Here is a 55114-nt window from a genome sequence, read left to right as displayed (position 1 = left end):
CGCCCTCCGCCTGGCTGCCGACCTCGGGGAAAGTGGTAAAGAGAATCGCCTCCGACAGGGTCTGCGTCCCGCCGGTTTTCAACGGCCAGCTGCCCTGCGGGCCGGTGGCGCGGGCCAGGCCGAAGCCCCCCTCGAACCGTTCACCGATATAGGGCTGGTCGACGATCCCGTAGACCGGCCCGGACGCATCCGACACCGCGATCAGCACGCCCCATGTCGGGGTGCCGGCGATGAAGGCGCGGGTGCCGTCAATCGGGTCCAGCACCCAGGTCAGGCCGCTCGTGCCGTCCTGCGCGCCGAACTCCTCGCCCAGGATCGCGTCGGCGGGGCGGCGGCGGGCCAGCACGGCGCGCATCGCCTCTTCGGCGGCGCGGTCGGCCACGGTGACCGGGTCGAACCCCTCGGCCAGCTTGTTGTCCGCGCTCAGATCCCGCGCCCGGAAATAGGGAAGAATGGCCGCGCGCGCCGCATCGGCCATCTCGTGCGCCGTGTCGATGATATCCTGCTGATCCATGGGGCCTCCTGTTTCCTCCCAGCTATCCGCGTGGGCGGGGCCGGGCAAACAAAAAGGGCGCCACTGGCGCCCCCCTTCACAGCTGACCTGTCGGTCTGTCCGGCTTTCAGGCCACGTCGCTCAACACGCGGGCAAGTTCGAACAGACGGCGGCGCTGCGCCTCGGGGATCGCGTAATAGGATCGGACCAGGTCCAGCGCTTCCTTGTCGCCAAGGATATCGGCCGGGACCTTGCTGCTGGTCTTGGCTTCCTCTTCCTCGTTCAGTCCCTCGAAGAAGAAACTGACCGGGACTTCCAGTGCATCAGCGATGTCCCACAGCCGCGATGCACTCACCCGGTTCGCACCGGTTTCGTACTTCTGGATCTGCTGGAACTTGATGCCCACACGTTCTGCCAGTTGTTGCTGCGTCATGCCAACAAGCCATCGCCGATGGCGAATGCGTTTTCCAACATGAACGTCGACAGGGTGCGTCATCACTCTGCTCCTCAATATAGCTTACAGGGAAATTTTACCCAACTTGCCCCAATTGACACTTTTCCACCGATGGTTGTGCCTACCATCAACTTACCCCAAAAGGGTTACCGAAGGTTATCATCTTCGGACCATTCCGCAAGAGAATTGGCTTCCGTCGCCAAAGAGTGACGTTAGGGTAAACACTGCAAAAGATGACTATGGGTCAACAATCATGGTGTTTGTGTACGAATTGACCCCACGGCAGAGACTTGCCTGTTTTTTCCTCCAAACGATAACTGATTGGCGAATCAGTCGAATCGAGGTCTAAATGAGAGCCTTTCAAGTCACCGCGATTAATAATGCGCCGTCTCTGGCCAGTATACAGGAATGCAGCCCTGGGCCTGGTGAGGTGCGCCTGCGCAATCAGGCCTGCGGATTGAACTTCGCCGACCTTCTCATGATCAAGGGACGCTATCAGGACAATCCGGAACCGCCCTTCACCCTGGGAATGGAAGCGGCGGGAATCGTCGATGCGCTCGGCCCCGATGTCGACGGCCCGGCACCCGGTACGCGTGTGGCGGTCTTCGGCGGCTCCGGCGGGCTGGCCGATTACGGGGTCTACCCGGCCGACCGTATCGTCCCCCTGCCCGACGAAGTGGACATGGATACTGCGGCCGCGCTTCAGATCGCCTACGGCACCAGCCACGTGGCGCTCGATCACAAGGCAAGGTTGCAGCCGGGTGAGACGTTGGTCGTGCTCGGCGCGGCCGGTGGCGTCGGTCTGACGGCGGTGGAACTGGGCAAGCTGATGGGCGCGCGGGTGATCGCCGTGGCCCGTGGCGCAGACAAGCTCGCCATCGCGAAACAGGCCGGAGCCGATCACGTGATCGACGCCGAAACCCCCGACCTGCGCGCCAAGCTGATCGAACTGGGCCGCGCCGACGTGGTCTATGATGCCGTGGGCGGCGATCTTTTCCGCGCCGCATTCCGCGCGATGAACCCCGAAGGACGCCTATTGGCAATCGGCCATGCCTCGGGCGACGTGCCGCAAATCCCGGCCAATCACCTGCTGGTCAAGAATATCGACGTCCTGGGATTCTACTGGGGCGGCTACATGACCTTCCGACCCAAGGTGGTCACCGACAGTCTCGCCACGCTGTTCCAATGGGCGGCCGAGGGGCGGATCAAGCCCCATATCAGCCACGTCCTGCCGCTGGAACAGGCCGCCGAGGGGCTGGAGCTGCTGCGCTCCCGCGCCTCGACCGGCAAGGTCGTCATCCGGCTTTAGCCATCGGCTCGGAATAGGCGGGGCGCAGTGCCTCGCCGGTAAAGCCCGCCCGCAGCATCGCCGCCAGCCGCTCAAGCACCTGGCCGGCGCCGCGATCCTGCACGTACATCGAGATCTTCTGCATCCCCAGCGCGGGCAATTCGCCGTTATGGTCGATCCGCGCCAGATGCGGCGGCTCCGTCCCCTCGATCATCGCGCAGACGGCCAGATCGGCCGAGATCGTCGCCTCCACGGTGCGGTCCTGCTCTGTCTCCACCGCGCTTTCCCAGTCGATGCCGGCCTTCTCGAGCGCCCGGATCGCGTCGCCGCGGAAGATGCAGTTGCGCGCCGAGGCATAACGAAGCGGCCGTTGCCGCCAGGCCGATCCGCCCGGCGCGCCGATCCAGCACATGGGCCGTTCGTCCAGAACCTCGGCCTCCGCGCCGGGAGTGGTTTCGGTGGTCAGGATCACGTCGGCCTGGCCGCGTTCGAAATCCGCCTTCAGCTTTGATGTGTAGGCCGACACCAGGTGCACCCGCATCCGCGGGAATTCCGCGTTGAAGCGGTGCAGCACCCGGGGAATCACCGGGTAGACGATGTCATGCGGCACGCCGATCGTGATCTCGCCCTCGAAAACATCGCTGGTCAGTCGCGACATCGCCTCGTCATTCATGTCGATGATGCGCCGCGCATAGCCCAGAAGCTGTTCGCCGGTCGGGGTCAGGGCGATCTTGCGGTTGGACCGGTCCAGCAGGGTGACGTCCAGCATTTCTTCCAGCCGTTTCAACTGCATGGATACCGCGGATTGGGTGAAATTCAGCACGCCTGCCGCCCGGGTGACGCCGCCATGGTCGGCCACGGCCACGAAACTGCGCAGGGCGGTCATGTCCAGATTCCTCATCCATCAACTCCCGTGATGAAAAGCCTAAGTAACATTCATTTACAATATTGATCATAATCGACCATATACATCAACATAAATCATCAAGACGGAAAATTGCATCACCGAATCGAAAGGCTAAAACGATGTCGTCCCTGTCCCACACCACGTCCCTCCGCACGCCCCGCGCCGTGTCCTTCATCGCGGCCACCTTCTCCATGCTGGCGCTTGGCCGCTCGCGCACCGCGCTGTCGCAGCTCGATGACCGCGCGCTCGCCGATATCGGCCTGACCCAGGCGCAGGCGCGCCGCGAGGCATCGCGCCCGATCTGGGACGTGCCGGCAAACTGGCTGAAGTGATCCCGACCGGTCGGAATTTTCCCGACCGGCCCTTGCCGACGCCCCTCACGAACCGCCCACTCACACCCCTTTCAACATTATTGTCCCCCAGACTCGCCTGGCAGACGCGATTGCACCTTCATCGGGTAACGTGTTTGTCAGGCAAATCTTTTGCGCAGCCTCCTGTTCATCTTGAAAACGGACCCTGCCTCACCGATATTAGGTCCAATCCCCTACATCCGGGGGGCTGAGTTCAACCTTTCGGAGGCTTCAATGGCTGAATACAACACGATGCGCGCTGCGGCCGGCTCCCGCTCCGCCGCCATCGATGAGGGACTTCGCGCCCACATGAACAAGGTGTACGGCACCATGTCGGTCGGCATGCTGCTGACCTTCCTGGTGGCCTGGGCCGTGGGCACCAGCCCCGCCCTGCTGAGCGTGTTCCGCGATCCCGCGACGCTGCAGCCGAACATCCTTGGCTGGATCGTCATGTTCGCCCCGCTGATCATGGTCTTCGCCTTCGGCGCGGCCATCAACAAACTGTCCGCCGCCGGCGCGCAGGTCTTCTTCTATGGCTTCGCGGCCGTGATGGGCCTGTCCATGGCCTGGATCTTCGTGGCCTTCACCGGCTTCTCCATCGCGCAGGTCTTCCTGGTGACGGCGATCGCCTTTGCCGGCCTGTCGCTCTATGGCTACGTGACCAAGCGTGACCTGTCGGGCATGGGCACCTTCCTGATGATGGGCGTGATCGGCCTGATCGTGGCCTCGATCATCAACCTCTTCATCGCCTCCTCGGCGCTGCATTTCGCGATCACCATCATCGGCGTGCTGATCTTTGCCGGTCTGACCGCCTATGACACGCAGTCGATCAAGAACGAATACGTGCAGCATGCCGGCCACGGCGACAGCGAATGGCTGGGCAAGGCCGCGATCATGGGCGCTCTGCGTCTGTATCTCGACTTCATCAACATGTTCATGTTCCTGCTGCAGCTGCTGGGCAATCGCGAATAAGCCTGCGCTGAACATCGACAGAATGCCTGGGGGCCGGTCCATTGGACCGGCCCTTTTGCTTTGGCACGTCCCGGTCGGCGTTGCGCGGGCGGAGAGTGCGGAAAGGGGCGCTGCCCCTTGCCCCCAAAGCTGCGCTTTGGGCGCTACCCCGGAGTATTTCTGGCAAGATGAAGCAGGGGGGCGGCGTGGGTCCGGCGGCGTGGCACCTGGATGCCGGGGGGCGTTGCGCGGCGGGGCCGCGCGCGGCGCGTTAACCATGGGGTCGGAGGGCACGGCACCGACGCAATGCCGACGTGATACCGACGCGATGCCGATACCGGTTTCGGCCTTCCTGGCCTTGTTAACCCGGGCTTTCGGGGCGATTCGCGGGACGGACGGGGCACCGCCCCCGCCCGCCCTGCGAATGGTTCGTTAACCGCTGACCCGGCGCATCTGGATCGCGGGGAAGAGCGCGCCGGTCGGGAACCGCACGTCGATCCGGCCCAGCGAGGTGAAGCCCAGGCTTTCGTAGAAGGGCGCGGCGGTCAGGGTGCTCTGGCAGCGCAGGTCGTCCATGCCGGCCGCCGCGGCCGAGCGCAGGACCCGTGCCATCAGCCGCGCCCCGATGCCCCGGCGGGCGATGTCGGGATCGGTGGCGACGTGACGGATGTGACCGACGCCGGGCTGGCCCGGGCGTCCATGCGGGGTCACATCGGTCCAGCCGCCTGCCGCCAGGATGCGCTCCCCCTGCTCCGCGACGAAATAGGTGCCGCAATTCAAGAGCCTGGGGTTCGCCTGCCCGATCAGGGGCAGCACGTCGCGCAGCAGGGCCGGGTCATAATCCGGAGCCAGAAGCGCCCGGTAGGACCGTGCCAGAAGGCGGCTGACGCCCTCGGTATCGGCGGGCATGGCGGGCCGGATTTCGATATCGGCCAGATCGGCGCCGGGTGGCGCAAGCGGGGCGTGGGAAGGGTTGAGATGGGGCATCGGGGGCTCCTGTCCGTGTCGGTGAGGGAGACAGGGCGCGGCCCGAAAAAGAAAAAGCCGCGCTCTGCGGCGCGGCTTCGTCTTTCTTCGTATTTCGAAGGGCTTACTTGATTTTGCCTTCTTTATACTCGACGTGTTTGCGCGCCACCGGATCGTACTTACGTACGGTCATCTTTTCGGTCATGGTTCGCGCGTTCTTCTTGGTCACGTAGAAATGGCCCGTGCCCGCGGTCGAGTTCAGACGGATCTTGATGGTCGTCGGCTTCGCCATTTTCTTGTCTCCTGCACCGGGACGCGCTCCGCGCCCCGCGAAATCTCATGAAGCTCGCCTTTTACTCATGCCACGGCCTGAGTCAACACCCGGGCGCAAGGAAATATGACGTTTCAGAGAAATTGATGTTTCGCGGGCCGATCCCATGCCGGCCCGCGCCCTTGGCCCTTACCCGGCCTTGCGCAGTTCAGGGGCAACCTTGGTGCCCAGGACCTCGATCGCCTTGAGCATTTCCTTGTGCTCGATCACGCCGATCGCCATCTGGATCGTCACCCGGTCGAAGCCCAGATCCTCGCGCAATCCCAGTATCTTGTCGACGATCTGGGCGGGGCTGCCGACGAACATCGCGCCCTCGGGCCCCATGCCGGCGTCGAATTGCGCGCGGCTTTGCGGGGGCCAGCCGCGCTCGCGCCCGATCTGGTCCATCACGGCCTTCTGCGCCGGGAAGAACAGGTCCGCCGCCGCCTTGCCGTCCTCGCCGACGAATCCGTGCACGTTAAGCGAAACCCGCGCCTTGTCGCCATGGCCCGATTGCTCGGCCGCGCTGCGGTAGAGGTCGGTCAGGCCGCTGAATTGCCGCGGCCGTCCCCCGATCACCGCAAGCGCCAGGGGCAGGCCAAGCGCACCGGCCCGCACCGCGCTTTGCGGGGTGCCGCCTACGGCGATCCACATCGGCAGGTTGCCAGACACGGGGCGGGGATAGACGCCCAACCCGCCGACGCGCGGCGTGTGGGTGGTGCCCGGCCAGTTCAGCCGCTCGGCCTCGTCTATGGCCAGAAGCATGCCGAGCTTTTCCTCGAAGAGCTCGTTGTAATCGTCCAGCTCATAGCCAAAGAGCGGAAAACTCTCGATAAAACTGCCGCGGCCCACCATCAGCTCGGCCCGGCCGCCCGACAGGTTGTCGAGGGTCGAGAACTGCTGGTAGACGCGGATCGGGTCGTCCGAGCTCAGCACTGTCACGGCCGAGCTGAGCTTGATGTTCTTCGTGGTCCGCGCGGCCCCGGCCAGGGTCGTGGCGGGCGACGATATCGCGTAATTGGGCCGGTGATGTTCGCCCAGCCCGAAGACATCCAGCCCGACCTGATCGGCCAGCTCGATCTCTTCCATGAGGTTGTTGAGCCTTTGCTGCCAGCCGACATGCTGGCCCGTCACCGGGTCCTTGCCGACATCGCCAAAGGTGTAGAGTCCGACTTCCATTGGATATCTCCTTACTTGGCCCGTATCTAGTCACGCCCACCCGCGCGAACCAGTGCCGGGACCGCACAGGCGCCCTACGCAAACGCACAGAGGCCCCTGCGAAAACCGGTCGGATTTCAGGACAATAACGCACGGAGGGCCTGTAAGCCGGATTCTGTTCCCCGGGGTTGCCCCCGGTTCGATGACCATTCCTCTGGACGCACGGTTGCCCGGCGCCTCAAGCTGCCAACCCGAACCTCCGGGCCAAGGCGGCCTGCGGCGGTATCGCTTGCGCGACCGGCCCCGCGTGAGGTTCCTATTCGGCATTGCTCCCGGTGGGGCTTGCCATGCCGGTCCGGTTGCCCGTCCCGCGGTGCGCTCTTACCGCACCGTTTCACCCTTGCCGCGGCATCCCGCGGCGGTCTGTTCTCTGTGGCGCTGTCCCTGGGGTTGCCCCCGCCGGGCGTTACCCGGCACCGTTGCCTTGTGGAGTCCGGACTTTCCTCGGACCTTGCGGCCCGCGGCCATCCGGCCCTCCGTGCGAGGAAGCGGTTAGCCCGCGCCGCCCCGCCCCGTCAAGACCAGGTCAGGATCACGCCAAGCAGATGCAATCACGGCTCTGCGGCGCGCCCTATTGACCGCGCGGTCAGTTGGCGGGACAAAGCGCTGGACGGATCGGTCCAATTCGCGACCGGGCAGAGGCGCAAATGACCCAGACAGATGACATGACCAGCCGCACGGAGCGGCGCGACGCGATGTGGATCGTGATCGGGGCGGCGGTGCTGATCAGCATGGCCATGCGGCTGCGGCAGAGCCTGGGGCTTTTCATGCAGCCGCTGACACAGGAGCTGAACCTGCCGGTCGCGCAATTCACCCTGGCCATCGCGATCCAGAACCTGGCCTGGGGCGTGTTCCAACCGGTGGCGGGCGCCCTGGTGCCGCGGATCGGGTTCCGCGCGATCATGCTGCTGGGTGCGGTGATGTACCTGATCGGGCTGATCGGGCTTTCGGTGACCACGACGGGCCTTGGCGTGCTGATCTTCGCGGGGTTCTGCATCGGGCCGGCCATGGGCTGTGCCGGGACGGCGATCACGATGTCCGTGGCCTCGCGCGCCGTGTCGGCTGCGCGCCGAAGCCTGATCCTGGGCATCATCTCGGCCGCCGGATCGGCCGGCACGCTCTATTCCGCGCCGCTCGGGCAATGGCTATCGACCAGCATCGACTGGCGCGCGGGCATCACCGCCTTCGCCATCCTCGCCTGCCTGATGATCCCGGCGGCCTGGATCGCGGGCCGGATCGACCGCCGGCCCATCCCCGCACCGCCGCAGGGCGTGACCGAGGCGCTGTCGGCCCGCCTGGCCGCCATACAGGCCCTGTCCAACCCGTCCTTCGTGGTGATGGCGCTGGCCTATTTCGTCTGCGGGATGCAGCTGATTTTCCTGACCACGCACCTGCCCGCCTATATCGAGATCTGCGGGCTGGACCCGATGCTGTCGGCCACTGCGCTGGCACTGATCGGCGGGTTCAACATCCTGGGCTCGCTCTTCTTCGGCTGGGCCGGCGGACGCTGGAACAAGCAGGCGCTGCTGGGGATGATCTACATCTCGCGCTCACTGGTGCTGGCATGGTATTTCATCACCCCGCCGACGCCCGGATCGACCATGCTGTTCGCGTCGATCATGGGGTTCCTGTGGCTGGGCGTGGGACCGCTGGTCGCCGGGTCGGTGGCCGAAATGTTCGGCCTGCGCTGGCAGGCGATGATCCAGGGCATCGCCTTCATGAGCCACCAGTTCGGCAGCTTTACCGGGGCGTTCGGCGGCGGCTACCTGTTTGATCTGCTGGGCAATTACACGCTGGCCTGGCAGTTGGGCGTCGGCCTGGGCCTGATCGCGGGCGCGATGCAGCTGACCTTTGCATTGACCCGGCCACCGGCACCGCGTCCGGCCTGACCCGCTACGGCGACGGCGCAAATCGCCGATAGACGTGCCCCGCCCCTTCCGCCATTATCCCGGCGAAGGAGAACCCGTCCGATGCGTAAATTCCTCGTCATCCTGGATGACAGTCGCGAATGCCTGAACGCCATGCGGTTCGCTGCCATGCGTGCCGCCAAGTCAGGCGGCGGCGTCACCATCCTCTCGGTCATCCCACCCGAAGAATTCCAGCACTGGATCGGCGTGGCCGACATCATGCGCGAAGAGGCGCGGGAACGGATCGTCGTGCATTACGAGGTCTTCGCCAAGTGGATGCGCGACCGCCAGGGGATCGACCCCGAACTGGTCATCCGCGAGGGCGAGGCCGTGCCGGAGATCCTCGCCCAGATCAAGGAAGACGAAGACATCGGCGTGCTGGTTCTGGGCGCGGGTAACGACAAGTCCGGCCCCGGCCCTCTGGTCAGCCAGATGACCCGCAGCGCGGGGTCCCTGCCGGTGCCGGTGACCATCGTGCCGGGCGACCTGTCCAAGGAAAAGCTCGAGTCGATCACGTGAGCGCCACGCTGCACGCGGTGGCCATCGTCGTGCCGGATTACGAGGCGGGGCTTGAGTTTTACGTGGGCCGGCTGGGCTTTGACCTGGTCGAGGATACGGATATGGGCGGCGGCAAACGCTGGGTACTGATCCAACCCAGCGGCGGTGGCACGCAATTGTTGCTGGCCCGTGCGGTCAATGACGAACAGCGCGCGGCGATCGGTCGTCAGACGGGCGGGCGCGTCGGATTCTTCCTGAACACCGGGGATTTCGACGCCGATCACGCCCGTATGCTGGCGGCCGGCGTGGAGTTCGAGGAAACCCCACGCGACGAACCCTATGGCCGCGTCGCCGTCTTCCGCGACCCGTTCGGCAACCGGTGGGACCTGCTGCAACTGGTGGCGCGGCCGTGATCCCGGTGCTGTATGCCCATGGAGCGGGCGCGGGACCGGAGGATGCGCCGCTCCCCGCTTTGCGCCGCCTGCTGGGGCCGGGCTATGCGATCACCGCGCCCGACCTTGGCCCGCCCGATCCCGCCGAATGGACCGCCCGCCTGCACAAGGCCCTGCGCGCCCTGCCCGACCGGGCGGTGCTGATCGGGCATTCCCTGGGTGGGTCGCACCTGTTGCGCTGTGCCGCCGAACTGAGCCTGGAGCTGCAATTGCGCGGCATCGTCACCCTCGCCGCGCCGTTCTGGGGGGCGGAGGATTGGCAGAATGACGGCTTCGCCCTGCCCGTCTACGCCGAACAGGCGCTGGCAACATTCCCCGTCCGGCTGTTTCACGGGTCCGAGGATACCGACGTCCCCCCCGCGCACATGCAGGAGCTGTCCCATGCCCTGCCGCGTGCGCGACATTACCTGCTGCCCGGGCAGGACCATGGCTTTGCCGGCGACCTGTCGCCCGTGACGATGGCCATTGCAGAGCTGTGATCCAGCGATTAGAACTGTTCTAAATCTTGACTTCTCTCCCCCCGAGGCACATATCGGGGGCCTGAGCGAAAAGGGGACCCAGAGATGTTCATTCAAACCGAATCGACTCCGAACCCGGCGACGTTGAAATTCCTGCCCGGGCAATCCGTGCTGGAAGCCGGCACTGCCGATTTCCCCACTGCCGACACGGCCGAGAAATCTCCGCTGGCGTCGCGGCTGTTTGCCGTGGATGGCGTGACCGGCGTGTTCTTCGGCACCGATTTCGTCACCGTGACCAAGGCCGATGCCGTGGAATGGGACCATATCAAACCCGCCCTGCTGGGTGCGATCATGGAACATTTCCAGTCCGGCCAGCCTGTCATGGCCGTCGGCGACCAGCCGCAATCGGGCCATGCCGAACATACCGGCGAAGACGGTGAGATCGTCGGCCAGATCAAGGAATTGCTGGACACCCGCGTGCGTCCGGCCGTGGCCCAGGACGGTGGCGACATCACCTTCCACGGCTTCGAGCGCGGTGTCGTCTACCTGCACATGCAGGGCGCCTGCGCAGGCTGCCCGTCCTCGACCCTGACGCTGAAGATGGGGATCGAGAATCTGCTGCGCCACTACATCCCCGAAGTGACCGAGGTCCGCCCCGTCGCGGTCTGACCGTTCCTTCGAACGCGTGCATCAACGGCCCTGCGGGGCCGTTTTTGTGTCCGACACCGTGTATTGACGGGGCTTTGATCCTGGCAGGTCCCGGCCCCTCGTCAAAGCGCGCGACATGGGCTAATCCCCGGCCATGGCCAACGATCCGATCATCCTCGCCTTCGACACCTCCGCCGCGCATGTGGCGGTGGCCGTGCTGCGGGGCGACGCGGTTCTGGCCAGCCATGCCGAACCGATGGCGCGAGGCCAGGCGGAACACCTGTTTCCGATGATCGAACAGGTCCTCGACGCCGCAGGAACTCCGCTGAACGCCGTCGACCGGATCGGCGTGGGGATCGGACCGGGGAATTTCACCGGCATCCGTATCTCTGTCGCCGCGGCCCGGGGGCTGGCCCTGTCGCTGGACCGGCCCGCCATCGGCGTGTCGACCTTCGACGCGATCCGGCTGGAGGCGCCGGACGTGCTCGCCGCCGTTCCCGCACCGCGCGACATGGCCCATATCCTACGCCCCGGCACCGATCAGGCCGAGATGGTGCCCGCCGACACCGTGCCCGACGCTGTGTTGCCGCCCGAGGCCGCGCAACTGGCCATCGCCATAGCCCGTTGCGCCGCGCAGGCCGACCCTGCGAGCGCCCCTGCCCCGGCCCCGATGTATCTTCGCCCCGCCGATGCGGCGCCGCCGCGCGATGCCCCGCCCGAGATCATCCCATGACGCCCGCCGCGCTGGCCGCGGTTCACCGCGCGGCCTTCACCACGCCAAGACCCTGGTCGGAAAAGGAATTCGCGGCTTTCCTCGACGACCGCCTGTGTTTCCTGACAGTCGAAGGCCCGGCCTTTGCCCTGGGTCGCGTGATCGCCGGAGAGGTCGAATTGCTGACCCTGGCCACCGATCCCGCGCAACAGGGGCGGGGACATGGGCGGCGCTGCCTGGCCGCCTTCGAAGCCGAGGCACGGCAGCGCGGCGCCGAAACCGCCTTTCTTGAGGTCGCGGCGGATAACGACGCGGCCCGCGCGCTCTATGCCTCTGCCGGGTGGCGGGAAACCGGGGTCCGGCCCCGATATTACCACGCGCCCGACGGCACCCGGATCGACGCCCAAATCATGAGCAAGACGCTCACATGACGTGACGCAAAATTCAGCTAACGCCACGGGTTGAAGCCGGATTCACTATTGACCCTCGAAACCACGGGGGCCTTAATCCGGGGTGATCAACCCGATCTACTTTCGCGGGACGGGCGAAACCGTCCCCGCCAACTGGGAGACTATTATGACCCTGATGACCAAATTCCTCGGCGCTGCCGCCGGTATCGCGCTGACCGCAGGTGCCGCGGCCGCCGAACCCGCCATGATCTACGACCTCGGCGGCAAGTTCGACAAATCCTTCAACGAAGCCGCCTTTGCCGGCCTGACCCGTTTCTCGGAAGAGACCGGCACCGAGGTCCGCGAGATCGAGCTTCAGTCCGAAGCCCAGCGTGAGCAGGCGCTGCGCCGCTTTGCCGATGCCGGCGCCAACCCGATCGTCATGACCGGCTTCGCCTTCGGCAACGTCCTGGCCGAGGTCGCACCGGATTACCCCGACACCAAGTTCGCCATCATCGACATGGTCGTGGACGAGCCCAATGTGCGCTCCGTCGTGTTCAACGAACATGAAGGTTCCTACCTGGTCGGCATGATGGCCGCGATGGCGTCGGAAACCGGCACGGTCGGCTTCATCGGCGGCATGGACATCCCGCTGATCCGCAAGTTCGCCTGCGGCTATGCCCAGGGCGTGAAGGCCGTGAACGGTGACGCATCCGTCGTCGCCAACATGACCGGCACCACCCCGGCGGCCTGGAACGACCCGGTGAAGGGGTCCGAGCTGACGAAAGCCCAGATTTCCCAGGGCGCGGACGTGATCTATGCGGCTGCCGGCGGCACCGGTGTGGGCGTTCTGCAGACCGCCGCGGACGAGGACATCCTGTCCATCGGCGTCGACAGCAACCAGAACTACATGCACCCGGGCGAGGTCCTGACCTCCATGCTCAAGCGGGTCGACAACGCCGTCTATGACGCGATGATCGCGGGCGCCGACATGGAAACCGGCTTCAACGTGATGGGCGTCGCCAATGGCGGCATCGACTACGCCATGGACGAATACAACGCCGAGCTCGTCTCCGAAGAGATGCAGACCGCCGTGGACGAAGCCAAGGCCGCCATCGCCAGCGGTGAGCTGTCGGTGCACGACTACACCTCGGACAGCACCTGCCCGGCCCTGGAATTCTGAGCCGGACAAACGTTACGTCAGGCCGCGCCCCCGTCGGCGCGGCCTGTTTCAATTGAATTGAGGCCAATGATGAGCGGCACCGCACCAGCGATTGAACTGAAGGGCATTTCCAAGGCCTTCGGGCCGGTTCAGGCCAACAAGGACATCTCCATCCGCGTCATGCCGGGCACGATCCACGGGATCATCGGCGAAAACGGCGCAGGCAAATCGACCCTGATGTCGATCCTCTACGGCTTCTACAAGGCCGACAAGGGCGAGGTGTTCATCAACGGCACCAAGACCGAGATCCCAGACAGCCAGGCCGCCATCGCCGCCGGCATCGGCATGGTCTTCCAGCATTTCAAGCTGGTCGAGAATTTCACCGTGGTCGAGAACGTGATCCTCGGCGCCGAGGACGGCGCCATGCTCACCCCGTCGATCGCGAAGGCCCGCAAGTCGCTGAAACAGCTTGCGGAAGAATACGAGTTGAACGTCGACCCCGACGCCAAGATCGAGGACCTCTCGGTCGGGCACCAGCAGCGGGTCGAAATCCTCAAGGCGCTCTACCGCCAGGCCGATATCCTGATCCTGGACGAACCGACCGGCGTGCTGACGCCCGCCGAGGCCGACCACCTGTTCCGGATCCTCGACAACCTGCGCAACGAGGGCAAGACGATCATCCTGATCACCCACAAGCTGCGCGAGATCATGGAATATACCGACACCGTGTCGGTGATGCGCCAGGGCGAGATGACGGCGACCGTCAAGACCGCCGAGACCAGCCCCGAACAGCTGGCCGAGCTGATGGTGGGCCGCAAGGTCCTGCTGCGCGTCGACAAGAAACCGGCCGCGCCGGGCGACGTGGTCCTGTCGGTCAAGGACCTGAAGGTGACCGACGGCGCGGGCGTGGAACGGGTCAAGGGCATCAGCTTCGACATCCGCGCGGGCGAGATCTACGGCATTGCCGGGGTCGCCGGGAACGGCCAGTCGGAACTGATGGAGGTGCTGGGAGGCATGCGCACCGGCACCGGCACGATCTCCCTGAACGGCGAGCCGGTGGACCTGACCGGCAAGTATTCCGACGGCCAGTCAAGGCGCGCGCGCGGGATTTCCCACGTTCCGGAGGATCGTCACGACGAGGGTTTGATCCTCGATTACACCGCCTGGGAAAACACCATCTTCGGCTATCACCGCGATCCCAAATGGTCGTCCGGCCCGCTGATGAACAACGCCGCGATCATCCAGGAAGCCGAGGCGAAGATGCAGCGCTTCGACGTGCGGCCGCCGATCCCGACGCTGAAGGCCAAGAGCTTTTCCGGCGGCAACCAGCAGAAGATCGTGCTGGCCCGCGAGATCGAGAAGAACCCCGACCTTCTGCTGGTCGGTCAGCCGACACGCGGCGTCGATATCGGCGCCATCGAATTCATCCACCAGGAGATCATCCGCCTGCGCGACGAGGGCAAGGCGATCCTGCTCGTCTCGGTCGAACTGGACGAGATCCGGTCGCTGTCGGACCGCATCGCGGTGATGTTCGACGGCAAGATCATGGGCGAACGCGACCCCGAAACCACGGATGAGCGGGAACTGGGCCTGATGATGGCCGGGATTTCCGAAGAGCCGGACAAACCGGCCTGGAAAGCGGTCGAGGAAAACCTCGAAGCGGTCGAACACGGAGAGGCGCCGAAACATGGATAAGATGCCAGCCTGGGCCGATGTGGTCCTGATCCCCATCATCTCGCTGATCCTCGCGGGCATCCTGTCGACGCTGGTGATCCTGGCCATCGGGGAAAACCCGCTGGAGGCCTACAAGCTGATGATCGAGGGCGCGCTGATGCGCTCTGCCGGGTGGGGCTATACGCTCTATTACGCGACCAATTTCATGTTCACCGGGCTTGCCGTCTCGGTGGCCTTCCATGCGCGGATGTTCAACATCGGCGGCGAAGGCCAGGCGATGCTGGGTGGTCTGGGCGTGGCCCTGGCCTGTCTCTTCATCCCGTGGCCGCACTGGTCGCTGGCGATCCTTGGTTCGTCCATCGGCGCAGCACTCTTCGGGGCGGCCTGGGCGCTGATCCCGGCCTATCTGCAAGCCAAGCGCGGCAGCCATATCGTGATCACCACGATCATGTTCAACTTCATCGCGGCGGCGCTGCTGAACTACCTGCTGGTCGGGTTGCTGAAGCCCGCAGGCGCAATGGACCCGGCAACCGCCAAGTTCCCCGAACCCACGCATCTGCCGACCTTCCAGGACATGTTCGCCACCGCCGAAACCCCGCTGTTCCGGGGCGCGCCGGCGAACGTGTCGTTCTTCCTGGCGCTGCTGGCCTGCCTTCTAGTCTGGCTGCTGATCTGGCGCACGAAGCTGGGTTATGAAATCCGCGCTTTCGGCTATTCGCAGAGCGGCGCGAAATACGCGGGCATCAGCGGGGTGAAGACGATCATCATCGCCATGCTGATCTCGGGCGGGCTGGCCGGGATGATGGCCGTGAACACCACCCAGGGCGAGGCCGAACGCCTGATCCTGAACATGACCGAAGGCGCGGGTTTCATCGGGATCGCGGTGGCGCTGATGGGCCGCAACCATCCCTTCGGCGTGCTGCTGGCGGCGATCCTCTTCGGTTTCCTCTACCAGGGGGGCGCGGAGCTGGCGCTCTGGACCTCGATCCCGCGCGAACTGATCGTGGTCATCCAGGCGCTGGTGATCCTGTTCACCGGGGCGCTGGACAACATGGTGCGCATGCCGCTTGAAAAACTGTTCCTTGCCCTGCGCAAGAAGGAGGCCTGAGCCATGGATTTCCTGACAATCCTCCAGGTCCTCGACTCGACCATACGCCTGGCCACACCGCTGCTGCTGGCCTGTCTGGCCGGGCTGTTTTCCGAACGCGCGGGCATTTTCGACATCGGGCTGGAAGGCAAGATGCTGGCCGCGGCGTTCTTCTCGGCGGCGGTGGCCTACATGACCGGGTCGGTCTGGCTGGGCCTGCTGGCGGGCATTGCGGCGTCGATGGCGCTTTCGGCGCTGCATGGCATCGCCTCGATCACCTTCCAAGGCAACCAGCTGATCTCGGGCGTGGCGATCAACTTCCTCGCGGCGGGCATGACGGTGCTGATCGCGCAGGACTGGTTCAGCCAGGGCGGGCGCACCCCGTCGCTGACCGGGGCGGGCCGGTTCAACTCGATCACCCTGCCCTTCGCCGAAAGCCTGCAATCGGTACCGATCCTGGGGCCGATCTATCACGACCTGATCTCGGGCCACACGATCCTGGTCTACGTCGCCTTCCTGATGGTGCCGCTGACCTGGTGGATCCTGTTCCGCACCCGGTTCGGCCTGCGCCTGCGCGCGGTCGGGGAAAACCCCGCCGCCGTCGACACGGCCGGCGTTTCCGTTGTCGGACTGCGCTTTGCCGCCGTGGGCATCTGCGGGATCCTCTGCGGGGTCGCCGGCGCCTACCTGGCCACCGCGCTTCAGGCGGGCTTCGTCAAGGACATGTCGGCCGGTCGCGGCTACATCGCGCTGGCGGCACTGATCTTTGCCAAGTGGCGGCCGTGGTACGCGCTGATGTCGACCATGCTGTTCGGTTTCCTGCAGGCGATCGCGCTGCGCCCCGACCTGATCCAGAACACGATCGGCGTGAAGGTGCAGGTGCAATTGCTGGACGCCCTACCCTATATCCTGACGGTCATCATCCTGGCTGGCTTCGTCGGCAAGGCCATTCCCCCGCGTGCGGGCGGCGAGCCCTACGTCAAGGAACGCTAAGCCCGTCGGGAGACACAGATTTCCTGCGCCGCCCGCCGCTGAATGCTTGCGGCATCGCAGCGAGCCGGCGTAGGTAGAGACATGCAAATCTACCTGCCCATAGCCGAGGTCTCGGTGAACGTGCTGCTGCTGATCGGCATCGGCGGCATCGTGGGCATCCTGTCGGGCATGTTCGGCGTAGGCGGCGGATTTCTGATCACGCCGCTTTTGTTTTTCGTGGGCATCCCGCCGGCCGTGGCGGTTGCGACTTCGGCCAACCAGATCGTGGCCTCGTCGATCTCGGCCGTGCTGGCACATCTCAGGCGCAAGACCGTGGACCTCAAGATGGGGACGGTCCTTCTGATCTCGGGCATGATCGGCGCGGGTCTGGGCATGATCCTGTTCAATTACCTGCGCAGCTTGGGCCAGGTCGATCTGCTGGTGAACCTCTGCTACGTGGTCTTCCTGGGCATCATCGGCGCGCTGATGTTCATCGAGAGCCTGCGCGCCCTGCAACGATCGCGCCGCAAGCCGGGCACCGTGGCCCCCCGCAAACCGCGCAAGCAGCGTGGCTGGGTCTACGCGCTGCCCTTCAAGATGCGGTTCCGGACCTCGGGCCTGTATATCTCGGTCATTCCGCCCGCAGTGGTGGGGATGTTCGTGGGCACGATGTCGGCGATCATGGGCGTGGGTGGCGGGTTCATCATGGTTCCCGCGATGATCTACCTGCTCCACATGCCCACCAAGGTCGTGATCGGCACGTCGCTGTTCCAGATCATCTTCGTCACCGGCTTCACCACCCTGCTGCACGCGGTCACGAACCAGAGCGTCGACATCATGCTGGCGGTCGTCCTGCTGGTCGGCGGCGTGGTCGGGGCGCAATTCGGCACCACGCTGGGCGCCCGGATGAAGGCCGAACAATTGCGCATCCTGCTGGCCCTCCTGGTGCTGGCGGTCTGTGGCAAGCTGGCGCTGGACCTGCTGTTGCAGCCGGCCGAGCTGTATGAAATCGGGACCTCCTGAGATGCGCCGGTTCCTCACCCTCCTCTTCCTTCTGATCGCCGCGCCGCTCTGCGCGCAGGAGGATGTGGTGCTGGGCCTCAGCCAGGACCGCGTGCGCATCACGGCCAGTTTCGACGGGTCGGAAATCCTGGTCTTCGGTGCGGTGAAACGCGAAAGCCCGATCAGCGACGTGCCGCTCGACGTGATCGTGACGCTGGCCGGTCCGACGGAACGGCTGACCCTGCACAAGAAGGACCGCATCGTTGGCATCTGGATCAACAGCGAAACGGTGACGATCAAGGCTGCGCCCAGCTTCTACGCCGTCGCATCAACCGGGCCGCTGGACGCTATTCTGCGCCGAACCGAGGACCTGCGCCATTCGGTGACCGTGCCGCGGGCAATCCGGTCGGTCGGCGCAAGCTCTGTCACCGACAACCCCGCTGCCTTCACCAACGCGCTGATCCGTATCCGTGAAAACGCAGGCGTCTATCAAAGCCTCGAGGGCGCCGTGCAGCTGGATCAGCAGACCCTGTTCCGCACCCGCATCTCCATGCCGGCAAACCTGACCGAAGGCCAGTACAACACGCGGGTTTTCCTGCTGCGCGAGGGGCACGTCGTGTCGCGCTTCGACACGGCCATCGACGTACGCAAGGTGGGGCTGGAACGCTGGCTGTACCTGTTGTCACAGAACCAGCCGCTGATCTACGGCATCCTGTCGCTGTCGATCGCGATTGCGGCGGGCTGGCTTGCCTCGGCCCTGTTCCGGGCCATCCGGCAGGGCTAGGCGGTCTGGTTCTGGTTGGCCAGCGCCAGGGTGTGACCGCGCAGCCAGGACATGAAGCCCCGCGGATCGGTCTTAAGCTGCTCCATCTGCGCATCCGACAGCGGATCGCCCACGACAGGCGATTGCGGCTTGTTGCAGCTGTGAACGATCTCGTGCAGCAGCATCGCCTGGCGCAGGATCGGCGAGATCCGGTTGGCCATCTGGTACCAGCGGCTGTTGGAGCCGGGGAAGTAGATCGGCACGACCCGCGCGCCGGACCGACGGATCATCTGCGCGGTGAAGACGTTCCATTCTGCCTCGACCGCCGGGCCGAACATCGACTCGGATGCCGCCACGACCCCCGAGGGAAACAGGGAGATCAGCCCCCCCTCTTTCAGATGCGCCATCGCCTTGGCCCGCATCTCAACCGATTTGCGCTGTGCGTCGGCATCGTGCGGAAAGGGCACGGGGATCATGTAGCTCGAGGCGACCTCGTCGATACCGGTCAGCAGCTGACGCGTCAGGATCTTGTAATCGCTGCGCACCCGCCCGATCAGGTCGGCCAGGATCATGCCGTCGACCATGCCGTGGGGATGGTTCGCGACCACCACGACGGGCCCTTCGGTCGGGATCTTGTCCAATTGCGATTGCGGCGTCAGCAGGTCGATGCCCATGACGTCCAGCGTCGCCCGCCAGAAGGCCTGGCCCTGCGGCGCGCCCTGCTTTTCGAACTTCCGGATCATCCGGATGATGGACACCTTGCCGGTCATCCATTCGATGGCCCGGATCACGTTCCGGCGCCAGGGATCTTCGAATGACGTGGAATAGGTCAGCGACCGGCGGTCATACTTGGTAAAGGTGACATTCTGATCGCCGTCGGACACACTGGGGCCGCCGCTTGCGGCCGGGGCGAGCGTCGTGCGGTTCTGCGTGCTGTCTACCAAGGGCGTCCCCCTAAGCCTTTCCCGTGCCTCCGGTTCAAAGCCGAAGGTCACATGTCCTCGCCGAACCTGTCCGCCACGAGGGCCTGCAGCGCATCCGCCAAGGGCTCGGCGTCCGGTCCGGACGTTTCGACCTCAATAGTGGTTCCCTTCGACGCTGCCAACATCAAAAGGCCCATGATCGAATCCCCGCCTGTGGACATGCCGTCGCGGCTGATTTCCGCACGGGCGTCAAAGCCTTCGACCACCTCCACCAGCTTGGCGGAGGCCCGGGCGTGCAGCCCCTTCTCGTTGACGATCTCGAGAGTTCTGGTGACGGTCTTGCTCATCGGTCCTTAATGCGCGCTGAGGTTCTGGCTGTCGATATATTTTCGACCCGCTTCCGTTGCGGCACGAACCGCATCCCCCAGCGGAAGATGGCGCGATTTCGCCAGCTTGATCAGAAGCGGCAGGTTCGCGCCGTAGAGGATCCGACGGTCTTCGGGGCGGCAGGCCATCAGCGACAGGTTGGAGGGCGAGCCGCCGAACATGTCCACCACTACCACGACCCCCTCGCCGCGATCCACCTCGTCGGCGGCGGTGCAGATCTCGTTCTGCTTGGCGGAACGGTCGTGGCTGGCCTCGATGGCGACGGTCCGCACGCCAGGCTGTTCACCAACGACATGTTCCATCGCCGCGAGGTATTCGCGGGCCAGGCCACCATGTGCAACGATCACGATGCCAATCAAAGGCTGTTGTCCTTCCTCGTGCTCGGTTTTCCGCAGGACGCGTCCTGTTCCCATCGTCCCGCCTTTACGCCTGTGCCGCAGCGCGGCGTTCGAGCTCTCGGTGCCTAATTGACACTTGCCAGCCACTCTGTGCAAGAGCCTTGGAAAGCTTCTCTGTCACGGTCACGGATCGGTGCTGACCGCCGGTACATCCGAACGCGATCGAGAAATAGGCTTTGCCTTCCGCGACATAGGCAGGAAGAAGCATCTCGGTCAGGTCCCGGACCTTGTCGAAAAAGGCGGGGAAGCGGGGATCTGCCGTCACGTAATCCTGAACGACCTCTGCGGTGCCATCCAGCCCGCGCAACGACTGATCCCAGTAGGGATTGCGCAGGAACCGGGTGTCGAACACCATGTCGATGCCACGCGGCAACCCGCGCTTGTAGCTGAAGGAATGGATCGAGACCGCCAGCGACTGCCCGCGCTTGACCGCGAACCAGCGCAGCATCTCGTTGCGCATGTCATGCGGGGTCAGGTCGGTACTGTCGATCAGGATGTCGGCGCGGCTGCGGATCGGCACCAGCAGGTCCAGTTCCCGCGCGATACCCTCTTCGGCGTTTTCCGCGGGTGCCATCGGGTGGCGACGGCGGGTTTCCGAAAAGCGTTTCAGCAGCATGTCGGGATTGCAGTCGAGATACAGCACCTCAAGCGGCAGCGTCCGGTCTTCGGACCAGCGGTCGATCATCTCGATCAGGGCATTGGTTGAGAAATCGCGGTTCCGCACATCGATGCCAAGTGCCATCGGTCGGGCCAGCGGCGGACCGTCCAGCAACCGGGGGATCATCGACAAGGGCAGGTTGTCGATGGTTTCGTAGCCCAGATCTTCCAGCGCGCGAATGGCCGTGGACCGCCCCGCACCAGAGGGCCCGGTGACCAGCACCAGCCGTTCCGGTGTCGTGATGTCGCTTTGTCGGCTCAGGTCTTCCATGATGCTACCCTGTGCGCTCAGGCCTCCCGTCCCCCACGTAGATATTGCAGAATCGACGGGGCAAAATGCGCGGTCCCGGTATTGTGAAGCACAGGGATGGAAATCCCCAGTAAATTTTTGCTGCGGCGCGGCGGAAGACGATCTGTTTCCTGTTGGTCCAGGTCCACGGAAAGGGCCACGCGGACGTCTTCCCGGTGGCGCGCCTTCAGGATGCCCACGCCCCGCGCCTCGATCCGGCCCGCGATGGCCGCGGGCGGGGTGGCGATCAGGTTGCCCCCGGCGATCTGCAGCAGTACCCGGTCATCCGCCACCAGGACCGCGCCGAAGGCCATCAGGGTCAGGGCCAGCGCGGACTTACCCGACCCCGACGCGCCCTCGATCAGGACGGCCTGATCGTCGACGGCAACGGCGGTGGCATGAAGCAGAAGCTGGTCGGGCGACGGTGTCATCCGACCCGACCCTCAGATCGGCAGACCGACGACAAAACGCGCCCCCAGCGGGTCGGAGGTGATGTCGGCATCCGTCGGGCGGATGTTCTCGGCCCAGATCACGCCGCCATGCGCTTCGACGATCTGCTTGGAGATCGCGAGACCCAGGCCGGAATTGTTGCCGAAATCGGTCGCGGGCCGGTGCGAATAGAAGCGTTTGAAAATCTTCTGCAGCGACTGGTCCGGGATGCCGGGGCCTGTATCCTCGACCACCACCAGCACGCGATTTTCGCGACGCCGCGCCCAGACCCGGATCGCATCGCCATCCTCGCAGAAGCTCGTCGCGTTGGTGATCAGGTTCACGAAGACCTGCGCCAGCCGCGCCTCGAGCCCGCGCAGAACGATCGACTCGTTCGGCAGGTCCGAGATGAAGTCGATGCCCTTTTCCTGCGCCTGATCGCCAAGGAAGTCGCTGAGATTTCGCAGCATCTTGATCAGGTCGAAGGGCTCCTGCTCCTCCTTGACCAGTTCGCTGTCCAGTCGCGACGCGTTGGAGATATCGCTGACCAGCCGGTCAAGCCGCCGCACGTCGTGGTCGATCACGTCCAGCAGCTGGGTGCGCTGATCCTCGCGCTTGGCCATCCGCAATGTCACGACCGCAGAGCGGAGCGAGGCAAGCGGGTTCTTGATCTCATGCGCCACGTCGGCGGCAAATTGTTCGTTCGCGTCGATCCGTTCGTACAGCGCGGAGACCATGCCCCTGAGCGCACCTGAAAGGCGCCCGATCTCATCCGGGCGTGCGGTCAGGTCTGGAATGCGGACGCGGGCCGGGGCCACGGACTTGTTGTCGCGATCGCGCCCGACCTCGGCCGCGGCGGCCAGGTCCGACAGCGGGTTGGCGATGGTGGAGGCCAGGACCAGGCTGAGCCCCACGGAGACCAGCGTGGCGATGACGAACATCTGCAACACGCGTTCCCGTTCGCTGCGCACGATGGCGTCGATCTCTCCGGCCGACGAGGCGAGCGCCACGGCGCCGATCGTCTGGCCCCCCTGCACGATGGGCGAGGCGACGGCCAGGAAGGACCCGGCATCGCCGCGCCCGGTACTGATCTGGGTTTCGCCGCTCATCGAGGCCTCGACAAGGGCGCGGGCCTGATCCTCGACGGGGACGTCGGGAATGTCACGTTTGCCGGAGGAGAAGATCGCCGTCAGCCCGTTCCAGAACGACGTCAGGAAATCGATCAGGATGGTCTTGCCGCCCTCGTCGGGCGATTGGCCGCCGATGACCCGTTCCGTCGCGCCGGACATGCGGCCGACCAGCGTGCCGTCCGGATCGAAGACATAAAGATCGATGCCACGGCGCAGATCCAGCCCGGCGAGCGTCTGGGCCACGTTGACCCCCTCGCCCGCCACCAGGTTGGCCGGTGCGGTTTGCGGCAGCTGCGCCTCGAAGATGTCAGCGACAAGTTCTGCCTCGCTGACGAGACCTGCGGCGCGCTGCATCACCAGGCTTTCGCGGGATGCGGAGAGGTAGAGGATGCCCGCGACCAGAACGTTCAACGCGATCAGGTTGAAAATGATGATCTTGCGCGTCAGCGGCGAGGTCTTGAGAGAGAATAGCCCACGGCGTTCGCGGCGGACGCGAAGCTCTTCCGCGACCGTGGCGTTTGGTGCGACGAAGTCGTCGCCCAGCACCACGTCACCGTTGGTGTCAGGCGTGTTGTCGCGCAAACTGATCCTCTCGGCGAGTGCCATCACTCTTCGTTGTATCTGTACCCGATACCATAGAGCGTCTCAATCGCGGAAAATTCCGGATCGACGCTGCGCATCTTCTTCCGCAGACGCTTGATATGACTGTCGATCGTGCGGTCGTCCACATAGACCTGATCGTCGTAGGCCACGTCCATCAGCTGGTCGCGGGACTTCACGAAACCGGGGCGCTGAGCGAGCGCCTGAAGCAGCAGGAATTCGGTCACGGTCAGCGAAACGTCCAGCCCCTTCCAGGTCACCGCGTGGCGCAGCGGGTCCATCCGCAATTCGCCGCGTTCCATGACCTTGGTATCCTCGGTTTCGGGAATGACCTCACCGCCGATGGCATCCTGGCGACGCAGCAACGCGCGGATACGCTCGACCAGTAGACGCTGGCTGAAGGGCTTCTTGACGTAATCGTCGGCGCCCATCCGCAGGCCCAGGACCTCGTCGATCTCGTCGTCCTTGGAGGTCAGGAAGATCACTGGCATGGTGGTCTTCTGGCGCAGGCGCTGCAACAGGTCCATGCCGTCCATGCGCGGCATCTTGATGTCCAGCACGGCCATGTCGGGGAGTTTCTTGTTGAAGGCATCCAACGCGGCCTGGCCGTCATTGTAGGTTTCCACCTCGAAGCCCTCGGCTTCGAGTGTGATGGCGACCGATGTCAGGATATTCCTGTCATCGTCCACGAGGGCGATCTTGGACATCGAAGATTCCTTAAGCTGCTCGAATATTTTGTCTGTTTTTTTCCATTCTTCGCCTTTTCACCCTTTACAATCAATCCCAAATCGCGAATCGCGCATGCCCCGACGGCATGATTGTGGCGAAAATGTCTTAGAAATGCCTGAATCTCTCAGGAGACATGCCCGATGTTCCACCGTCTTACAGGCGATGTTCCGCAAGTGATTGCGCTAAACCGAACTTGGTGGCGCTAACTGCGCCAAAGCGTCCTGTTCATCCCGCCGGGCCGCATGTTAAGAGCGCCGCTATCGACGCTTTGCAGGGCGGTTTTCGACCCTGTGGTCGTCACTGGAAATGCTGCAAATGCGCAGTCAGAGGAGCTTGGCACATGACATTTGGACGGGTGAACCCGCAATTCCGCCTTGAAGATCAGGGGATCGAGGGGCTGGGCGATGTCTATTACAACCTGATGGAGCCTGCGCTGATCGAAGCGGCCCTGAAGAACGGCGAAGGCACGCTGGGCAATGGCGGTGCCTTCCTGGTGACGACCGGCAAGTTCACGGGCCGCTCTCCCAAGGACAAGCACGTGGTCAAGACCGACAGCGTGGCCGACAAGATCTGGTGGGAAAACAACGCCGAGATGTCGCCCGAGGGCTTCGACGCGCTGCATGCCGACATGCTTACGCATATGAAGGGCCGGAAATACTACGTGCAGGACCTTGTTGGCGGTGCCGATCCGGCGCTGGCGATCAATGTCCGCATGGTGACCGAGCTGGCCTGGCACAACCTGTTCATCCGCCACCTGCTGCGCCGCCCCGAGCGCACGGAGCTGGACGGGTTCATGGCCGATTTCACGATCATCAACTGCCCCAGCTTTCAGGCCGACCCGGCCAAGCACGGCTGCCGCAGCGAAACCGTGATCGCAATGAACTTCGACAAGAAGCTCATCCTGATCGGCGGCACCGAATATGCCGGTGAGAACAAGAAATCCGTGTTCACCCTGCTGAACTACCTGCTGCCTGAAAAGGGCGTGATGCCGATGCACTGCTCGGCCAACCACGCGCAGGACAACCCGGTCGACACCGCCGTGTTCTTCGGCCTGTCCGGCACCGGCAAGACGACCCTGTCCGCCGATCCGAACCGCATCCTGATCGGTGACGACGAACATGGCTGGTCCGACCGCGGCACCTTCAACTTCGAAGGCGGCTGCTATGCCAAGACGATCAACCTGTCTGCCGAGGCAGAGCCGGAAATCTACGCGACCACGACCAAGTTCGGCACCGTGATCGAGAACATGATCTTCGACGAAGAGACGTTCGAGCTCGACTTCGAAGATGACAGCCTGACCGCCAACATGCGCTGCGCCTACCCGCTGGACTATATCTCCAACGCTTCGGACACGGCCCTGGGCGGGCATCCGAAGAACATCATCATGCTGACCTGCGATGCCTTTGGCGTCCTGCCGCCGATCTCGCGGCTGACCCCGGCCCAGGCGATGTACCACTTCCTCTCGGGCTTCACCTCCAAGGTGGCCGGGACCGAGCGCGGCGTGACCGAGCCGGAACCGACCTTCTCCACCTGCTTCGGCGCACCGTTCATGCCGATGCGCCCCGAGGTCTACGGCAACCTGCTGCGCGAAAAGATCGCCAAGCACGGCGCCACCTGCTGGCTGGTGAACACCGGCTGGACCGGTGGCGCCTACGGCACCGGCTCCCGCATGCCGATCAAGGCCACCCGCGCCCTGCTGACCGCGGCGCTTGACGGGTCTCTGAACGAGGCAGAGTTCCGCAAGGATCCGAATTTCGGCTTCGACGTTCCGGTCTCCGTGCCCGGCGTGGCCGAGGTTCTGCTGGATCCGCGTCGCACCTGGGACGATCCGGAAGCCTATGATGCGCAGGCACAGAAACTGGTGAACATGTTCTCCGAGAACTTCGCCCAGTACCTGCCCTTCATCGACGAAGACGTGAAAGCCGCCGCCATCGGCTGAACCGATGCTGTCGCGACTTCAAGACATCGCACGCCTCGCCATTCTTGGCGGGGCGTTGCTTTATGGTGCGGCCGCTTCGGCGCAGACGGTCATTCACGAGATGATCGACACGGTCGAATACGGCATCATCTGCGACTACCTTCCCGAAGGCACCCCGACCGACGCCCCCGGCACCAATGCCGGCATGGTGCGCAAGGGCGGGACGACCCCGGATTTCGACATTGAGACGACGGTTGTTCCGGCCCGCCCCGGCCTCGCCTTCGGCCTGCGGGTCATCGCGTCGGCCCAGCTGGGCCGATTTCCCGTCACCATGGTCACCCGGCATCCGTCCTTCGGTCCCGGCTACAAGACCGAAGAGCGCTGGACCTCGACCCTGACCGGCGGCATCCCGAACATCCGCCTCTTCTTCTTCGAGTTCGAATACGAGATGGCCCCCGGCGACTGGTATCTCGAGGTCTATGACGGGGACATATTGCTGGTGCAGCAGAAATTCACCGTGGTCAGCGAAACCGAGGGCGCAGAGCTTCTTGGCGGCTGCCCGGAGCCGAACCTGACGTCCTGAGGACGTGGCCGCGCCGCCCGCCGGGCGTCACGACATCAAGCCGCGATTACTCGTACCAGGTGCCCGTCTTGCACATCTGGAACTGCTTGATCTTCAAGGTTCCCACGGCGCCGTTCGACTTTGCGTAACGCAGGATCTTTTCTCCGCTACTTTCGACGATCCGGATCACCCGGGACGAGGAGACATATTCGACGCTGTCGTCGGACATAATACATTTCAACATGACAAGGCTCTTTTGCGTTCAAATAGGCTACTCAAACGGTCGCTGCGGAACGATGAAGGGTCAAGTTGTTTGTTATCTGGATCGGGTCCTGGCCAGCCTGTTCTCGCCAGCCGCCAGAGTTTAACCCATCAACCCGCGCCGCACGAGGTTTCCGCCCGCCACCAGCAGCACGACCAGTGTGGCCTTGCGGAACGCCGCCTGGTCGATGCGGTCCTGCACGCGGAACCCGATCCACATGCCCGCCAGCGCCGTCGGCACCAGCGCGATCGAGAACGGCAGGGTTTGCATGTTGATCACGCCGCTGGCGACATGCGCAAAGAACAGCGCCACGGCGCCCAGCCCGTAGATCACGCCCTGAACGCGGATCTGTTCCTTCTTGGGTGTCTCCAGCGCCGTCAGGTAGGCCACCGTGGGCGGCCCCCACACCCCCGAGAAGCCCCCGATGAAGCCGGCAAAGCTGGCAATCGCTACTTCGACCCAGCGAGAAGGGTTGGCGCCCAGCTTCAACGCCTTGCCCATCAACTGCGTGATCGCGAACAGAACGATCGGCACACCGATCATCAGCAACATGACATTGCCGGGCAGGATCCGCACCATCTGGGCCGAGATGATCAGCGCAATGAACCCGATGACCAGGAAGGTCCGGAACCGCTTGACCGACTCCCAGGCCGCGGCCCAGCCCTGGCGCAGCGCTTGCCAGCCATTGGTCATCAAGGTGGGCAGGATCAGGCCCGCCAGCGCGAGTTCCGGGCTGACGAAGCTGCCCATGCCCGAGATCATGATCATCGGCATGGCAAATCCCACCATGCCCTTTACGATACCAGCCACGAATCCCACGAACAGGCAGGCCAGCAGGGCGCCAAGTGGCACCGTATCCATCAAGAGGTCCATTCAGGCCTCTTACCACCCCTGCGACGCTACGCCACTGGAAAATCAAGCGCGCAACATTACGTCGCCAGGGTGTCGGGCGACGCATATTTGTTGCGCTGCACCTGCAAAATAGCTATGCCCGGCGGAAATAGGGAAAGGGATGATTCATGGCACATGACGGACAGGATGGAATGATGACGGAAACCGTGATTTTGCCCGACCTTCTGGGTCTGACGAAAGCCGCGATCGCGCCGGTCGAGGGGCTGCTCGAGAAGGCCCAGAGCTCTGTCCGCGCCATGGTTGCCCCCGATGGCGGCAAGATCACCACCCCGGCCGTGGAACAGCACCAGACCGCAACCCACGGGCTAGCCTGGCTGGCCACCTACGTGGAATCCCTGCGGCAGATGCAGAAATGGGCCGAACACCTGTCCGGCGAGGGCAAGTTCGGTGAGCTGGAGCAATTGCTGCACCAGATCGCCTTTGGCGAATACCTTTGGCAGATCTACGGCGGCATCCAGATGTCCCAGAACGAGATCGTGCGCCTGCAGGATCTCGGCCTGTCCCAGGAGGATCAGCGCGGCCTGATGGTCGATGCCGTCATGACCCTGTGCAATTCCGGCAACAGCCAGGCCGCCCGGTCCCGCCTGGCCGCGCTGATGGTCGAACAGCAGGGCGCGACGATGTTCGGCGCCTCCGGCCTGGATGAAGAGCTCGAGATGATCCGCGACCAGTTCCGCCGCTACGCGGTCGAAAAGGTCGAACCCCATGCCCATGAATGGCACCTCAAGGACGAGCTGATCCCTATGGAGGTCATCAACGAGCTGGCCGAAATGGGTGTCTTCGGCCTGACCATCCCCGAAGACTTCGGCGGGCTGGGCCTGACCAAGGCCTCCATGGTTGTCGTGTCCGAGGAATTGTCGCGCGGCTATATCGGTGTCGGCTCCCTGGCCACCCGGTCGGAAATCGCGGCCGAGCTGGTCCTGGCCGGCGGCACCGACGCCCAGAAGGAACAATGGCTGCCCGGCCTGTCTTCGGGTGAGATCCTGCCAACTGCCGTCTTCACGGAACCGAATACCGGGTCCGACCTCGCCTCCCTGCGCACCCGCGCGGTGAAGGACGACAACGGTGATTACAAGATCACCGGCAACAAGACCTGGATCACCCATGCCGCCCGGACGCACGTGATGACCGTGCTGGCCCGCACCGACCCGGCCTCGAAGGATCATAACGGTCTTTCGATGTTCCTGGCCGAGAAGACCCCCGGTACGGACGAGGCCCCCTTCCCCACCGAGGGCATGACCGGCGGCGAGATCGAGGTGCTGGGTTATCGCGGCATGAAGGAATACGAGCTGGGCTTCGACAATTTCCACGTGAAGGGCGAAAACCTTCTCGGTGGGGTCGAGGGCCAGGGCTTCCGCCAGCTGATGAAGACGTTCGAGGCCGCGCGCATTCAGACCGCCGCCCGCGCCATCGGTGTGGCCCAGGCCGCGCTGGATGTCGGCATGCAATATGCGCTGGACCGCAAGGCATTTGACGCGCAGCTGATCAGCTTCCCGCGCGTGTCGGGCAAGCTGGCGATGATGGCGGTCGAAATCATGATCGCTCGGCAGCTGACCTATTTCTCGGCCTTCGAGAAGGACAACGACCGCCGCTGCGACCTGGAGGCCGGCATGGCCAAGCTGCTGGGCGCCCGTGTTGCCTGGTCCTGTGCCGACAATGCACTGCAAATACACGGCGGCAACGGCTTCGCGCTGGAATACACCGTGTCGCGTCTGCTCTGCGACGCGCGGATCCTGAACATCTTCGAAGGCGCCGCGGAAATCCAGGCCCAGGTGATCGCCCGCCGTCTTCTGGGCTGATTCGCGACGAATCATTGAATATGGCGCCGGGCAGATAAACTCTGCCCGGTTTTTTTATTATCAACGTCAATCAGTTAGATGATTTATACCTCAACGTATTTCCGCCAAGCGGAATTTCAGATTGAACAGCGGAATAAAGGTGCTGTTAGGTCATTCTGGGTGCCATAAATCCCGAAATCGCAAAGATTTACGCGCGGGAAGTAAGGCGGGATGCGGGCGTAAACATGGCACAATTGTGTCAACATTCTATCCAGAATGTGAATTCGGGCATGCAATTCCGATAAGAAAAATCTTTTGAGTGCGGGGTCTTACGCACCCAAAATCGCTGCTTCAAACTTCAAGCAAATTTTGCATTCGAAATTTTGTATACATGTAGAGCAGCAATTTTATCCAATTTTTCCAGTCCCTTGAGGAAATAGATGAGTTTGTGATTCATGGAAAATTGATGTTTGGGTCAATTTTGCCCTTATCTCGTCACAACCTCTTAACACCATGATGAGGCAAGGTCGTTCGCCTTGCCGGAGATGGTCGACCACGTAGGTCGATGTGTGTGTCTCCGCTTCGCCCGGAAGGGCAGTGTAAAGAGTGAGTTGGTAGAGTGGGAAGCGCAACGATAGACGTTGTGCCCTATGATGGGGCACTGTTGAACGCGTCACTGTTCACGGGAACGGAAACGCTCGTTCTTGGGGACTTTGGCCCTACAGAAAGCGGAGAGATAATCGACGCGGATGGAATCTTGGGGCCAGGTGACGATGGCGTCTCAACTTTCAACTCTGAACCAATAACGTTCGTTGGGTCGGGAACGGCGACACCTGGTGTCGACGTTGCCGGCCTGATCGTTCCGCTTGGAACCTCGGTCGAAGTGATCATCTTCGCCACCAATGCCGGTACGCCGGAAGAACAGGTCTATTTCTACTATCCTGACGGTCCGCCAGACCTGATCGGTGCCTTGGCCGTCGTCATCGACGTCGACAGTGATCCCGCCACGGTCTTTGCCCCGGCCTGTTTCGTGAAGGGCACGCAGATCGCGACCCCGCTTGGCACCAGCGCTGTCGAGGACATTTCGGTCGGTGACTGGGTCCGTGACATCCACGGCCAGGATCACGAGGTCGTCTGGACCGGGAACCAGACCTTCGCGCTTGACCGGCTCGGCCCCCGCGCGAAACGCAAGTTGGCCCCGGTCAAGATCAAGGCCGGAGCCTTCGGGCCCGGTTTCCCGCTCGAAGACACGTGGTTGTCCCAGCAGCATCAGGTCCTGGTGCAGTCCTGTCATGCCAACCTCCTGTTCGGCTACCCCGAGGTCCTTGTACCGGCCAAGGCGTTGCACGGGTTCCGGGGCGAAGTCGACACGATGGGGGCGTCGGTCAGCTATCACCACATCCTGTGCGCCGACCATGCGATCCTTTCGGCGAACGGATTGCCGGCCGAGTCGCTCTTCCTTGGGCGCACATCTCGCAAGTCGCTCACCCAGACCCAGAAAGCCGCAATCTCTGAAGTTTCTGCCCTGAGACTGCCAGAGTTGCGGGCGATGGAACGCGCGGCCCCTACCGCGTCCTACCGACATTCCAAGTTGTTGCTGTCGGAGATGGACAAGAACGCCGCCTGACAGTTCCGATGGGTCTGAGCACGACGCCGGACGGTCCCACCAGGCCGGCCGGCGTCGGTTTTTTTGAGGTGCCTGAAACCTTCCGTCGCCCCCTCCCGTGACTACGGGCATCGAAGGGCAGACGACCTGCCCATAACCAACCGGAGGAAATGCCATGAAATCCCTTATCGCAGCTCTCGCCGTTGCCGGCACCGCAACCGTCGCCACCGCACAGGACAACCCGACCGTCGGCGGCGCGCCGATGATGGCAGACATGACCATTGCCGAAAACGCGTCCAATGCGCCGAACCTGACCACGCTGGTCTCGGCCGTCAAAGCCGCCGGCCTGGCTGAAACGCTGATGGGCGATGGCCCGTTCACCGTCTTCGCGCCGACCAACAACGCCTTCGGCATGATCTCCGAAGCATCGCTGAACAAGCTGCTGATGGAAGAGAACCGCGCCCAACTGCAGCAGATCCTCGGCTGCCACGTGGTGGCGACCGAAGCCTTCTCCACCGATATCGCGACAATGATTTCCGATGACGGCGGCCGTCACCCGGTGCCGACCGTCGGTGGCTGCACGCTGACCGCCTATATGGACGGTGGCATGCTCAAGCTGGATGACGAGAACGGCCGCACCGCCACGGTCACCACCGCCGACGTGGATCAATCCAACGGCGTCGTGCACGTGATCGACCGCGTGCTGCTGCCCTCCGGTCAGGCAGGCTAAGACGACGTATTCAAGTACAGACAGACAAGGGGGGAGCTCTTTGCTCCCCCCTTTTTTGTGATCGCTTCATGTTGGGTGGGGTAGCGGCCGGATACCCGATAGGGACAGCGGATATCCGGCCAGTCCCAAGTCACGACAAAGCGGGGGCGCGTCCGGGGGGACAGCAAGAACCGACATTGGGCAGCATGCCGGTCAGCCCCAGCCACCGTGTCTTCCAGATGACAGCCGCCCCGAAATTTGACGACCACCATCAAGGAGGGTTGCACGGGCAACCCCGGGTGAGTTATTAATGTATACAGGTAGACATCACGACGTGTAAACGCAAAACCATTCCATTTCGTGAATTTTTTGCGGACCCAACAGAAATGCAAACCCGGCGAAACAGTGCCGATCACCATGTGGCGCAAGGTCAACTGACAGGGCGCGCTTTGTTATTCACCTAGGGTGGCTATACTCTCACCACCCAATAAGAAGGCGGCAGCCAATGCCTCAGAACAACTACGCCGGTATTCTCGACCTCCTCCGGGTCCGCATTTCCCTGGTTCCCCCGGGCGAAGAGGCGATCCTGAAGGAGACAGAACTGTCGAAGGAATTCGGCATGTCTCGCACGCCGATCCGCCAGGTGCTGCAAGCGCTGGAACGCGAACACATGCTGGCGATCCGGTCGGGCTATGGCTCGTGCGTGGTGGCCTACGACCCCGAGGACCGCGCGCAGAGCTTCCAGTTGTTGCGCGACCTGTCCTGGGCAACCGCCCGGTATTGCGAGAATGTGAAGCTCGACCAGGCCAAGGTGATCGAATATGCGGCCATCGCTCAGACGATCAGCTCTGCCAATGTGCGCGACGCGGAATCCTACGTGACGCTGGCCGGTCGCCTGATCCTTCTGCATCTCACCGAGGTCAAGGACCCGATCCTGCGAGATGCACTCATGTCCACCTTCTGGCGTGTCCTGCGCTGGCGCGCCGACGATGTGCGCAACGATCCCGAAGCCACCTGGGATGTCTTCACACGCACCACGATGGACATCCGGGACGCCGCCGAAACCGGGTCGTTCTACAAGGTGATGCAGGCCATCGCAGGCATCGGCGACGACTTCGTCGAACAGATCAAGAAGGCCGAAGAGGCAGACAAGGGCAACCTGTCCATCGTCACCGGTTGATATCCTCCGATGCCACGGGATCGCCGCATCGGAGATATTTGACATTGACAATCAACCGGCCTGAAACCTAGCTATTCGCATGTCTGAAAAGCCCTGCATCATCTGTGTCGCCATCACCGGGTCCCTGCCGACGAAGGACGACAACCCTGCCGTTCCGATCACGGTCAGCGAACAGGTTGAATCCTCTCACGAAGCGTTCGAGGCCGGCGCCACGATCTGTCACGCCCACGTGCGCAACGACGACGGCACCCCCTCGTCCGACCCCGAGAAATTCGCCCGCCTGAAAGAAGGGCTGGAAAAGCACTGCCCCGGCATGATCATCCAGTTCTCAACCGGCGGCCGGTCCGGCTCCGGCCGGGAACGTGGCGGTCACCTGCCGCAATCGCCGGACATGGCATCGCTCTCCGTGGGGTCGAACAACTTCCCCACGCGCGTCTACGAAAACGCGCCGGACCTCGTCGAATGGCTGGCATCCGAAATGCTGACCTACAACGTGAAGCCCGAGATCGAGGCCTTCGACCTCAGCCACATCCACCAGGCGGCCAAGATGTTCCAGCAGGGCAAATTCGCCGACACGCCCTATGTACAGTTCGTCATGGGCGTGAAGAATGCGATGCCGGTGGACCGCCCGACCTTCGATTTCTACATCGAGACGATGAAGCGCCTTCTGCCTGACAGCGAATGGTGTGCCGCCGGGATCGGCAAGGATCAGTTGACGATCAACGAATGGACCGTGCCCGCCGGCGGTCACGCCCGCTGTGGGCTCGAGGACAATATCCGCCTCGACAAGTCGACGCTCGCGCCGTCCAACGCGGCCCTCGTCCAGCGCATCGTCGATATCTGCGACCGGCACGAACGCCCCGTGGCGACCTGGCAGCAGGCGCGCGAGATGCTGGGCCTGCGGATGCCGGCCTGAGGCCGACAGGACAGGGTTTCACACCTATCCCCTTCCGCCGCAGATCCTCCCCCGAAACCGGCGTGCCGCGCTGGTTTCTTCGACAATCGTGATCCATGGCCGGAGAATAACAAGGACATTGCACGCACCTCGTGATCCCATTGGGTCACTGATTTGAACTTCGATCGAAGGAGGAGCGTCATGAAAATCGGTTGCCCCAAAGAGATCAAGAACCACGAATATCGTGTCGGCCTCACGCCTGAAAGCGTGGCAGAGCTGGTCAATCGCGGCCACGAGGTGCTGATCGAAACCGGCGCCGGCGACGGCATCGGCGCGGCGGATGCGGAATACGAGGCCGCGGGGGCGCGCCTCACCGATGTTGACACCGTTTTCGCCGAGGCCGACACCATCGTGAAGGTGAAAGAACCACAGGCCGTCGAACGCAAGCGCCTGCGCCCCGGCCAGACGCTCTACACCTATCTCCACCTCGCCCCGGATACCGAACAGACCAAAGACCTGATCGACAGCGGCGCGACCTGCATCGCCTACGAGACGGTGACGGATGCCAAGGGCGGCCTGCCCCTGCTCCGCCCGATGAGCCAGGTCGCGGGCCGCATGTCCATCCAGGCTGGCGCGCATTCGCTTGAAAAGGCACAGGGCGGCCGCGGGATGCTGCTGGGCGGCGTGCCGGGCGTGGCTCCGGCCAAGGTCGTCGTGATCGGCGGCGGCGTCGTCGGGCGCAACGCCGCGCAGATGGCCGTCGGCATGGGGGCGGATGTCACCGTGCTCGACCGCTCGCACGATGTGCTGGAAGACATCGACCGGCAATTCGCGGGCCGCGTCCACACCGTCTATTCCACCGCCACGTCGCTGGATGCCGCGGTGCGCGAGGCCGACCTCGTGATCGGCGCCGTCCTGATCCCCGGCGCCGCCGCGCCCAAGCTGGTGACGCGCGCCATGCTGTCGGACATGAAGCCCGGCGCGGTGATCGTCGATGTCGCCATCGACCAGGGCGGATGTTTCGAAACCTCGCGCCCCACAACCCACCAGGACCCGATCTACGAGGTCGACGGTATCGTGCATTACTGCGTGGCCAACATGCCCGGCGGCGTCGCCCGCACCTCGACCTACGCACTGAACAACGCGACCCTGCCGCACCTGCTGCGCATCGCCGATCTGGGCGTGAAAGCCGCGTTGGAACGTGACCCGCACCTGCGCGCCGGGCTGAACGTCGCCAATGGCCGGATCACCTGCCAGCCGGTGGCCGAGGCCCAGGGCCTCGACTGGGTCGACGCGGAAACCGCCGTCGCCGAACTGGACGGCCACCTGCGAGCCGCCGAATAAGGCCGCGAACGCTTGATTGAAACGGATCGCCCGGCAGTCGTGCCGGGCGAAACCGTCACTCGAACCCCAGCAACCGCGCGGCGTTGTTCTTGATGATATCCGGGCGGACCTCGTCCTTGATCGCGATCTTGTCGAAGGCACCCAGCCACCGCTCGGGCGAGATCATCGGCCAGTCCGACCCGAACAACACCTTCTTCTTCAGGATCGAGTTGCAGTATCGCACGAGGATCTCGGGGAAGTACTTGGGCGACCAGCCCGACAGGTCGATATAGACGTTCGGCTTGTGCTGCGCGACGGCCAGCGCCTCTTCCTGCCAGGGGAAGGACGGATGGGCGAGGATGATCTTCAAGTCCGGGAAATCCACCGCGACATCATCCATGTACATCGGGTTGGAATATTTCAGCCGCATGCCGTTGCCGCCGGGCATACCGGACCCCACACCGGTCTGGCCGGTATGGAACAGCGCGATGCAGCCTTCCTCCTCCAGCACTTCGTAGAAGGGATAGGCCATCCGGTCATTGGCGAAAAAGCCCTGCATGGTCGGGTGGAACTTGAACCCCTTCACCTTGTACTCGCGGATCAGCCGCCGCGCCTCGCGCACCGCCATCTTGCCCTTCCACGGGTCGATCGAGGCGAACTGGATCAGCACGTCGGAATTCTCGGCCACCTGTTCGGCAACCTCGTCGTTGTTGTAGCGGCGATAGCCGGTCTCGCGCTCCGCATCGACGGGAAAGATCACCGCGGCGATGTTCTGTTCTCGGTAATGGGCGGCGGTTTCGGCGATGGTGGGCGGGTGCTCCCACGGGGCGCCGAAATACTTGGCCATGGTGGATTGCAGATCGTCATAGCCGTCATCGGAATGGCAGCCACAGGGCTCTTCCGCATGGGTGTGGATGTCGATGGCGCGGACCTTGGAAATGTCGACCATGGTGTTCTCCTTAAACCGTGACGACGGCCGGATCGCCGTCGGTATAAAGCCGGTCGACCAGGTCGGCCCGGCGTTCGCGCAGCTTGCGGGAATTGAGGTTGCCCTTGGCCGTGATCTCTCCGTCCGGCAGGCTGGGCGGCTCGGCCATGACCAGCGCGCGGCAGACCCGCGTCGAAGACCCGGTCGCCGTTGCGGCAAGGGTATCCAGACGGTCCCGGATGTCCTGCAACAGCGCGGCATCCTCGACCGCGCCCGCCCCCTTAGCCGGGGTGGCAGGCACGATCAGGCAGCCGAGTTGCGCCTTGTCATGGCCGGTCACGACCACATCGGCGGCCAGTCCGCGCAGCGCCGTCATCAGCCCTTCGCGGATCGCCGCAGCCCGGACCCAGGTGCCCGAGGTCAGCTTGAAATCTTCCGAGATGCGGCCATCGAACAGCAGCCCGCGATCGGGGTCGTTGGCATCGACGAACCGCACGGCATCGCCGGTGATCAGCCAGCCATCGGCGTCAAAGCTTTCAGCCGTCTTCTCGGGGTCGTTGAGGTAGCCGGGCATCACGTTGGGCCCCTTCACCCGCAGCTCGAACCGGCCCTCATCCTCGGGGATCAGGCGGACCTCCGCCCCCGGAACCGGCGTGCCGATGATTCCGGAGCGAGCGACATGTTCATGCACCAGCAGAACGGCCGGCGCCGTTTCCGTCATTCCCCAGGACGAGATCATCAGAAGCGGCTTGCCGGTTTCCTCCAGCGCCATCTGTCCCAGCCCGTCCCAGACCTCCTGCGGTAGGGACGCGCCGGCATAGAAGAAGAATTCCAGCCCATCGAAGAACCGCTTGCGCAGCGCCTCGTCCGCCTTCAGCGCCGCCAGCAGCCGGGTGTAGCCGACCGGCACGTTGAAGGCGAGGGTCCCGGTATGCATCGCGAGGTTCTCAAGCGTGCGGGGGAACAGGGCATCGGTGGGCTTGCCGTCGTCGATGTACAGCGACCCGCCGTTCGACAGCATCATGTTGAAGTTATGCGACCCGCCGAAGACATGGTTCCATGGCAGCCAGTCGACGATCTTCATCGGCTTGGCCCGCATCAGCGGAAAGCAATCGGCCAGCTGGGTCTGGTTCACGCACATCATCCGGTGGGTCGTGCGCACGGCCTTGGGATGCGACGTGGACCCGGAGGTGAACAGGATCTTGCCCAGCGTCTCCGGCCCAACGGCGGCATGTGCGTCGTCCACGCCCGCATCGACATGGGCATAGGCCTCGGCGATATCGGTGACGGGCACAGGGGCGCCCTCGGGGCGCGCCGTCAGGATCGTCAGGCCGTCCAGCGCAGGCAGCTTCAGCGCCTCGCCATACTGTTCCGCATTGTCGACGAAGATCAGAACCGGGTCCGACACCTCGATGACATGGGCCAGCCGTTCATGAGCGCCAGGGATCAGGCTGTATTGCTCTGCCACAGCCGCCGAAACCAGCCCGACATATTGCGCCGCCAGTGCCAGCAGACCATGGTCGACACCGTTGCCGGACAGGATCGCCACGACCTGGCCGGGCTTGAACCCCTGCCCCAGCATCCAGCCGCCAAGCGCGCGCACCATCTGCCGCGCCTGCGCATAGCTCACCTCGCGCCAGCCATCGCCCAGCCGTTCGGCCAGGAAGACGCGGTCCGGTTCGGCCTCGGCCCAATGGTCCAGCCAGTCGCCGGTGGTCGCGGCCACCGGGCCCAGAGGCTGCAGCGTGCGCATCACCAGGCTGCCATCTGCCAGCGTTTCCACCTCGGCGCTTTGCGGCGCCACGTATTCCGGTGCTAGATCGGTCACGGGTTCTCCTCCCCCTCCTCGGCAGACCGGGCGATCTGCTGCAACGTCTCGGCGAACTGGTCCAGCGCCGCCGGCTCCACCCCCGCGAAGAACCGCGCCTCGTGGGCCTTCAGCGCCTCGGTCGCGCGTTCGAGCACCTGACGACCTGCCAGCGTCGCCTCAAGGGCATAGGACCGGCGATCGGTCGGCACGCGATTCCGGGTGATCCAGCCCGGCTCCTCCAGCGCGTCGATGATCAGAACCGCGTTGGACCGTTCGATCGACAATTCCTCGGCGATCTGGGACTGGCGCAAGCCGGGATTGTCGGCAATCACCGCCAGCGCGGAATAGGTCGATACGCGCAGGCCCAGCGGCTCCAGCACGCGCATCGCATCGGAGTGGATCTGCGAATAGACCCGCTTCATCACGTAGCCAAGATGCTCCTGCAGGCGGGCATCACGCGGGCGGCCTGCCGGTTTGCGCGGCGCCGGCGCCTTCGAGGCCGCATCTGCGCCCCGGCGTGTCACCGGAATTCCGGCGCGCGCTTTTCAAGGAAGGCGCGCAGCCCCTCTTCCGCGTCGGCGCTGGTCTGGGCAATCGCCGCGCTCAGGCTTTCGGTGAACAGGCCATCGGCCCGCGACATGTCCCCGATCCGGGCGATCGCGTGGATCATGATGTAGTTGGACAGGCTGGCGTTTCGGGCGATCTTGCCGGCCAGGTCCATCGCCAGCGCCATCGCTTCGCCTTCGCCGACCGAGTAATGGCACAGGCCCAGCCTCTCGCCGTCCTCGGCGCCGTATTTGCGACCCGTCAGCATCATTTCGGTCATCCGGTCAGGGCCGAGGATACGACCCACCCGGACCGACGCCCCGCCCCCGACATAGATCCCGCGCCGCCCCTCGGGCAGCTGGAAAATGACCGAGGGTTCGGCAATCCGCACATGGGTGGAGGTGGCCAGTTCCAGGCCGCCCCCGATCACGGCGCCGGTCATCGCGCTGACAGCCGGCAGGCCGGAAAACTGGATGCGATCCATGACCGCATGCCAGTTCCGGGAATGGCGCAGCGTACCTTCCGCATTCCGCGCCACGTGTTCGCTCAGGTCCAGCCCCGAGCAGAAATGCCCATGCGTTCCCGTCAGCACGACAACCTTCACGCCCTCGGGCGGGTTGGAAAAGAACGCGTCCAGCGCTGCAAGCAGCGTGTCGTTCATCGCGTTCCGCTTGTCCGGGCGATACATGGTGAGAACCGCGATCGGCCCGTCAATGTCGATTTTGAGAACGTCGCTCATGGGCAATCCCTGTTACTTGGGGGGAAGACGCACGGCCCCATCCAGGCGGATGTAGGACCCGTTCAGCATCTTGTTGCGGATGATGTGCTCGGCCATGGCCGCGTAATCCTCGGGGTCGCCGAATTTCGACGGGAACGGGATCGTGGCGGCGATGCCTTTCTGGATTTCCTCGGGCAGGCCATCGACCATCGCGGTCTGGAACATGCCCGGCGCGATGGCGACGACCCGTACACCGGACCGGGCCGCTTCGCGCGCGACCGGCAGCGACAGGGACGCAACACCGCCCTTCGAGGCTGCGTAGGCCGCCTGCCCGATCTGGCCATCCTGGAAGGCCACAGAGGCGGTGTTGATGATCACACCGCGCTCGCCTTCGTCGTTGGCAGGTTCAAGACCCTGCATGCCCTTCAGGCCGTAGGACAGCATGATGAAGGTGCCGATCAGGTTCACGTCCAGCGTGCGGCGGAAGGCGTCGATTGCCAGCTTGCCCTCGCGATTGACGACGCGGCCGGCAGTGCCAATCCCGGCGCAGTTGACGACGACGCGGGGCGCCTCTCCGTTGAACTCGACGAACTTGTCGAAGGCCGCCTCGACCTGCGCCTCGTCCGCGACGTTCACGTGCAGCGCCACGCCGCCGATCTCGGCCGCGACCGCATCCGCGGCCTCACCATTGAAATCCGCAACGCCCACTTTCGCGCCCAGCGAAGCCAGGTGACGTGCCGTGGCCGCACCAAGGCCGCTGCCTGCACCCGTGACGATTGCACCGATTCCGTTGATATCCATGTGTCCTCTCCCATGATGGGACGCATCCATGATTGATATGCGTCATAACAATTATATGAGCCAACTGCTAGCTCAATAACTCACCTCTCACCTCTTAATGAAGAAGGCGCAGCAGGAACAGCGTGATACCGGGGAACAGCACCAGAATGATGACGCGGATGATGTCGGACCCGACAAAGTACATGACGGCGCCGTAGGTCTTCACGATCGGTGTTTCGCGGTCCATGGAATTGATGACGAACAGGTTCATCCCCACCGGCGGCGTGATCAGTCCGACCTCGACCACGATCAGGACAATGATGCCGAACCAGATCGCCAATTCCTCGGTCGACAGGCCGAAATCGAGGATCGAGATGATCGGCCAGAAGATCGGGATCGTCAGCAGGATCATCGACAGGCTGTCCATAAGGCAGCCAAAGACCAGGTACAGGACCAGGATGATCGACAGCACGACCCACGGGTTGAAACCCTGCTCCACCACCCATTGCGACAATTCCTGCGGGACCTGCGTCAGCGCCAGGAAGCTGTTGTAGAACGCCGCGCCCAGCACGATGAAGAAGATCATCGCGGTGCTTTTCGCCGTGGCCAGGAAACTGTCCAGCCAGGCCCGCCCGCGCAGCCCGCCGGACCACCAGGCGATCACGCCGGTGCCCATGGCCCCCACGGCCGCGCCTTCGGTCGGAGTGAAAATGCCAAGGTAGATGCCGCCAACGACCAGCAGGAACACGACGAGAACGGGGATGACGTTGATCATCGCCTCGAACCGTTCCGACATCGGAACAGCCGGACGGGTGCCCGCCGCATCCGGGTTGAGCCGCACGTAGATCGACACCGTGATCATGTATCCGATGGCCGCGAGGATGCCCGGGATAAAGGCGGCAAGGAAAAGCTTCGCAATGTTCTGTTCTGTCAGAATTGCGTAGATAACGAGGATGACGGAGGGCGGGATCAGGATGCCCAGCGTTCCACCTGCGGCCAGGGTGGCCGAGGAAAAGCCGCCCGAATAGCCATACCGCTTCAACTCGGGCAGGGCGACCTGGCCCATCGTGGCGGCGGTGGCCAGCGACGACCCGCAGATCGCGCCGAACCCGGCACAGGCCCCGATGGCGGCCATGGCGACACCGCCACGCAGATGGCCCAGCCAGCTTTCGGCGGCCTTGAACAGGGCCTTGCTCATCCCGCCCAGCGTGGCGAACTGCCCCATCAGAAGGAACATCGGCACGATGGACAGCGAATAGCTGGAAAAGGTCGAATAGGCCTCGCTCTTCATCTTGGCCAGCGCCACGACGGTGCCGCCGGTCACGAAATACAGCCCGCCGAACCCGACAGCGAACATCGCCAGCCCGATCGGCATGCGCAGGAAGATAAGCAGCATCAGGACCGGGAAGGACAGCAGCCCGATATCGAAATTGTCCATCAGAGCGCCCCTTTGAGGATCACGCGGCCCGTGGCGGCCTCGGCCAGGCGGGCCAGGGCCACGTAGGTGGCCACCAGCGCGGCAGCGACCGCGCCCCCCAGCGAGGCGGCATAGGACCACCAGACCGGGAATTGCAGCAGCATCGTGGTTTCGTTGTACCGCATCTTGCCCTGCATCCCGTCATAGAGCTTCCACGCCATGACGATCAGAACGACGGCAAAGATGACCTCCCACAGGGCGGTCAGCGCGCGGTTCACGCCATCGGGGAAGCGCGATGTCAGGATGTCGACGGTCGCATGGGCCCCGGTGATCTGCGCCAGCGGCAGGAAGGCGAAGATGCAGAAGGCGATGCCGGCCTCGACCAGCTCGAAATCCCCGAGAACGGGACCGACGCCCATATCAAGCACCGACTGCGCCAGACCGCCAAGCAAGCCGATATCGATCAGCCAGTGCATCATGGTGTTCAGGGCGCGGCCCGCGACCGACACCACGGTGAGCACGATCAGCGCCGTCAGGACGATACCGCCCAATATGGCCGCGAAACGCGCCAATGTCAGAAAGACACGATACATGAAATCCGTCCCGAAATCCGCTTCGAGGGTCAGGCACCCCTGGGATGCCGGCGACAGGGAAACGGGGCCACGCCTTGGATGCGCGGCCCCACCCCTAACTTACTTGGAGTTCTCTTCGATCAGCGCCTTGGCTTCGTCCAGCAGCGCCTGACCGTCGATCCCGGCCTTGTCCATCTCTTCGACCCACCAGGCTTCGATCGGCGCGGCGGCCTCTTTCCACTCGGCGATTTGCTCTTCGCTCAGGTCGATGATGTTGTTGCCGCGCTCCATCGCGAAATCCAGGCCCTGCTGGTCGGCCGCCTGCATCGTCTTGCCCGCGAAGGCCGAGAATTCCTCGCCCGAATTCGCGTCGATGACGGCTTTCAGATCATCCGGCAGCGCCTCGTACTTGTCCTTGTTCATCGCGAAGATGAAAGTCGTGGTGTACAGTGCGTTGTCCGGCCAGGTGGTGTGGTTCTCGACCAGTTCGGACACTTTCAGCGCGGTCGTCACTTCCCACGGGATCACGGTGGCGTCGATCACGCCCTTGGACAGCGCCTCGGGCACGGCGGGAACCGGCATGCCGACGGTGGTCGCGCCCATATCGGTGAACATCTTGTTGGTCACGCGGGTCGGCGCACGCAGCTTGACCCCGTTCAGATCCGCGACCGAAGTGATCGGCGACTTGGAGTGGATCAGGCCCGGGCCATGGACCCAGACGCCCAGCATCTTCAGCTCAGCAAAGTCCTGATCCAGCATGTTGTTTTCGACATATTGCCAATAGGCGCGGCTGGTATCCTCGCCGTTGGTCATGATGAACGGCATCTCGAACGCTTCGGAGCGCGGGAAGCGGCCCGGCGTGTAGCCCGTCACGGTCCAGATGATATCCGCGATACCGTCGACCACCTGGTCGGCCAGCTCCGGCGGACGCCCACCCAGCTGCATGGAGGGGTAGCGGTCGATCTTGATGCGACCGTCGCTCTCGGCTTCGATCTTGTCAGCCCAGACATCCAGGATGTCGGTCGGCACCTTGGCCTGTGCCGGCAGGAACTGGTGCATCTTAAGGGTGACATCCTGGGCCAGGGCAAGGGTGCTCGACCCGGCCAGAAGTGCTGCGGCGGCAAGCCCGCGGATTGCCGTTGTCATGAACGTCATTTGATTTCCTCCCGTCATGTGCCGGCGCGCAGGTCCGTACCGATCTTCGGGGCTCCCTCCCCGGCCCGTTTTCCGGGCTCTGATCGGCATCCGGTCGACGCCTTGCCGAAACACGATGACGGTGAAAACCGACTCTGTCAATTTCCGTAATGAGGGATATCTGTTATTTTCGAGAATAGTTGACGATGACAAGGAAATTGTCGCGTCCAGATCGGGGCCCGTCCGAAGGATAGCCCCCGATCACGGTCGATCTCAGCCGAATCAGGTCGCGCCGATAGCGTCCCGGATAATCTGCTGAAGATCGGTCTCAACTTCGTCGATAGCGGCCATTGCGTCAACGCTGCTCAGGCAGCCGCGGCCCTTGTAGAACGCGATCAGTGGCGCGGTCTGGGCGTGGTAGGCGCGCAGTCGTTCCCCCACGGTTTCCGCATTGTCGTCGGCGCGGCGCTTCATTTCGGTCCCGCCGCAATTGTCGCAAACCCCGGCCTTGGCCGGCTGCTTGAAACTGTCGTGATACCCTTCGCCGCAACCGCCACAGGTGTAGCGGCCAGAAATACGCTCGACCATGGCCGCGTCATCCACATCGAGGGAGACGGCCGCATTCACCTTCTGCCCCCGCGCAGCCAACATCGCGTCCAGCGCGTCGGCCTGCGCTTCAGTCCGGGGGAAGCCATCCAGGATCACGCCCTTGATCACGTCGGGCTGCGCCAGCCTGTCCTCGAGGATCGCGAGAACGATGTCGTCGCTGACCAGGCCGCCCGCATCCATCACTGCCTTGGCGCGCTTGCCCGCGTCGGTGCCCTGAGACACGGCCGCGCGCAGCAGGTCGCCGGTCGACAGTTGGACCAGGCCGAACGCCTCTTCCAGGCGCCGCGCCTGGGTCCCCTTGCCAGCACCCGGCGGGCCCAGCAGGATCACCACAGCGGCACGGTTTTCGGTTTCGGATGCTCGTTCGATCAGCGTTTCCGCCATGGGATTCTCCTCCGTCTCACCACGGGGTCCTCCTCCCCTAGCCTCGACCAAGGGTTTACGCGCAAAGTGTCAACCTCGCCACATCTGCGCGCAATCACCGAACAATTTTGTAAAAGTTTTTTCGAACTCGCCCGAAAAGTTGAAAATCTCGGGCGATTTCAAACGGCCTCGAGCTGTGTCACTCGCGCGCCAAAAGCCCCGCAGGCGCGTTTTCATCCCGGGCAAAGTCGATAGGTGCCGCGTCCAGCGCCACGGTCTGACGCTTGAACTCATACTGCATCTCATCGCCATCCTCGGCGGCGGCCACGATCAGGCATTGCCACAGGTGCCGCCCGCCATCGTAGACATCGACCAGACCGCGCAGTTGCGGAACGCCCTCGCGCTCCACGGCAAAGCCATGATCCCAGAGACGACGGATCGGATAGGCCTCGACCCCGATCACGACCCGAAGGCGGTTCCGTTTGCGGAACGCCGTCTTTTGCGCAGCCAGCAGGCCATCGCGCACTTCCTTGGGCAGATAAGTCGTCATACCGTCGCTCCTCTCGGCGCCAGCATGGCGTCACTAAGTTAAGCGTCAAGTTAATCCAAAAGTTCCGCGCCCAGGAATATTTATTTCTCTCCGGCCGTTGCCTCACGCACACGGGGGCGCAGGACATGGGGGATCGCAGCATCGTAAAGCGCACTGTCGCGGAAGTCGCGAACCTCGCCCAGAACCGGCCCGACGAGAATCAGCGCGGTGCGCGTGATCTTTTCGGCGCGGACCTTGGCCTGGATATCGGTCAGCGTGCCGCGAATGAACATCTGGTCAGGCCAGCCGACGCGATAGGCGACCACCACCGGGCAATCGGCCCCGTAATAGGGCACCAGCTGGCGCTCGATCTCCCGCAGGTTCCGCACGCCCAGATGGATCGCCAGGGTCGCGCCCGTGCGGGCGAAGTTCTCCAGCGTCTCGCCGGACGGCATGGAGGTCGACTTCATCGACACCCGCGTCAGCACGATGGATTGCGCCACTTCCGGCACGGTCAGTTCCTGGCCAAGGGCCGCCGCCGCCGCCGCATAGGCCGGCACGCCCGGAATGATCTCGTAGGGGATGCCATCCGCCCGCAGCCGCCGCACCTGTTCCGCGATCGCGCCATAGAGCGATGGATCGCCCGAATGCACGCGCGCCACGTCCTCGCCACGTCCGTGGGCCGCGACGATTTCCGCATGGGTGTCGTCCAGGGTCATCGGCGCAGTGTCCATGACCCGCGCGCCGTCGGGAGCGCAGGCCACGACTTCGGCCGGGACCAGCGATCCGGCATACAGGCAGACCGGGCATTCGCCGATCACGCGCTGCGCCTTCAGGGTCAGCAACTCCGGGTCTCCGGGCCCGGCACCGATGAAATAGACCGTCATTCCTTCACCCTTTCCTATCGTCCGAGGTCGCGAGCGCCGCGTCCTCCAGATGCCGATTCCCGACATCCCGCAGGTCCCCGTCGATCCGGCGCGCATAGCCGCGCGGCGTGAACATCCGTGGCCCTTCGCCCAGCTGAGCCAGACGCGAATGCGACGACCCGATCAGCACGACCGTCAGCATGTCCACCTCGTCCACCTGCAATGCGTCGAGCCTGCGGTAGCGTATGTTTTCCTCAGGCCGCCCGAGGTTGGAGGCCAGCATGACCGGGGTATCCGCCGGACGGTGCTGCAACAGGATATCCCGCGCCTCCGCCAGCAGTGTCCGCCGCCGGCGCGACACCGGGTTGTAGAAGGCGATCACGAAATCGCCCTCCGCCGCAGCCTTCAGCCGTTTCACGATATCCTCGCGCGGTGTCAGCAGGTCGCTCAGCGAGATTGCGCAGAAATCATGACCCAGCGGTGCCCCAGCCCGCGCTGCAGCCCCCTGAAGCGCCGAGACACCGGGCGAACAGACCACCTCGACCCGCCGCGCCTCAGCCGTCACACCACCCTCGCCCGCACCGCGATCCAGCAATTCGAAGACCAGCGCGCCCATGGCGTAGATGCCCGCATCGCCCGAACACACCAGCGCGACATTCTTGCCCTGCCCCGCCTGTTCCAGCGCATAACGGCAGCGGTCTTCCTCGCCCCCAAGGGGGAAATCCGACCGCGTCTTGCCATGGGCCAGCGGCCCCAGCAGATCGATATAGAGCCCGTAGCCCACCAGCTCCTCGGCCTCGGACACCAGCCGCGACACTTCCGGCGTGCGCCAGCTGGACTGCCCCGGACCGATGCCCACGATGCTCAGCCGTCCGCGCGGACGGCCCCGGGGCGCCTCGATCACGCCACCCGGCACCACGGCCAGCGCGCAGGTCGCGTTTGCCGTCTTCAGCTTGGGTTGGGCCAGCACGCCATCCGGGCCAGCCCCGCACAGCGCCGCGCCTTCGGACACGCCATGGCACCCGACCTCGGCAAAGACGACCTCGGAGGGGTTTTCCAGGCGGTCGGTCACCGCCTCAAGCTCGGCGGCCGGGAACAGACGCAGGGGCACGCCCAGGGTGTCGGCCAGACGGATCACGGCAGGCTCGTCACCCTTGACGTCGATCGAATGCACCGCACTGATCGCCCCCGGCGCGATTTCCGCCTCGGCCAGCATGCCTTCGACCAGAGCCTGCAATTCCTCCGGCGGGCAGTTCCGCGAACAGCCCACGCCGAGCGCGAAGCGCACCGGGTGGAAGGTCAGCACGCCCTCAACCGGCGGGGCCGTCGTCGCCTCCATCGCCACGACATCGCCGTCGAAATCGGGTGCGGCAGCGGGCAGTGCCTCCAGCCATTCCGCCTTGATTGCCTCGTCCCCGTCGATGCGCGCCCGGCCCCCGGCCAGCAGCCGCGCCATCGCGTCCTTTGCTAGGTCCGGCGTGCCCAGCCGCCAGCCCGCGGGCGGTTCGTCCAGCGACACGCCAAGCGCAACGTCACCCGCCGTCGTCACCGCCGCCTTGGCCTCCAGCACCTCTGCGATGCGGCGCGCCATCCGGTTGGCCCCGCGATGCCCGCCCAGCAGCGGCACGACCACCGACCCGTCGTCGGAGACCGAGATCACCGGCGGCTCGTTCACCTTGTCGGCCAGCAGCGGCGCCACGGCCCGGATCAAGATGCCACTGGCGCAGACCCCGATCACCGGGCGGCCGGCCGCGAACATCTCCCTCGCGAACTCCAGCGCGTTGGCAAAGTCCTCGTCCGCCCCCGCGACACGACCAGTCCGGCCATACATCGGCACGTCCAGCGCATCGGCCACACGCCGCGCAATCTCCGCGCCAGAGCCCGAGACGGCCATCACGACAGGGTTCAAAGCCATGGGTCATTCCCCTTGTTCATCAGGATCATCGAAAAATACGGCGCCGTATCCGGTGCTTGGGCCAGTTTGCAGACAACCTCGTCCGGCAACCCGACCCGCTGCACATAGACCGATCGGTCCAGCAGCCCCAGGTCGTCGATGACGCCCCGGATCTTCGCCATGTGCCGCCCGACCTTCATGATCGCCACGGCCTCCGCCCCGGCGACCCGCTCGCGCAGCTCCGGCTCGGGCAGCGGCCCCGGCAAGACCGTCAGTCGCTCGTTCCGCGCCACCAGCGGCATCCCCGCCCGCGCCGCACAGGCCGAGACCGAGGTGACCCCCGGCACGACCTCGACCTCGAACCGGTCGGACAGCCGCGCAAAAAGGTACATGAAAGAGCCGTAGAAGAACGGATCGCCCTCGCACAGGCAGACCACGTCCTGCCCCGCCTCCAGCGCCGCCGCGATCTCGGCCGCGCCGGTATCATAGGCCGCCTGGGCCGGTCCGCGCTCAACGGTCATCGGCACGTCCATGACGATCTCGCGTGCGCCTGCCGGGATCAGGTCGGCCGCGATCGACCTCGCGAAACTGTCGCCCCCGGCCAGTGCCGGATAGGCCACGACATCCGCCCCCCCGATCAGCCGCGCCGCGCGCAGCGTCAACAGGTCCGGATCGCCCGGCCCCAGTCCCACGCCCCACAACTTACCGGCCATGTCCGGCCTCCCGGCCAAGCGCCGATCCAATCTTCATCTTGCCCAAAATACTCCCGCCGGAGGCTCCCGCCCCGGCAACCTGCGCCAAAACCCGGATCATCGCTTCACCAGGCTCCACTGCGTCACCGGCATCGACGGTCGCCACCCGGTCAGCCGCCCGACCGGTTCCGCGCGATGCACCTGCAACCGGACGAGGTCCCCGCCATGGGCGCGGTGCAGGGAGATCAGCTCCGCCTCGCTTTCCAGCGTGACGGCATTGGCAACCAGCCGCCCCAGCGGCTTCAGCGCCTCCCAGGCGGCCAGGAAGACCGATTCCGACAACCCGCCGCCGATGAAGACCGCATCCGGCCGCGCCAGCCCCTCCAGAACAGCCGGGGCCTCGCCCTCGATCAGTTCCAGCCGCGGCACGCCGAGCGCCAGCGCGTTGGCCGCCGCCATGGCCCGACGGTCGGCGCGCGGCTCGATGCCGACAGCGCTGGTATAGCGCGCGCCCCGCATCCACTCGATCGCCACAGACCCGCATCCGGTGCCGATATCCCACAGATGCGCCCCACGCATCGGCATCAGCTTGGCCAGGGTCGCGGCCCGCACCTCGTGCTTCGTCATCGTTCCGTCGGACTGGAACAGTGCATCGTCCAGCCCCGGCACACGCGGCAACAGCGCCGCATCCGGCTCCGCGACACATTCCACCGCCAGGGTGTTAAAGGCCGGCACCACGTGATCCCAGCTCTCGGCCAGCCCGTCGAACCGCGCCTCCTCAGCGCCGCCCATATTCGCCAGCACCGTCATGGCCGACCGGCCAAAGCCACGCTCTGTCAGGAAACGCGCGATCTGGCCCGGGGTCTCCGCCCCGGTGGTCAGGATCAGCAGCCGCGCGTCGGGCTGGATGAAGGCGATCATCTGCTCGACCGGGCGGCCATGTACCGTCAGCGTCTCCAGATCCGCCATCGACCAGCCCATCCGCGCAGCCGCCAGCTGGAAGGCGGACAATTGCGGATGATAGACGATCTCACCCGGCGGGATCGCCCGCCCGATCCGCGTGCCCACCGAGAACCACAACGGATCACCCGTCGCCAGCACGACGACGCGCCGTCCCCGCAACCCTTCAAGGTCCGAGATCAGAGCATCGAAGGGCGACGGCCAGGCCAGCCGTTCGGCGGTGACGCTGTCCGACAGAACGTGGTGCCGGTCGCCGCCGATGATGACATCCGCGGCCTCGACGACCGCACGGGTGGCGGGCAGCAGCCCGTCCATGCCGTCTTCGCCGATCCCGACGATATGCAGCCAGGGGTCAGACATGGCGCTCTCCTTCGCTGACGCGCCCGTCCTGGGCGGTTTCGACAGTGAGTATTTCCGGCAAGATGAAGCCTGGATCGATCCCAGCTTCATCTTGCCCAAAATACTCCCGCCGGAGGCGACACGACATCTGCAAACCGTGATCCCTCATGACGTCTCTCCCGGCAATCCCGCCGCCAATGCGTTCACCGCGGCCGAGGCGATGGCCGAGCCACCCCGCCGTCCGCGCAGGGCGACAAAGTCGCAGCCGCGGGGCCGTGCGGCCAGTTCCGCCTTGCTTTCCGCGGCGCCGACGAAGCCAACCGGGAAACCCAGGATCACCGCAGGGCGCGGGGCGCCTTCGTCCAGCCGCTCGAGCAGGCGGAAGAGCGCGGTCGGGGCGTTGCCGATGGCGACCACGGCACCGTCCAGATGAGCGTCCCAGAGGTCAACTGCCGCGGCGGAGCGGGTGTTGTTGATCGCTTTCGCATGGTCCGGCACGGAAGGATCGTTCAGCGTCACGATCACCTCGTTCCCGGCGGGCAGCGTGCGACGGATGATACCCGCGCCGACCATCTCGCAATCGCACAGGATCGGCGCGCCGGACAGCAGGGCCAGCCGCCCGGCCTCCCACGCGCCTTCGGAATAGGCGATGCGATCCGCGACCTCGATCATGCCGCAGGCATGGATCAGGCGGATCGCCAGCGATTGCATGCCCTCGGGGAACCGGTTCAGCCGCGCCTCGCGCCGGACGGTGGCAAAGCTTTCGGCGTAGATCGCTGCGGGGTTCCTCTCGTACCGCATCCCTCGCGGGGGGGCGGGCGTCGGTTTGTCCTCGCCCTGCACCTGGTCGAGGCCGAGGATCCAGGCCTCTTCCCGCGCGACGGCCTCGCGCTGTTCGGGGGCCAAATCCTTGGGCCCGGAGAAGGCGACGGCGAGCAAACCCTGATCGTCCAGCGCTGCCAGTTCCGCCGCCGTCACCCGCACCTGCGCGCTGTCCAGCGGTTCGTCCCCGGCCTTTTCGCGATGCGCCCGGGCCTGCCAGAGCGAGGGATAGACCTCGGCCAGCACGACCTGCGCGGCGGGCAGTTCCAGCCCGGTCTCGAACGGCCAGACGGCGACGCGGCCCGACAGGCGCGGATCGCTGCGCAGGGCGGCCAGTGCCGGCAGGCCCAGGATCACCTGCGATCCGACCGACCCCGCATAGGCCAGCTGCCAGACCGTCTTGGCCCCGCGCGCCCGTGCATCGCAGAGCCGGTGTTCGGCGGGGTGATCGCTGCCCTCGCGTTCGGATTGCTTGACCGGGATCGCCGGGAACGGCGCGGTCTCCGGGCGGCCCCAGAAGGGCCCGGTCCCGTCATAGAGCCCGTTGATCCCTTCGGCGACCTCGAACCGGTTCGACACGTTGTCGGGCCCGTCCGAGACATGGCCCGCGAACCAGTCCCACAGGTCCATCGCGCGGTCCGATCCGCAGATGCGCCGCGCCACGCCCGCCGGGTAGCCAAACGGGAAATCGAAGCCCGCCAGCACCTTGCGCCCTGCTCCGGCCTCGGCCGACAGGAAGTCGGCCAGCCAGGACACGGCCTCGGACCTCGTGCGGAAATAACGCGGCGCCTCGGGGCCGGTGTCACGCTGCACGCCGATCCAGATCGCATCCTTGCTGGGGGCGGCGGGGCTGGGCGCGTTGCGGGCGGACCAATCCACGACGACATGGGTGTCGAAATGGCGCGCGCTCATCTGCTGCGGGCGCTTTCCGGCCCGTGCGGGTGCTTGGCATGCGGGTATTCGGCGTGGTGGTGGTGCCCGTGGCCGTGGTCATGGCCGTGACCATGCGCATGGTCGTGCCCATGGTGATGGTGGTGCCCCGGCATCTCCAGCCGGCATTCCCCGGTGCAGAAGGTGTCGCACAGGGTGCAATCGGCCACGTTGGAGCCCGGCGCGGATGCCCCCTGCCCCTCGACATGGTGGTGGTGGCTTTCCTGTACGGCACCGACCTCGGCCTCGAAGCCGATCACGGCGGCGCGGTACTTGCACAGCACGCAGGTCGGCGGCGGCACGTCGGCAAAAGCCGGGTGGGCGCGATCCTCGGGGCGGATATGGACGTGTTCGCCATCCTCCAGCGCCAGCACCTGTTCGCGATAGGCACAGATGCCGCAATTGGGGATGACCGCGCCGCCCGCGATCTCGCGCACACGCTCGGCGAAGGTGTCCAGCACCTGGGGATGGTCGTTCAGGTAGCCCGCCTTGACGAAGGCGATCTCGGGGTGATCGGCGGCGACCTTGTCGGTGAACCCGTAGATGCGGTCGATCAGGATGCCGGTGAACAGGAAATACGGGAAGACCACGACCCGCTTGTAGCCCAGCTTCGTCACGTGGCGCAGGCAGGGTTCGACCAGCGGGAAGGTCACGCCGGAATAGCCGGTCTCGACCCAGCCGAAGCCCAGCCCTTCATGCAGCATCCGCGCGATCTTGGCGACGTTGCCGTTGGCATCGGGGTCAGAGGCCCCGCGCCCGATCACCACCAGGCAGGTTTCCTCGTAGGGAACCGTCTCGCCCCCGGCATCCGCGTCGGCCATGGCGGTGCGGATGCGGTCGGCGGCGGCGGCGATCATCTTGGGATCGACGCCCAGTTCGCGCCCATAGGAGATCTCGATCCCGTGCTTGGTCGCATAGGTGTTCAGCACCGTGGGGATGTCGTTCTTGGCATGCATCGCGGCGAACAGCATGCCCGGCACGGCGAGAATGCGGTCGCACCCTGCCTCGCGCAGGCGGTCCAGCCCGTCACGGATGACCGGGTTGGCGAATTCCAGATAGCCGTAATCGACCGCCCAGTCCTCGGGCAGCAGGGCGGGCAGCTTTTCGGCCAGCACCGCGAATTCGTCCACGGCCGCCTGGCTGCGCGACCCGTGCCCGCAGATCATCACCCCGGTCTTGGTCATCGTCTCAGGCCTCCTGCGGCTCTTCGTCGGAGATCTCTTCGCTCTCCGGTTCCGCTTCGTCCTCGGCCTCGCCCTTGTTGCGCAGACCCTGCCACAGCCCGATGGCGATCGCCGCACCAAGGGCCGCCGCGCCCAGCCAGTGACCGTGGCCCGCAACCTCGCCCAGGTGGCCGACATGGGCCAGGGCAGGCCCGGCGGTGAGGGCAAGGGGGATGGCTAGAAGAAGGCGCATGGCGGGTCCTTTCCATTCGATACCGGAAAGGGGCCGGTCCGCCCGAATGGCGCAAGCCGGTCTCGACGATAGCGCTGGCAGGTCCCCGATCTGGGTCGACCCTTCGGCACTCACCTCTCCGGCCCCCTGGACAGGGGGCGTCGTCGCCCCCTTCCTATCGCCGCCGCCCCGGCGATGCAATCGCCCGCAGCGGCATCGCAGGGGTCGGTGGCGACACGGGGCGCGCAGGCCCGACGGCTGGCCACCTCTGTGCATCCATGCAGGGCTGGTGCGCGCCTGCCGCGATGGACCTGTCGGCCCCAGGCCTTACATCTGGCCCTGAACAAAGGAGAGAACGATGGGAATGCTGGTCGACGGGGTCTGGAAAGACCAAAGCCTGAGCGAACTGAACAAGGGGGGCAAGTTTGTCCGGGCCGAGACGTCCTTTCGCAACTGGGTGACCGCCGATGGCAGCGCCGGCCCCTCGGGCGAAGGTGGGTTCAAGGCCGAGTCCGGGCGCTACCACCTCTATGTCTCCTATGCCTGTCCCTGGGCACATCGCGCACTCGTCTTCCGCGCGTTGAAAGGGCTTGAGGATCACATCGACGTCTCTGCCGTGCATCCCGACATGCTGAAGGACGGCTGGAGCTTCGAGACGGATTTCGACGGCGCGACAGGCGACCCGCTCTTCGGGGCCGACTTCCTGCGTGAGATCTACCAGAAGGCCGATCCCGAGATGACGGGCCGCGTCACCGTGCCCGTGCTCTGGGACAAGGAGACGAACCAGATCGTCTCCAACGAATCGGCCGAGATCATCCGTATGCTCAATTCCGCCTTCGACGGGATCACCGGCAACACCGACGACTACTACCCCGAGGCGCTCCGCCCCCGCATCGACGAGGTCAACGCCCGCATCTACGACACGGTCAATAACGGCGTCTACAAGTCCGGCTTCGCGTCCTCGCAGGAGGCCTACGACGACGCGGTCAGCGCGCTCTTCGACAGCCTCGACTGGATCGAAGGTCTGCTGGCCCAGAACCGCTACCTGACCGGCGACCGGATCACCGAAGCCGACTGGCGGCTCTTCACCACGCTGATCCGGTTCGACAAGGTCTACCACACGCATTTCAAGTGCAACCGCACGCAGATCGTGAACTTCCCGAACATCTGGGGCTACCTGAAAGAGCTGTATCAGTGGCCGGGCGTGGCCGACACGGTGCGTTTCGATCACATCACGCGGCACTATTACTACAGCCACGACCACATCAATCCGAACCGGATCGTGCCGATCACCGCGCGGCTCGACCTGGACGCGCCGCACGGACGGGGCTGACCGTCTCGCCAGAACTCGCGTCAGAGGCGCGGGCGGGGTTAACGCGCACCGACGGCGTGGCTCAGGCGACCTTGTCCGCCGGGCGCCGCTGCGGCTGCGCGTAATGGGCAACCATTGCCGCCATGTCGGCGGGCCGGAAATGCGCCGGGATCGCCGCGCAGGCATTGGCCGACAGCTGGAAAATCGCCCCGCCCGACAGGAAATCATCGCGGGTGACAAAGATCACCCGCGCATCCGGGCGGCGGAACTGGGCATAGTCCGATACGGCAAAGCCCGCCCCGTGGCTCAGCATGACATCCAGCACGATCACGTCGATATCCATCCGGCGCAGAAACTCGATCGCCGCGTCCTCGTCAGCGGCGACATGAACCTCAAGACCCTGCTGGTCGAGATGCGTTTTCCATATCCAGCGGATGTTGTCCGGGCCGCCCACGATCAGGACTCTGGGCATGTGCCTGTCGGGTTCCAGGTCGGGGGTCGCGTCGCGATCGGATGATCTCGGGGTCACTGTTCGGTACCTCACGGATGGCCTTCCAGCCACATTCTCTTCGGTATTTTCAGAAATGCCGCGAAAGTCCTAACAAATCGTTAATGTTTTTCGGATCGGAAAACCCGCCGGTGGAAAATTGCCAATCGCCGAAAAATCAGGTGAAACCGGACGACGATTCGACCGACGGAGCCGCCATGACCACCTGGATCACCATCTGCGACACCTGCAAACGCGACGACTGGGCCGATCGCGGCGTCGAGGTCACCGATGGCGAGTCGCTGGCCGTCCTGGTCGAGGCCGCGGCCGAGGGCACCCAGGTCCGCACCCGCCGCACCTCCTGCCTGATGGGCTGCACCCATGGCTGCAACATCGCGGTGCAGGGCGAAGGCAAGCTGGCCTACACCCTGGGCCGCTTCACGCCCGATGCCGACAGCGCCCAGGCCATCGTCGATTATGCCCGGATGCACGCCGACAGCGACACCGGCCGCGTGCCCTTCCGCGAATGGCCGCAGGGGGTGAAGGGGCATTTCGTGACCCGCCATCCGCCCCTGCCCAAGGATGAGTGACCCTTCCGTGACCGTCGCCCCGCGCGACCATGGCGGTGGCATCGACGCCGCCCGCACCCGGTTCGGCGGCGAC

60 protein-coding genes and 1 other RNA gene (2 of these 61 only partly in view) are annotated in these 55114 nt (G+C 64.6%); 27 read left to right on the top strand and 34 right to left on the bottom strand.

Annotated features, from left to right (window positions below):
• Both hisN and ATO9_RS03055 read right to left on the bottom strand, forming a co-directional pair.
• Window positions 1-514: the 5' portion of a histidinol-phosphatase gene (hisN, locus tag ATO9_RS03060; RefSeq protein WP_043744813.1), read on the bottom strand. It extends 275 nt beyond the left edge of the window; the window shows 514 of its 789 coding nt (coding positions 1-514); it begins with the start codon at window positions 512-514; its stop codon lies off the left edge, out of view.
• Between the two features lie 106 nt (window positions 515-620).
• Window positions 621-989 carry a helix-turn-helix domain-containing protein gene (locus ATO9_RS03055; protein WP_043744810.1) on the bottom strand — a complete coding sequence of 123 codons (369 nt, stop codon included), beginning with the start codon at window positions 987-989 and terminating at the stop codon, window positions 621-623.
• 307 nt (window positions 990-1296) lie between these two features.
• Here ATO9_RS03055 and ATO9_RS03050 point away from each other — a divergent pair, with 307 nt between their 5' ends.
• A complete protein-coding gene (locus ATO9_RS03050; RefSeq protein ID WP_043744807.1) occupies window positions 1297-2256 on the top strand; it encodes an NADPH:quinone oxidoreductase family protein in 960 nt (319 codons plus the stop codon).
• Here the strand turns inward: ATO9_RS03050 and ATO9_RS03045 are convergent.
• Window positions 2243-3136, bottom strand: a complete 894-nt coding sequence (locus ATO9_RS03045) for a LysR family transcriptional regulator (protein WP_043744804.1) — start codon at window positions 3134-3136, stop codon at window positions 2243-2245. The two genes, ATO9_RS03050 and ATO9_RS03045, sit on opposite strands and share 14 nt — an antisense overlap.
• A gap of 125 nt (window positions 3137-3261) precedes the next feature.
• Between ATO9_RS03045 and ATO9_RS03040 the strand changes: the two genes are divergently transcribed.
• Window positions 3262-3474, top strand: a complete 213-nt coding sequence (locus tag ATO9_RS03040; RefSeq protein ID WP_043744801.1) for a DUF1127 domain-containing protein — start codon at window positions 3262-3264, stop codon at window positions 3472-3474.
• A gap of 252 nt (window positions 3475-3726) precedes the next feature.
• The gene (locus ATO9_RS03035) at window positions 3727-4464 is read left to right on the top strand and encodes a Bax inhibitor-1/YccA family protein (RefSeq protein ID WP_043744798.1); all 738 of its coding nucleotides are present in this window, start codon (window positions 3727-3729) and stop codon (window positions 4462-4464) included.
• Window positions 4465-4875: 411 nt separating this feature from the next.
• Here ATO9_RS03035 and ATO9_RS03030 read toward each other — a convergent pair whose 3' ends face one another.
• The 4 genes from ATO9_RS03030 to rnpB form a co-directional block, all read right to left on the bottom strand.
• Window positions 4876-5430 (bottom strand): GNAT family N-acetyltransferase, encoded by a 555-nt coding sequence (locus ATO9_RS03030; protein ID WP_052418060.1) that lies wholly within the window; start codon window positions 5428-5430, stop codon window positions 4876-4878.
• A 103-nt stretch (window positions 5431-5533) separates the two neighbouring features.
• On the bottom strand, window positions 5534-5701 hold the full coding sequence (gene rpmG / locus ATO9_RS03025; RefSeq protein ID WP_005630270.1) for a 50S ribosomal protein L33: 168 nt from the start codon (window positions 5699-5701) through the stop codon (window positions 5534-5536).
• A gap of 168 nt (window positions 5702-5869) precedes the next feature.
• On the bottom strand, window positions 5870-6898 hold the full coding sequence (locus ATO9_RS03020) for an LLM class flavin-dependent oxidoreductase (RefSeq protein WP_043744792.1): 1029 nt from the start codon (window positions 6896-6898) through the stop codon (window positions 5870-5872).
• Between the two features lie 127 nt (window positions 6899-7025).
• Window positions 7026-7417: RNase P RNA component class A (gene rnpB, locus ATO9_RS23390), an RNA gene on the bottom strand.
• 167 nt (window positions 7418-7584) lie between these two features.
• Between rnpB and ATO9_RS03015 the strand changes: the two genes are divergently transcribed.
• The 13 genes from ATO9_RS03015 (at window position 7585) to ATO9_RS02955 (ending at window position 18682) form a co-directional block, all read left to right on the top strand.
• The gene (locus ATO9_RS03015; RefSeq protein ID WP_202902094.1) at window positions 7585-8826 is read left to right on the top strand and encodes an MFS transporter; all 1242 of its coding nucleotides are present in this window, start codon (window positions 7585-7587) and stop codon (window positions 8824-8826) included.
• Between the two features lie 81 nt (window positions 8827-8907).
• Complete coding sequence (locus tag ATO9_RS03010) at window positions 8908-9363, top strand: universal stress protein (protein WP_043744789.1); 456 nt, start codon at window positions 8908-8910, stop codon at window positions 9361-9363.
• Entirely contained in the window at window positions 9360-9755 is a 396-nt protein-coding gene (locus ATO9_RS03005) for a VOC family protein (RefSeq protein ID WP_043744786.1), read from the top strand. The genes ATO9_RS03010 and ATO9_RS03005 overlap by 4 nt, the downstream gene beginning before the upstream one ends.
• Window positions 9752-10273 carry an alpha/beta fold hydrolase gene (locus ATO9_RS03000; RefSeq protein WP_162183053.1) on the top strand — a complete coding sequence of 174 codons (522 nt, stop codon included), beginning with the start codon at window positions 9752-9754 and terminating at the stop codon, window positions 10271-10273. Before ATO9_RS03005 ends, ATO9_RS03000 begins: the two co-directional genes overlap by 4 nt.
• Window positions 10274-10357: 84 nt before the next feature.
• Window positions 10358-10921 (top strand): NifU family protein, encoded by a 564-nt coding sequence (locus ATO9_RS02995; protein ID WP_043744783.1) that lies wholly within the window; start codon window positions 10358-10360, stop codon window positions 10919-10921.
• Window positions 10922-11054: 133 nt separating this feature from the next.
• Window positions 11055-11633 (top strand): tRNA (adenosine(37)-N6)-threonylcarbamoyltransferase complex dimerization subunit type 1 TsaB, encoded by a 579-nt coding sequence (tsaB, locus tag ATO9_RS02990; RefSeq protein ID WP_043744782.1) that lies wholly within the window; start codon window positions 11055-11057, stop codon window positions 11631-11633.
• Window positions 11630-12043: a GNAT family N-acetyltransferase gene (locus tag ATO9_RS02985; protein ID WP_043744780.1), complete on the top strand. Its 414-nt coding sequence runs from the start codon at window positions 11630-11632 to the stop codon at window positions 12041-12043. The genes tsaB and ATO9_RS02985 overlap by 4 nt, the downstream gene beginning before the upstream one ends.
• A gap of 145 nt (window positions 12044-12188) precedes the next feature.
• Window positions 12189-13184: a BMP family lipoprotein gene (locus tag ATO9_RS02980; RefSeq protein ID WP_043744778.1), complete on the top strand. Its 996-nt coding sequence runs from the start codon at window positions 12189-12191 to the stop codon at window positions 13182-13184.
• Between the two features lie 69 nt (window positions 13185-13253).
• Window positions 13254-14858 (top strand): ABC transporter ATP-binding protein, encoded by a 1605-nt coding sequence (locus ATO9_RS02975; protein WP_043744775.1) that lies wholly within the window; start codon window positions 13254-13256, stop codon window positions 14856-14858.
• Entirely contained in the window at window positions 14851-15945 is a 1095-nt protein-coding gene (locus ATO9_RS02970; RefSeq protein ID WP_043744774.1) for an ABC transporter permease, read from the top strand. Before ATO9_RS02975 ends, ATO9_RS02970 begins: the two co-directional genes overlap by 8 nt.
• Window positions 15946-15948: 3 nt before the next feature.
• Window positions 15949-16917 (top strand): ABC transporter permease, encoded by a 969-nt coding sequence (locus ATO9_RS02965; protein WP_043744771.1) that lies wholly within the window; start codon window positions 15949-15951, stop codon window positions 16915-16917.
• An 81-nt stretch (window positions 16918-16998) separates the two neighbouring features.
• Window positions 16999-17919 (top strand): sulfite exporter TauE/SafE family protein, encoded by a 921-nt coding sequence (locus ATO9_RS02960; protein WP_043744770.1) that lies wholly within the window; start codon window positions 16999-17001, stop codon window positions 17917-17919.
• A gap of 1 nt (window position 17920) precedes the next feature.
• Window positions 17921-18682: a TIGR02186 family protein gene (locus ATO9_RS02955; protein ID WP_043744768.1), complete on the top strand. Its 762-nt coding sequence runs from the start codon at window positions 17921-17923 to the stop codon at window positions 18680-18682.
• On the opposite strand, the gene ATO9_RS02950 is transcribed toward ATO9_RS02955, so the two are convergent.
• The 7 genes from ATO9_RS02950 to ATO9_RS02920 form a co-directional block, all read right to left on the bottom strand.
• Complete coding sequence (locus ATO9_RS02950; protein WP_238318663.1) at window positions 18679-19545, bottom strand: lysophospholipid acyltransferase family protein; 867 nt, start codon at window positions 19543-19545, stop codon at window positions 18679-18681. The two genes, ATO9_RS02955 and ATO9_RS02950, sit on opposite strands and share 4 nt — an antisense overlap.
• Window positions 19546-19652: 107 nt before the next feature.
• Window positions 19653-19931, bottom strand: coding sequence for an HPr family phosphocarrier protein (locus tag ATO9_RS02945; RefSeq protein ID WP_043744761.1), 279 nt, complete (start codon window positions 19929-19931; stop codon window positions 19653-19655).
• 6 nt (window positions 19932-19937) lie between these two features.
• Window positions 19938-20330 carry a PTS sugar transporter subunit IIA gene (locus ATO9_RS02940; protein ID WP_043744758.1) on the bottom strand — a complete coding sequence of 131 codons (393 nt, stop codon included), beginning with the start codon at window positions 20328-20330 and terminating at the stop codon, window positions 19938-19940.
• A 64-nt stretch (window positions 20331-20394) separates the two neighbouring features.
• Window positions 20395-21297 carry an RNase adapter RapZ gene (gene rapZ, locus ATO9_RS02935; RefSeq protein WP_052418058.1) on the bottom strand — a complete coding sequence of 301 codons (903 nt, stop codon included), beginning with the start codon at window positions 21295-21297 and terminating at the stop codon, window positions 20395-20397.
• A 17-nt stretch (window positions 21298-21314) separates the two neighbouring features.
• Window positions 21315-21746 carry an HPr kinase/phosphorylase gene (locus ATO9_RS02930; protein ID WP_043744756.1) on the bottom strand — a complete coding sequence of 144 codons (432 nt, stop codon included), beginning with the start codon at window positions 21744-21746 and terminating at the stop codon, window positions 21315-21317.
• A gap of 12 nt (window positions 21747-21758) precedes the next feature.
• Window positions 21759-23480, bottom strand: a complete 1722-nt coding sequence (locus ATO9_RS02925) for a sensor histidine kinase (RefSeq protein ID WP_043744752.1) — start codon at window positions 23478-23480, stop codon at window positions 21759-21761.
• A complete protein-coding gene (locus ATO9_RS02920) occupies window positions 23480-24181 on the bottom strand; it encodes a response regulator transcription factor (protein ID WP_043744750.1) in 702 nt (233 codons plus the stop codon). Before ATO9_RS02920 ends, ATO9_RS02925 begins: the two co-directional genes overlap by 1 nt.
• 362 nt (window positions 24182-24543) lie before the next feature.
• On the opposite strand from ATO9_RS02920, the gene ATO9_RS02915 reads away from it, so the two are divergent.
• Window positions 24544-26142 (top strand): phosphoenolpyruvate carboxykinase, encoded by a 1599-nt coding sequence (locus tag ATO9_RS02915; RefSeq protein WP_043744748.1) that lies wholly within the window; start codon window positions 24544-24546, stop codon window positions 26140-26142.
• Window positions 26143-26146: 4 nt separating this feature from the next.
• On the top strand, window positions 26147-26704 hold the full coding sequence (locus ATO9_RS02910; RefSeq protein WP_043744746.1) for a DUF3859 domain-containing protein: 558 nt from the start codon (window positions 26147-26149) through the stop codon (window positions 26702-26704).
• 46 nt (window positions 26705-26750) lie between these two features.
• On the opposite strand, the gene ATO9_RS24160 is transcribed toward ATO9_RS02910, so the two are convergent.
• Both ATO9_RS24160 and ATO9_RS02905 read right to left on the bottom strand, forming a co-directional pair.
• Entirely contained in the window at window positions 26751-26927 is a 177-nt protein-coding gene (locus tag ATO9_RS24160) for a hypothetical protein (RefSeq protein ID WP_156127752.1), read from the bottom strand.
• A 120-nt stretch (window positions 26928-27047) separates the two neighbouring features.
• Window positions 27048-27818, bottom strand: a complete 771-nt coding sequence (locus tag ATO9_RS02905; RefSeq protein ID WP_052418057.1) for a sulfite exporter TauE/SafE family protein — start codon at window positions 27816-27818, stop codon at window positions 27048-27050.
• Window positions 27819-27964: 146 nt separating this feature from the next.
• On the opposite strand from ATO9_RS02905, the gene ATO9_RS02900 reads away from it, so the two are divergent.
• The 6 genes from ATO9_RS02900 to ald all read left to right on the top strand — a co-directional run bounded on the left by ATO9_RS02900 (window position 27965) and on the right by ald (window position 35369).
• Window positions 27965-29656, top strand: coding sequence for an acyl-CoA dehydrogenase family protein (locus tag ATO9_RS02900; protein WP_043744741.1), 1692 nt, complete (start codon window positions 27965-27967; stop codon window positions 29654-29656).
• A 736-nt stretch (window positions 29657-30392) separates the two neighbouring features.
• Window positions 30393-31262 (top strand): Hint domain-containing protein, encoded by an 870-nt coding sequence (locus ATO9_RS02895; protein WP_162183052.1) that lies wholly within the window; start codon window positions 30393-30395, stop codon window positions 31260-31262.
• Window positions 31263-31416: 154 nt separating this feature from the next.
• Window positions 31417-31971, top strand: a complete 555-nt coding sequence (locus ATO9_RS02890) for a fasciclin domain-containing protein (RefSeq protein WP_043744736.1) — start codon at window positions 31417-31419, stop codon at window positions 31969-31971.
• Window positions 31972-32455: 484 nt separating this feature from the next.
• Entirely contained in the window at window positions 32456-33130 is a 675-nt protein-coding gene (locus ATO9_RS23345; RefSeq protein WP_052418055.1) for a GntR family transcriptional regulator, read from the top strand.
• A 79-nt stretch (window positions 33131-33209) separates the two neighbouring features.
• Entirely contained in the window at window positions 33210-34046 is an 837-nt protein-coding gene (locus ATO9_RS02880) for a 3-oxoadipate:acetyl-CoA acetyltransferase (RefSeq protein WP_043744731.1), read from the top strand.
• 180 nt (window positions 34047-34226) lie between these two features.
• Complete coding sequence (ald, locus tag ATO9_RS02875) at window positions 34227-35369, top strand: alanine dehydrogenase (protein WP_043744728.1); 1143 nt, start codon at window positions 34227-34229, stop codon at window positions 35367-35369.
• A gap of 55 nt (window positions 35370-35424) precedes the next feature.
• On the opposite strand, the gene ATO9_RS02870 is transcribed toward ald, so the two are convergent.
• The 17 genes from ATO9_RS02870 to ATO9_RS02785 all read right to left on the bottom strand — a co-directional run bounded on the left by ATO9_RS02870 (window position 35425) and on the right by ATO9_RS02785 (window position 52673).
• Window positions 35425-36297: an amidohydrolase family protein gene (locus ATO9_RS02870; RefSeq protein WP_043744725.1), complete on the bottom strand. Its 873-nt coding sequence runs from the start codon at window positions 36295-36297 to the stop codon at window positions 35425-35427.
• Window positions 36298-36307: 10 nt separating this feature from the next.
• Complete coding sequence (locus ATO9_RS02865; protein WP_052418054.1) at window positions 36308-38104, bottom strand: AMP-binding protein; 1797 nt, start codon at window positions 38102-38104, stop codon at window positions 36308-36310.
• Window positions 38101-38610 carry a MarR family winged helix-turn-helix transcriptional regulator gene (locus tag ATO9_RS02860; protein WP_052418053.1) on the bottom strand — a complete coding sequence of 170 codons (510 nt, stop codon included), beginning with the start codon at window positions 38608-38610 and terminating at the stop codon, window positions 38101-38103. The genes ATO9_RS02865 and ATO9_RS02860 overlap by 4 nt, the downstream gene beginning before the upstream one ends.
• On the bottom strand, window positions 38607-39371 hold the full coding sequence (locus ATO9_RS02855; protein ID WP_043744722.1) for a crotonase/enoyl-CoA hydratase family protein: 765 nt from the start codon (window positions 39369-39371) through the stop codon (window positions 38607-38609). Before ATO9_RS02855 ends, ATO9_RS02860 begins: the two co-directional genes overlap by 4 nt.
• A 12-nt stretch (window positions 39372-39383) precedes the next feature.
• Window positions 39384-40151 carry an SDR family NAD(P)-dependent oxidoreductase gene (locus ATO9_RS02850; RefSeq protein ID WP_043744719.1) on the bottom strand — a complete coding sequence of 256 codons (768 nt, stop codon included), beginning with the start codon at window positions 40149-40151 and terminating at the stop codon, window positions 39384-39386.
• A gap of 94 nt (window positions 40152-40245) precedes the next feature.
• Entirely contained in the window at window positions 40246-41568 is a 1323-nt protein-coding gene (locus tag ATO9_RS02845) for a TRAP transporter large permease (RefSeq protein ID WP_043744715.1), read from the bottom strand.
• Window positions 41568-42140 carry a TRAP transporter small permease gene (locus ATO9_RS02840; protein ID WP_043744712.1) on the bottom strand — a complete coding sequence of 191 codons (573 nt, stop codon included), beginning with the start codon at window positions 42138-42140 and terminating at the stop codon, window positions 41568-41570. The genes ATO9_RS02845 and ATO9_RS02840 overlap by 1 nt, the downstream gene beginning before the upstream one ends.
• 99 nt (window positions 42141-42239) lie before the next feature.
• Complete coding sequence (locus ATO9_RS02835) at window positions 42240-43274, bottom strand: TRAP transporter substrate-binding protein (RefSeq protein WP_202902092.1); 1035 nt, start codon at window positions 43272-43274, stop codon at window positions 42240-42242.
• Window positions 43275-43535: 261 nt separating this feature from the next.
• Window positions 43536-44246, bottom strand: coding sequence for an adenylate kinase (locus ATO9_RS02830; protein ID WP_052418052.1), 711 nt, complete (start codon window positions 44244-44246; stop codon window positions 43536-43538).
• Between the two features lie 178 nt (window positions 44247-44424).
• Entirely contained in the window at window positions 44425-44775 is a 351-nt protein-coding gene (locus ATO9_RS02825; RefSeq protein ID WP_043744709.1) for a hypothetical protein, read from the bottom strand.
• A gap of 80 nt (window positions 44776-44855) precedes the next feature.
• Window positions 44856-45641 (bottom strand): precorrin-4 C(11)-methyltransferase, encoded by a 786-nt coding sequence (gene cobM / locus ATO9_RS02820; RefSeq protein ID WP_043744706.1) that lies wholly within the window; start codon window positions 45639-45641, stop codon window positions 44856-44858.
• Between the two features lie 4 nt (window positions 45642-45645).
• Window positions 45646-47535: a precorrin-3B C(17)-methyltransferase gene (gene cobJ / locus ATO9_RS02815; RefSeq protein WP_052418051.1), complete on the bottom strand. Its 1890-nt coding sequence runs from the start codon at window positions 47533-47535 to the stop codon at window positions 45646-45648.
• On the bottom strand, window positions 47526-48227 hold the full coding sequence (gene cobI / locus ATO9_RS02810; protein WP_043744703.1) for a precorrin-2 C(20)-methyltransferase: 702 nt from the start codon (window positions 48225-48227) through the stop codon (window positions 47526-47528). Before cobI ends, cobJ begins: the two co-directional genes overlap by 10 nt.
• A 96-nt stretch (window positions 48228-48323) precedes the next feature.
• Window positions 48324-49526, bottom strand: a complete 1203-nt coding sequence (locus ATO9_RS02805; protein WP_043744700.1) for a bifunctional cobalt-precorrin-7 (C(5))-methyltransferase/cobalt-precorrin-6B (C(15))-methyltransferase — start codon at window positions 49524-49526, stop codon at window positions 48324-48326.
• A 144-nt stretch (window positions 49527-49670) separates the two neighbouring features.
• On the bottom strand, window positions 49671-50306 hold the full coding sequence (locus ATO9_RS02800) for a precorrin-8X methylmutase (RefSeq protein ID WP_043745576.1): 636 nt from the start codon (window positions 50304-50306) through the stop codon (window positions 49671-49673).
• Window positions 50307-51235: 929 nt separating this feature from the next.
• Entirely contained in the window at window positions 51236-52441 is a 1206-nt protein-coding gene (locus tag ATO9_RS02790) for a sirohydrochlorin chelatase (RefSeq protein WP_043744698.1), read from the bottom strand.
• Window positions 52442-52445: 4 nt separating this feature from the next.
• A complete protein-coding gene (locus ATO9_RS02785; RefSeq protein WP_043744694.1) occupies window positions 52446-52673 on the bottom strand; it encodes a DUF6732 family protein in 228 nt (75 codons plus the stop codon).
• A gap of 337 nt (window positions 52674-53010) precedes the next feature.
• Between ATO9_RS02785 and ATO9_RS02780 the strand changes: the two genes are divergently transcribed.
• Window positions 53011-53985 (top strand): glutathione S-transferase family protein, encoded by a 975-nt coding sequence (locus ATO9_RS02780; RefSeq protein WP_043744691.1) that lies wholly within the window; start codon window positions 53011-53013, stop codon window positions 53983-53985.
• Between the two features lie 61 nt (window positions 53986-54046).
• Here ATO9_RS02780 and ATO9_RS02775 read toward each other — a convergent pair whose 3' ends face one another.
• Window positions 54047-54436 carry a response regulator gene (locus tag ATO9_RS02775; RefSeq protein ID WP_043744688.1) on the bottom strand — a complete coding sequence of 130 codons (390 nt, stop codon included), beginning with the start codon at window positions 54434-54436 and terminating at the stop codon, window positions 54047-54049.
• A gap of 233 nt (window positions 54437-54669) precedes the next feature.
• On the opposite strand from ATO9_RS02775, the gene ATO9_RS02770 reads away from it, so the two are divergent.
• Together ATO9_RS02770 and ATO9_RS02765 are read left to right on the top strand one after the other, a co-directional pair.
• Entirely contained in the window at window positions 54670-55041 is a 372-nt protein-coding gene (locus tag ATO9_RS02770; protein ID WP_043745571.1) for a DUF1636 family protein, read from the top strand.
• Window positions 55034-55114: the 5' portion of a threonine-phosphate decarboxylase gene (locus ATO9_RS02765; RefSeq protein ID WP_202902090.1), read on the top strand. 888 nt of this gene lie beyond the right edge of the window; 81 of the gene's 969 nt are visible here — the first part of the coding sequence; the start codon lies at window positions 55034-55036; its stop codon lies off the right edge, out of view. The genes ATO9_RS02770 and ATO9_RS02765 overlap by 8 nt, the downstream gene beginning before the upstream one ends.

This window comes from Pseudooceanicola atlanticus (assembly GCF_000768315.1).
GTDB lineage: Bacteria > Pseudomonadota > Alphaproteobacteria > Rhodobacterales > Rhodobacteraceae > Pseudooceanicola > Pseudooceanicola atlanticus.
Note: the sequence above shows the minus strand (reverse complement) of the source record. Positions and strands in the feature narration are given on the sequence as shown.

Coding starts and splice junctions, on each gene's coding strand:
- ATO9_RS03055 (WP_043744810.1), bottom strand. CDS start 989: ATGACGCACCCTGTCGACGTTCATGTTGGAAAACGCATTCGCCATCGG.
- ATO9_RS03050 (WP_043744807.1), top strand. CDS start 1,297: ATGAGAGCCTTTCAAGTCACCGCGATTAATAATGCGCCGTCTCTGGCC.
- ATO9_RS03045 (WP_043744804.1), bottom strand. CDS start 3,136: ATGAGGAATCTGGACATGACCGCCCTGCGCAGTTTCGTGGCCGTGGCC.
- ATO9_RS03040 (WP_043744801.1), top strand. CDS start 3,262: ATGTCGTCCCTGTCCCACACCACGTCCCTCCGCACGCCCCGCGCCGTG.
- ATO9_RS03035 (WP_043744798.1), top strand. CDS start 3,727: ATGGCTGAATACAACACGATGCGCGCTGCGGCCGGCTCCCGCTCCGCC.
- ATO9_RS03030 (WP_052418060.1), bottom strand. CDS start 5,430: ATGCCCCATCTCAACCCTTCCCACGCCCCGCTTGCGCCACCCGGCGCC.
- rpmG (WP_005630270.1), bottom strand. CDS start 5,701: ATGGCGAAGCCGACGACCATCAAGATCCGTCTGAACTCGACCGCGGGC.
- ATO9_RS03020 (WP_043744792.1), bottom strand. CDS start 6,898: ATGGAAGTCGGACTCTACACCTTTGGCGATGTCGGCAAGGACCCGGTG.
- ATO9_RS03015 (WP_202902094.1), top strand. CDS start 7,585: ATGACCCAGACAGATGACATGACCAGCCGCACGGAGCGGCGCGACGCG.
- ATO9_RS03010 (WP_043744789.1), top strand. CDS start 8,908: ATGCGTAAATTCCTCGTCATCCTGGATGACAGTCGCGAATGCCTGAAC.
- ATO9_RS02995 (WP_043744783.1), top strand. CDS start 10,358: ATGTTCATTCAAACCGAATCGACTCCGAACCCGGCGACGTTGAAATTC.
- tsaB (WP_043744782.1), top strand. CDS start 11,055: ATGGCCAACGATCCGATCATCCTCGCCTTCGACACCTCCGCCGCGCAT.
- ATO9_RS02985 (WP_043744780.1), top strand. CDS start 11,630: ATGACGCCCGCCGCGCTGGCCGCGGTTCACCGCGCGGCCTTCACCACG.
- ATO9_RS02980 (WP_043744778.1), top strand. CDS start 12,189: ATGACCCTGATGACCAAATTCCTCGGCGCTGCCGCCGGTATCGCGCTG.
- ATO9_RS02975 (WP_043744775.1), top strand. CDS start 13,254: ATGAGCGGCACCGCACCAGCGATTGAACTGAAGGGCATTTCCAAGGCC.
- ATO9_RS02970 (WP_043744774.1), top strand. CDS start 14,851: ATGGATAAGATGCCAGCCTGGGCCGATGTGGTCCTGATCCCCATCATC.
- ATO9_RS02965 (WP_043744771.1), top strand. CDS start 15,949: ATGGATTTCCTGACAATCCTCCAGGTCCTCGACTCGACCATACGCCTG.
- ATO9_RS02960 (WP_043744770.1), top strand. CDS start 16,999: ATGCAAATCTACCTGCCCATAGCCGAGGTCTCGGTGAACGTGCTGCTG.
- ATO9_RS02955 (WP_043744768.1), top strand. CDS start 17,921: ATGCGCCGGTTCCTCACCCTCCTCTTCCTTCTGATCGCCGCGCCGCTC.
- ATO9_RS02945 (WP_043744761.1), bottom strand. CDS start 19,931: ATGAGCAAGACCGTCACCAGAACTCTCGAGATCGTCAACGAGAAGGGG.
- rapZ (WP_052418058.1), bottom strand. CDS start 21,297: ATGGAAGACCTGAGCCGACAAAGCGACATCACGACACCGGAACGGCTG.
- ATO9_RS02930 (WP_043744756.1), bottom strand. CDS start 21,746: ATGACACCGTCGCCCGACCAGCTTCTGCTTCATGCCACCGCCGTTGCC.
- ATO9_RS02925 (WP_043744752.1), bottom strand. CDS start 23,480: ATGGCACTCGCCGAGAGGATCAGTTTGCGCGACAACACGCCTGACACC.
- ATO9_RS02920 (WP_043744750.1), bottom strand. CDS start 24,181: ATGTCCAAGATCGCCCTCGTGGACGATGACAGGAATATCCTGACATCG.
- ATO9_RS02915 (WP_043744748.1), top strand. CDS start 24,544: ATGACATTTGGACGGGTGAACCCGCAATTCCGCCTTGAAGATCAGGGG.
- ATO9_RS02910 (WP_043744746.1), top strand. CDS start 26,147: ATGCTGTCGCGACTTCAAGACATCGCACGCCTCGCCATTCTTGGCGGG.
- ATO9_RS24160 (WP_156127752.1), bottom strand. CDS start 26,927: ATGTTGAAATGTATTATGTCCGACGACAGCGTCGAATATGTCTCCTCG.
- ATO9_RS02905 (WP_052418057.1), bottom strand. CDS start 27,818: ATGGACCTCTTGATGGATACGGTGCCACTTGGCGCCCTGCTGGCCTGC.
- ATO9_RS02900 (WP_043744741.1), top strand. CDS start 27,965: ATGGCACATGACGGACAGGATGGAATGATGACGGAAACCGTGATTTTG.
- ATO9_RS02890 (WP_043744736.1), top strand. CDS start 31,417: ATGAAATCCCTTATCGCAGCTCTCGCCGTTGCCGGCACCGCAACCGTC.
- ATO9_RS23345 (WP_052418055.1), top strand. CDS start 32,456: ATGCCTCAGAACAACTACGCCGGTATTCTCGACCTCCTCCGGGTCCGC.
- ATO9_RS02880 (WP_043744731.1), top strand. CDS start 33,210: ATGTCTGAAAAGCCCTGCATCATCTGTGTCGCCATCACCGGGTCCCTG.
- ald (WP_043744728.1), top strand. CDS start 34,227: ATGAAAATCGGTTGCCCCAAAGAGATCAAGAACCACGAATATCGTGTC.
- ATO9_RS02870 (WP_043744725.1), bottom strand. CDS start 36,297: ATGGTCGACATTTCCAAGGTCCGCGCCATCGACATCCACACCCATGCG.
- ATO9_RS02855 (WP_043744722.1), bottom strand. CDS start 39,371: ATGAGCGACGTTCTCAAAATCGACATTGACGGGCCGATCGCGGTTCTC.
- ATO9_RS02850 (WP_043744719.1), bottom strand. CDS start 40,151: ATGGATATCAACGGAATCGGTGCAATCGTCACGGGTGCAGGCAGCGGC.
- ATO9_RS02845 (WP_043744715.1), bottom strand. CDS start 41,568: ATGGACAATTTCGATATCGGGCTGCTGTCCTTCCCGGTCCTGATGCTG.
- ATO9_RS02840 (WP_043744712.1), bottom strand. CDS start 42,140: ATGTATCGTGTCTTTCTGACATTGGCGCGTTTCGCGGCCATATTGGGC.
- ATO9_RS02835 (WP_202902092.1), bottom strand. CDS start 43,274: ATGACGTTCATGACAACGGCAATCCGCGGGCTTGCCGCCGCAGCACTT.
- ATO9_RS02830 (WP_052418052.1), bottom strand. CDS start 44,246: ATGGCGGAAACGCTGATCGAACGAGCATCCGAAACCGAAAACCGTGCC.
- ATO9_RS02825 (WP_043744709.1), bottom strand. CDS start 44,775: ATGACGACTTATCTGCCCAAGGAAGTGCGCGATGGCCTGCTGGCTGCG.
- cobM (WP_043744706.1), bottom strand. CDS start 45,641: ATGACGGTCTATTTCATCGGTGCCGGGCCCGGAGACCCGGAGTTGCTG.
- cobJ (WP_052418051.1), bottom strand. CDS start 47,535: ATGGCTTTGAACCCTGTCGTGATGGCCGTCTCGGGCTCTGGCGCGGAG.
- cobI (WP_043744703.1), bottom strand. CDS start 48,227: ATGGCCGGTAAGTTGTGGGGCGTGGGACTGGGGCCGGGCGATCCGGAC.
- ATO9_RS02805 (WP_043744700.1), bottom strand. CDS start 49,526: ATGTCTGACCCCTGGCTGCATATCGTCGGGATCGGCGAAGACGGCATG.
- ATO9_RS02800 (WP_043745576.1), bottom strand. CDS start 50,306: ATGCGGTACGAGAGGAACCCCGCAGCGATCTACGCCGAAAGCTTTGCC.
- ATO9_RS02790 (WP_043744698.1), bottom strand. CDS start 52,441: ATGACCAAGACCGGGGTGATGATCTGCGGGCACGGGTCGCGCAGCCAG.
- ATO9_RS02785 (WP_043744694.1), bottom strand. CDS start 52,673: ATGCGCCTTCTTCTAGCCATCCCCCTTGCCCTCACCGCCGGGCCTGCC.
- ATO9_RS02780 (WP_043744691.1), top strand. CDS start 53,011: ATGGGAATGCTGGTCGACGGGGTCTGGAAAGACCAAAGCCTGAGCGAA.
- ATO9_RS02775 (WP_043744688.1), bottom strand. CDS start 54,436: ATGCCCAGAGTCCTGATCGTGGGCGGCCCGGACAACATCCGCTGGATA.
- ATO9_RS02770 (WP_043745571.1), top strand. CDS start 54,670: ATGACCACCTGGATCACCATCTGCGACACCTGCAAACGCGACGACTGG.